The sequence below is a fragment of the Aeromonas fluvialis genome (assembly GCF_000819885.1).
Lineage (GTDB): Bacteria > Pseudomonadota > Gammaproteobacteria > Enterobacterales > Aeromonadaceae > Aeromonas > Aeromonas fluvialis.
Window position 1 is genome coordinate 1 of the sequence record NZ_CDBO01000008.1, and the last position, 56,590, is coordinate 56,590.

General features: G+C 61.0%; 52 protein-coding genes and 2 pseudogenes (1 of these 54 cut by a window edge). 29 read left to right on the top strand and 25 right to left on the bottom strand.

Annotated elements, in window-relative coordinates; translation table 11 throughout:
• The first annotated feature begins 17 nt into the window (after nt 1–17).
• Nucleotides 18–365, top strand: a complete 348-nt coding sequence (locus BN1125_RS18250; protein ID WP_084202217.1) for a zinc ribbon domain-containing protein — start codon at nt 18–20, stop codon at nt 363–365.
• A gap of 199 nt (nt 366–564) precedes the next feature.
• On the top strand, nt 565–975 hold the full coding sequence (locus BN1125_RS01055) for an H-NS family histone-like protein (protein WP_042010008.1): 411 nt from the start codon (nt 565–567) through the stop codon (nt 973–975).
• 144 nt (nt 976–1,119) lie between these two features.
• Here BN1125_RS01055 and BN1125_RS01060 read toward each other — a convergent pair whose 3' ends face one another.
• The 4 genes from BN1125_RS01060 to nadK all read right to left on the bottom strand — a co-directional run bounded on the left by BN1125_RS01060 (nt 1,120) and on the right by nadK (nt 6,648).
• Nucleotides 1,120–2,286, bottom strand: a complete 1,167-nt coding sequence (locus tag BN1125_RS01060; RefSeq protein WP_042010009.1) for a nucleotide sugar dehydrogenase — start codon at nt 2,284–2,286, stop codon at nt 1,120–1,122.
• A gap of 369 nt (nt 2,287–2,655) precedes the next feature.
• Nucleotides 2,656–3,546, bottom strand: coding sequence for a manganese-dependent inorganic pyrophosphatase (locus BN1125_RS01065; RefSeq protein WP_042010011.1), 891 nt, complete (start codon nt 3,544–3,546; stop codon nt 2,656–2,658).
• Nucleotides 3,547–3,846: 300 nt separating this feature from the next.
• Nucleotides 3,847–5,511: a DNA repair protein RecN gene (gene recN / locus BN1125_RS01070; RefSeq protein ID WP_042010012.1), complete on the bottom strand. Its 1,665-nt coding sequence runs from the start codon at nt 5,509–5,511 to the stop codon at nt 3,847–3,849.
• Between the two features lie 252 nt (nt 5,512–5,763).
• The gene (nadK, locus tag BN1125_RS01075) at nt 5,764–6,648 is read right to left on the bottom strand and encodes an NAD(+) kinase (RefSeq protein WP_042010014.1); all 885 of its coding nucleotides are present in this window, start codon (nt 6,646–6,648) and stop codon (nt 5,764–5,766) included.
• Between the two features lie 292 nt (nt 6,649–6,940).
• Between nadK and grpE the strand changes: the two genes are divergently transcribed.
• The 8 genes from grpE (at nt 6,941) to BN1125_RS01115 (ending at nt 17,741) form a co-directional block, all read left to right on the top strand.
• Nucleotides 6,941–7,516 (top strand): nucleotide exchange factor GrpE, encoded by a 576-nt coding sequence (grpE, locus tag BN1125_RS01080; protein WP_042010015.1) that lies wholly within the window; start codon nt 6,941–6,943, stop codon nt 7,514–7,516.
• Between the two features lie 298 nt (nt 7,517–7,814).
• Entirely contained in the window at nt 7,815–9,743 is a 1,929-nt protein-coding gene (dnaK, locus tag BN1125_RS01085; RefSeq protein WP_042010017.1) for a molecular chaperone DnaK, read from the top strand.
• Between the two features lie 113 nt (nt 9,744–9,856).
• Nucleotides 9,857–10,999 carry a molecular chaperone DnaJ gene (dnaJ, locus tag BN1125_RS01090; protein ID WP_042010019.1) on the top strand — a complete coding sequence of 381 codons (1,143 nt, stop codon included), beginning with the start codon at nt 9,857–9,859 and terminating at the stop codon, nt 10,997–10,999.
• Nucleotides 11,000–11,262: 263 nt separating this feature from the next.
• Entirely contained in the window at nt 11,263–12,768 is a 1,506-nt protein-coding gene (locus tag BN1125_RS01095) for a carbohydrate porin (protein WP_156993005.1), read from the top strand.
• A gap of 115 nt (nt 12,769–12,883) precedes the next feature.
• Nucleotides 12,884–13,840 (top strand): aminoimidazole riboside kinase, encoded by a 957-nt coding sequence (locus tag BN1125_RS01100; RefSeq protein WP_084202222.1) that lies wholly within the window; start codon nt 12,884–12,886, stop codon nt 13,838–13,840.
• Nucleotides 13,841–13,923: 83 nt separating this feature from the next.
• Nucleotides 13,924–15,288: a sucrose-specific PTS transporter subunit IIBC gene (locus BN1125_RS01105; protein ID WP_042010023.1), complete on the top strand. Its 1,365-nt coding sequence runs from the start codon at nt 13,924–13,926 to the stop codon at nt 15,286–15,288.
• Complete coding sequence (locus BN1125_RS01110; RefSeq protein WP_042010025.1) at nt 15,288–16,703, top strand: glycoside hydrolase family 32 protein; 1,416 nt, start codon at nt 15,288–15,290, stop codon at nt 16,701–16,703. Before BN1125_RS01105 ends, BN1125_RS01110 begins: the two co-directional genes overlap by 1 nt.
• A gap of 27 nt (nt 16,704–16,730) precedes the next feature.
• Nucleotides 16,731–17,741 carry a substrate-binding domain-containing protein gene (locus BN1125_RS01115; RefSeq protein ID WP_042010027.1) on the top strand — a complete coding sequence of 337 codons (1,011 nt, stop codon included), beginning with the start codon at nt 16,731–16,733 and terminating at the stop codon, nt 17,739–17,741.
• A gap of 162 nt (nt 17,742–17,903) precedes the next feature.
• On the opposite strand, the gene BN1125_RS01120 is transcribed toward BN1125_RS01115, so the two are convergent.
• Entirely contained in the window at nt 17,904–18,089 is a 186-nt protein-coding gene (locus BN1125_RS01120) for a YgaP family membrane protein (RefSeq protein ID WP_042010029.1), read from the bottom strand.
• 88 nt (nt 18,090–18,177) lie between these two features.
• Here BN1125_RS01120 and BN1125_RS01125 point away from each other — a divergent pair, with 88 nt between their 5' ends.
• From BN1125_RS01125 to BN1125_RS18255, 10 genes and pseudogenes are all read left to right on the top strand, one after another.
• Nucleotides 18,178–18,492 (top strand): ArsR/SmtB family transcription factor, encoded by a 315-nt coding sequence (locus BN1125_RS01125; protein ID WP_042010030.1) that lies wholly within the window; start codon nt 18,178–18,180, stop codon nt 18,490–18,492.
• Nucleotides 18,492–18,905: a YeeE/YedE family protein gene (locus BN1125_RS01130; RefSeq protein ID WP_042010032.1), complete on the top strand. Its 414-nt coding sequence runs from the start codon at nt 18,492–18,494 to the stop codon at nt 18,903–18,905. The genes BN1125_RS01125 and BN1125_RS01130 overlap by 1 nt, the downstream gene beginning before the upstream one ends.
• Nucleotides 18,906–18,918: 13 nt before the next feature.
• Nucleotides 18,919–19,377, top strand: coding sequence for a YeeE/YedE family protein (locus BN1125_RS01135; protein WP_042010035.1), 459 nt, complete (start codon nt 18,919–18,921; stop codon nt 19,375–19,377).
• A gap of 41 nt (nt 19,378–19,418) precedes the next feature.
• Nucleotides 19,419–20,474, top strand: a complete 1,056-nt coding sequence (locus tag BN1125_RS01140; RefSeq protein ID WP_042010037.1) for an efflux RND transporter periplasmic adaptor subunit — start codon at nt 19,419–19,421, stop codon at nt 20,472–20,474.
• Nucleotides 20,467–23,619: an efflux RND transporter permease subunit gene (locus tag BN1125_RS01145; protein ID WP_042010039.1), complete on the top strand. Its 3,153-nt coding sequence runs from the start codon at nt 20,467–20,469 to the stop codon at nt 23,617–23,619. The genes BN1125_RS01140 and BN1125_RS01145 overlap by 8 nt, the downstream gene beginning before the upstream one ends.
• Nucleotides 23,620–23,646: 27 nt before the next feature.
• Complete coding sequence (locus BN1125_RS01150; protein ID WP_042010040.1) at nt 23,647–24,786, top strand: efflux RND transporter periplasmic adaptor subunit; 1,140 nt, start codon at nt 23,647–23,649, stop codon at nt 24,784–24,786.
• On the top strand, nt 24,779–25,486 hold the full coding sequence (locus tag BN1125_RS01155; protein WP_042010042.1) for an ABC transporter ATP-binding protein: 708 nt from the start codon (nt 24,779–24,781) through the stop codon (nt 25,484–25,486). The genes BN1125_RS01150 and BN1125_RS01155 overlap by 8 nt, the downstream gene beginning before the upstream one ends.
• Nucleotides 25,487–26,701 carry an ABC transporter permease gene (locus BN1125_RS01160; protein WP_042010043.1) on the top strand — a complete coding sequence of 405 codons (1,215 nt, stop codon included), beginning with the start codon at nt 25,487–25,489 and terminating at the stop codon, nt 26,699–26,701.
• On the top strand, nt 26,701–27,900 hold the full coding sequence (locus tag BN1125_RS01165; RefSeq protein ID WP_042010045.1) for an ABC transporter permease: 1,200 nt from the start codon (nt 26,701–26,703) through the stop codon (nt 27,898–27,900). Before BN1125_RS01160 ends, BN1125_RS01165 begins: the two co-directional genes overlap by 1 nt.
• Before the next feature lie 162 nt (nt 27,901–28,062).
• Nucleotides 28,063–28,487 (top strand): annotated as a pseudogene (locus BN1125_RS18255) (aspartate aminotransferase family protein); the annotation flags it as partial.
• 287 nt (nt 28,488–28,774) lie between these two features.
• Here BN1125_RS18255 and BN1125_RS01170 read toward each other — a convergent pair.
• From BN1125_RS01170 to yiaY, 3 genes are all read right to left on the bottom strand, one after another.
• Nucleotides 28,775–29,404, bottom strand: a complete 630-nt coding sequence (locus tag BN1125_RS01170) for an NAD(P)H-binding protein (protein WP_042010048.1) — start codon at nt 29,402–29,404, stop codon at nt 28,775–28,777.
• A gap of 156 nt (nt 29,405–29,560) precedes the next feature.
• Entirely contained in the window at nt 29,561–29,899 is a 339-nt protein-coding gene (bamE, locus tag BN1125_RS01175) for an outer membrane protein assembly factor BamE (RefSeq protein WP_042010050.1), read from the bottom strand.
• 136 nt (nt 29,900–30,035) lie between these two features.
• On the bottom strand, nt 30,036–31,187 hold the full coding sequence (gene yiaY / locus BN1125_RS01180) for an L-threonine dehydrogenase (RefSeq protein WP_042010053.1): 1,152 nt from the start codon (nt 31,185–31,187) through the stop codon (nt 30,036–30,038).
• A gap of 382 nt (nt 31,188–31,569) precedes the next feature.
• Here yiaY and udp point away from each other — a divergent pair, with 382 nt between their 5' ends.
• Nucleotides 31,570–32,325, top strand: coding sequence for a uridine phosphorylase (udp, locus tag BN1125_RS01185; protein WP_005337975.1), 756 nt, complete (start codon nt 31,570–31,572; stop codon nt 32,323–32,325).
• A gap of 155 nt (nt 32,326–32,480) precedes the next feature.
• Here udp and BN1125_RS01190 read toward each other — a convergent pair whose 3' ends face one another.
• Nucleotides 32,481–33,209 (bottom strand): RluA family pseudouridine synthase, encoded by a 729-nt coding sequence (locus BN1125_RS01190; protein ID WP_084202219.1) that lies wholly within the window; start codon nt 33,207–33,209, stop codon nt 32,481–32,483.
• Nucleotides 33,210–33,401: 192 nt separating this feature from the next.
• Here BN1125_RS01190 and BN1125_RS01195 point away from each other — a divergent pair.
• Together BN1125_RS01195 and BN1125_RS01200 are read left to right on the top strand one after the other, a co-directional pair.
• Nucleotides 33,402–33,767: pseudogene (locus tag BN1125_RS01195) on the top strand (nucleoside hydrolase); the annotation flags it as partial.
• Between the two features lie 33 nt (nt 33,768–33,800).
• Nucleotides 33,801–34,268 (top strand): hypothetical protein, encoded by a 468-nt coding sequence (locus tag BN1125_RS01200; protein WP_042010058.1) that lies wholly within the window; start codon nt 33,801–33,803, stop codon nt 34,266–34,268.
• Nucleotides 34,269–34,468: 200 nt separating this feature from the next.
• Here BN1125_RS01200 and BN1125_RS01205 read toward each other — a convergent pair whose 3' ends face one another.
• Nucleotides 34,469–34,765 (bottom strand): winged helix-turn-helix domain-containing protein, encoded by a 297-nt coding sequence (locus BN1125_RS01205; protein ID WP_005337957.1) that lies wholly within the window; start codon nt 34,763–34,765, stop codon nt 34,469–34,471.
• Nucleotides 34,762–35,292, bottom strand: a complete 531-nt coding sequence (locus BN1125_RS01210; RefSeq protein WP_042010061.1) for a DUF1523 family protein — start codon at nt 35,290–35,292, stop codon at nt 34,762–34,764. The genes BN1125_RS01205 and BN1125_RS01210 overlap by 4 nt, the downstream gene beginning before the upstream one ends.
• 399 nt (nt 35,293–35,691) lie before the next feature.
• On the opposite strand from BN1125_RS01210, the gene BN1125_RS01215 reads away from it, so the two are divergent.
• Nucleotides 35,692–36,324, top strand: coding sequence for a LysE family translocator (locus BN1125_RS01215; RefSeq protein ID WP_042010063.1), 633 nt, complete (start codon nt 35,692–35,694; stop codon nt 36,322–36,324).
• Between the two features lie 73 nt (nt 36,325–36,397).
• On the opposite strand, the gene BN1125_RS01220 is transcribed toward BN1125_RS01215, so the two are convergent.
• The 8 genes from BN1125_RS01220 to BN1125_RS01250 form a co-directional block, all read right to left on the bottom strand.
• Entirely contained in the window at nt 36,398–37,606 is a 1,209-nt protein-coding gene (locus BN1125_RS01220; protein ID WP_042010065.1) for a cation:proton antiporter, read from the bottom strand.
• A gap of 176 nt (nt 37,607–37,782) precedes the next feature.
• Nucleotides 37,783–38,886, bottom strand: coding sequence for a beta-N-acetylglucosaminidase domain-containing protein (locus BN1125_RS01225; RefSeq protein ID WP_042010067.1), 1,104 nt, complete (start codon nt 38,884–38,886; stop codon nt 37,783–37,785).
• A gap of 43 nt (nt 38,887–38,929) precedes the next feature.
• Entirely contained in the window at nt 38,930–40,657 is a 1,728-nt protein-coding gene (locus BN1125_RS01230) for a potassium/proton antiporter (protein WP_042010069.1), read from the bottom strand.
• A gap of 275 nt (nt 40,658–40,932) precedes the next feature.
• Complete coding sequence (locus tag BN1125_RS18800; protein ID WP_156993008.1) at nt 40,933–41,079, bottom strand: hypothetical protein; 147 nt, start codon at nt 41,077–41,079, stop codon at nt 40,933–40,935.
• Entirely contained in the window at nt 41,076–41,765 is a 690-nt protein-coding gene (locus tag BN1125_RS01235) for a M15 family metallopeptidase (RefSeq protein ID WP_042010071.1), read from the bottom strand. Before BN1125_RS01235 ends, BN1125_RS18800 begins: the two co-directional genes overlap by 4 nt.
• On the bottom strand, nt 41,762–42,889 hold the full coding sequence (gene dapE, locus BN1125_RS01240) for a succinyl-diaminopimelate desuccinylase (protein ID WP_042010072.1): 1,128 nt from the start codon (nt 42,887–42,889) through the stop codon (nt 41,762–41,764). The genes BN1125_RS01235 and dapE overlap by 4 nt, the downstream gene beginning before the upstream one ends.
• Nucleotides 42,890–42,908: 19 nt before the next feature.
• Nucleotides 42,909–43,259 (bottom strand): ArsC family reductase, encoded by a 351-nt coding sequence (locus tag BN1125_RS01245; protein ID WP_042010074.1) that lies wholly within the window; start codon nt 43,257–43,259, stop codon nt 42,909–42,911.
• A gap of 319 nt (nt 43,260–43,578) precedes the next feature.
• Complete coding sequence (locus BN1125_RS01250; RefSeq protein WP_042010076.1) at nt 43,579–43,881, bottom strand: hypothetical protein; 303 nt, start codon at nt 43,879–43,881, stop codon at nt 43,579–43,581.
• Between the two features lie 285 nt (nt 43,882–44,166).
• On the opposite strand from BN1125_RS01250, the gene dcuC reads away from it, so the two are divergent.
• On the top strand, nt 44,167–45,543 hold the full coding sequence (gene dcuC / locus BN1125_RS01255) for a C4-dicarboxylate transporter DcuC (RefSeq protein WP_042010077.1): 1,377 nt from the start codon (nt 44,167–44,169) through the stop codon (nt 45,541–45,543).
• A 101-nt stretch (nt 45,544–45,644) separates the two neighbouring features.
• A complete protein-coding gene (locus BN1125_RS01260; RefSeq protein ID WP_042010078.1) occupies nt 45,645–46,790 on the top strand; it encodes a M20 family metallopeptidase in 1,146 nt (381 codons plus the stop codon).
• Between the two features lie 70 nt (nt 46,791–46,860).
• Here the strand turns inward: BN1125_RS01260 and BN1125_RS01265 are convergent, their stop codons facing one another.
• The 4 genes from BN1125_RS01265 to asnS form a co-directional block, all read right to left on the bottom strand.
• Entirely contained in the window at nt 46,861–47,517 is a 657-nt protein-coding gene (locus BN1125_RS01265) for a Dph6-related ATP pyrophosphatase (protein ID WP_042010079.1), read from the bottom strand.
• Nucleotides 47,518–47,656: 139 nt separating this feature from the next.
• Nucleotides 47,657–49,000 carry an anaerobic C4-dicarboxylate transporter gene (locus tag BN1125_RS01270; protein ID WP_042010081.1) on the bottom strand — a complete coding sequence of 448 codons (1,344 nt, stop codon included), beginning with the start codon at nt 48,998–49,000 and terminating at the stop codon, nt 47,657–47,659.
• Between the two features lie 361 nt (nt 49,001–49,361).
• A complete protein-coding gene (locus BN1125_RS01275; protein WP_042010083.1) occupies nt 49,362–50,129 on the bottom strand; it encodes a substrate-binding periplasmic protein in 768 nt (255 codons plus the stop codon).
• 110 nt (nt 50,130–50,239) lie between these two features.
• Nucleotides 50,240–51,640, bottom strand: coding sequence for an asparagine--tRNA ligase (gene asnS, locus BN1125_RS01280; RefSeq protein ID WP_042010084.1), 1,401 nt, complete (start codon nt 51,638–51,640; stop codon nt 50,240–50,242).
• Between the two features lie 200 nt (nt 51,641–51,840).
• Between asnS and BN1125_RS01285 the strand changes: the two genes are divergently transcribed.
• Nucleotides 51,841–52,185 carry a hypothetical protein gene (locus tag BN1125_RS01285; RefSeq protein WP_084202220.1) on the top strand — a complete coding sequence of 115 codons (345 nt, stop codon included), beginning with the start codon at nt 51,841–51,843 and terminating at the stop codon, nt 52,183–52,185.
• A 23-nt stretch (nt 52,186–52,208) separates the two neighbouring features.
• Here BN1125_RS01285 and BN1125_RS01290 read toward each other — a convergent pair whose 3' ends face one another.
• Together BN1125_RS01290 and bioA are read right to left on the bottom strand one after the other, a co-directional pair.
• Nucleotides 52,209–53,021 carry a HAMP domain-containing protein gene (locus BN1125_RS01290; protein WP_042010086.1) on the bottom strand — a complete coding sequence of 271 codons (813 nt, stop codon included), beginning with the start codon at nt 53,019–53,021 and terminating at the stop codon, nt 52,209–52,211.
• Between the two features lie 176 nt (nt 53,022–53,197).
• Nucleotides 53,198–54,472 (bottom strand): adenosylmethionine--8-amino-7-oxononanoate transaminase, encoded by a 1,275-nt coding sequence (bioA, locus tag BN1125_RS01295; protein WP_042010089.1) that lies wholly within the window; start codon nt 54,470–54,472, stop codon nt 53,198–53,200.
• 193 nt (nt 54,473–54,665) lie between these two features.
• Here bioA and bioB point away from each other — a divergent pair, with 193 nt between their 5' ends.
• Both bioB and bioF read left to right on the top strand, forming a co-directional pair.
• Nucleotides 54,666–55,766 (top strand): biotin synthase BioB, encoded by a 1,101-nt coding sequence (gene bioB / locus BN1125_RS01300; protein ID WP_042010091.1) that lies wholly within the window; start codon nt 54,666–54,668, stop codon nt 55,764–55,766.
• A protein-coding gene (gene bioF / locus BN1125_RS01305) for an 8-amino-7-oxononanoate synthase (RefSeq protein ID WP_042010092.1) crosses the window boundary here: on the top strand, nt 55,763–56,590 show its 5' portion. It continues 369 nt past the right edge of the window; only the first 828 of its 1,197 coding nucleotides appear in the window; the start codon lies at nt 55,763–55,765; its stop codon lies off the right edge, out of view. The genes bioB and bioF overlap by 4 nt, the downstream gene beginning before the upstream one ends.

Genomic DNA, 56,590 nt, shown 5'->3' on the forward strand with positions numbered 1-56,590 from the left:
TATCTTGACGAACACCGATATCCGCTGCTTACACCAGTCAGGAATGTGCCGTGTGCGGCTATATTCACCCCGCTAACCGCAGATCACCGAGTCTTTTTGTGTGCGGCAAGTGTGACAATACTGACAATGCAGATCACAACGCATCTCTGGTAATAAAAAAGCGGGCTATTACGTTAATTTTGGACTCTGGAACGGAGTTATCAGCAGCTGATGTGTTAACAACCGCCGCTGATATTGGGCGTGGAAGGAAACGTAAGACTGGCAGGGTCAAAAGCTCAGCCAGCAGCTCCCAGCGAAGCGTCCAAAAAAGAAAAGGTTGCGACTGCTGGTTGCACCCTTGGAAGCTCGCTGCTTTAGCTGCGTAGTTCACCACAAGATGGTCATATCATCACCACCCAGAAGATCTGCACTCCAGCCTGTTTGTTATTGATAGTGACAGGCATTCGATCTTGATAGTGAAAATTAAGAAAAAATAACGTTAATATAGAAAATTGTATGTTGTCGGGAATTGTCCATGCTATTCTGAAACTGTTATCCCTGTAACCGACTTTTTGTGAGGAAACAATGAACGAGTTTCTGAAAGTTCTGCTGAACATTCGCAGTCTGCGTGCTGCTATTCGTGAGCTGCCGTTTGAGCAATTGCTGGAAGCTAAAGAGAAGTTTGACCTGGTTTACCAAGAGCGCGCCGATTCTGTTGAACAGGAGCGTGCTGAACAGGAAGTGCGTCAGCGCAAGCTGAATGAATTCACCGAAATGCTGCAGCAGGCTGGTATTGATCCTCGCGAGCTGCTTGCTACTTCAGCTGCTCCGGCTGTTGCAACTGGCGCGGCCAAGAACAAGCGTGCTCCGCGTCCTGCTAAATACAAATACGAAGAAGATGGCCAGGAAAAAACCTGGACCGGTCAAGGCCGTATGCCGAAAGCCATTGCTGCTCAAGTAGCGTTGGGTAAACAGCTGGACGATTTTCTCATTTAATTCGTGTTATTAAAACGCCGACACAAGGCCGCCGCGATATGGCGGCCTGATTTTTTACTGGGTTGAGTGCGGATTTTCGCACATGAACTAACGGTGCATCCTACTGTAGACACTTCGCTCAAAGAACGGCTTTGATGCAGCCGATCAGTCATTACCAAATAAATCGCGGGAGTAGACTTTGTCACTGACGTCAGCCAACTCTTCCACCAAGCGATTCGCCAAGATCACATCACTGCTCTGTTTAAATTCAGCCAAGTTAGTCATCACCTGAGAACGGAAAAAAGTCGGTTCAGTCAGCGTGGGTTCATAAATCACGACGTCGATCCCTTTGGCTTTGATCCGTTTCATGACACCTTGAATGGCAGAGGCGCGGAAATTATCCGAACCTGCTTTCATGACCAACCGGTAGATCCCGACACGCTTTGGATTTCGACGGATCACCGAGTCAGCGATAAAATCCTTACGGGTCGTATTGGAGTCCACAATGGCGCGGATCAGGTTATTGGGTACATTGCTGTAGTTTGCCAGCAGTTGCTTGGTATCTTTGGGCAAACAGTAGCCACCATAGCCAAATGAGGGGTTGTTGTAATGGTTGCCAATGCGCGGATCAAGGCCGATGCCATCGATCACTTGCCGACTATCCAACCCGTGCATTTGGGCATAGGTATCAAGCTCATTGAAAAATGCGACCCGCATCGCCAGATAGGTATTGGCAAATAGTTTGATTGCTTCGGCTTCTGTGCTGTCGGTAAACAGCACGGGCACATCTTTCTTGATAGCCCCTTCCAACAGCAGGTTGGCGAACACTTGAGCCCGTTCGGATCGCTCGCCCACCACGATGCGAGAGGGGTGCAAATTGTCATACAGGGCACGTCCTTCGCGCAAAAATTCTGGCGAGAAAATCAGGTTGGCACAACCCAGTTCTTCACGCAGGCGAGCCGTGAATCCAACGGGCACGGTAGATTTAATCACCATTACCGCATTTGGATTAATCGCCAATACATCCTTCACCACCGATTCGACAGTGCTGGTGTTGAAATAGTTGGTCTCGGGATCATAATCGGTCGGTGTGGCAATAATGACAAAATCGGCGCCTTGATAGGCATCTGTTTTATGCAGGGTTGCGCGGAGATTAAGCGGGTGATGGGTGAGATATGCTTCGATTTCTTGGTCCACGATGGGGGAGCGCTTCTGATTGATCATCTCTACCTTGCTGGCAATGACATCAACGGCGACCACTTCATGGTGCTGGGCTAATAGAATGGCGTTGGAAAGCCCAACATAGCCGGTTCCGGCAATAGCGATTTTCATTATTTATCCTGGTCCAGATTTAATGTTGATAGTGAGCCGTGGCACATATTATATGCGTTGTGCATATTCTGGTCGAAAAGAAATACCTCTCTCCGGTTTAAAATGAACGCTGAATCTGGCAAGTCGTCCGCATGAATGGCGGGACAAGCGTATGAACGGCCACTTTTTGTTCGCGCAGTCCTCCGATTCTGCTCAACGATCTCCTCTCAACGCCCTTTCTGGAAATGGTGTTCACAGACTCCGGAACCACTGTTCAACTTCATCGGAATACGCACATTGGGAAGGGAAACAGGAACGCAGAGCTACAGGATTGAGAGAAAAAACCCTGCGCAGAGGCAGGGCTTTGGAATAGGTTATGGCGAGGGAGGATCAGGCCTTGGCCAGCAGCTCCATCACCCAGGGCAGACCCTGCTTCTTGCGGCTGACAAAGCCCGGGTGGTAGCTGGACTCTGCCGGTACTTTAGCGTGCTCGGTAAAGTAGATACGGCTGGCAGCCGCAGTCAGGTCAGTTACCATCAACACGAAGAAGTCGAGCCCTTCGCTCGCCACGCGCAGGGCCATCTCCTGCTGCAGGGCTGGCAGGTGCTCGGCCAGCTGCTGCTCGCTGCCCACTTCGATCTGGCTCATGATGAAGCTGCAACCTTCCGCCTGAAACGCTTTCTCATCCTGCTGCAGCAGTTGAGCCGGAGTCAGGCCGCTCAGGTCGGTTTTCGCCATCAGCAGCTGTTGGCCGAACTCGGCCAGTGATACTTCGGCCAGCGGTGCCAGACGCTCACAAGCGATCTTGTCCTGCTCGGTGGTGGTCGGCGAGGTGAGACAGAGGGTGTCGCTCATGATGGCGCCCAGCATCAGGCGAGCCTGGCTGCGGGTCACGGTGCCTTGCTGGCTCAGCAGATCGAAGGCGATGGTGCAGGTGCAGCCGACGGCCCGGATCCAGGCATCCAGCGGAGACTGGGTGACCAGAGTGCCGAGACGGTGGTGATCCACCAGACCCAGTACATTGGCTTGTGCCAGTGTGGCAGGGCCCTGTTCCAGATCACTGAAATCCACCAGCCAGACATCTTCACCGGTCAGATTTTTGGTCAGCAACTCGGGCTCGCTGACGCCAGCCTGCTCCAGAATAAAACGGGTTTCGGTGCGCAGGTCACCCAGACGCCATGGGGTGGCCTGACGGCCCTGGCCATTGAGCCAGTCGGTGATAACCAGCGCACTGCAGATACTGTCGCTATCAGGATTCTTGTGACCAAAAACGTGGATCATAGACAAAGCCTCACAATTGGATACCCATAAAGGGGGGAAACACTATGCGAAATCCGCCACATGAAGGCAACCGGATCCACGCCCATGTTGCTGCCAGCTTCGTCTAACTCGCCATTTTATTGATCTGGGTCGGTAATCCTGGCGCGAGTTCAGTTCTCACAGTTGGCTATTGGCTATTGGCTATTGGCTATTGGCTATTGCTGACTGTGCAGGCTGCGGCACTCGTCCATGCCTGCGCAGTCAGCATATTTGGCCAGTTCTATCAGTCGCCATCGCTGCAAATCGGCTTTATTGCCAGATTCAACGACGCAGCAGCTCGCGGGCGTTGGCCAGGGTGTTGTCGGTGATCTGGTCGCCACCAAGCAGGCGTGCCAGCTCATTGAGACGGGCTGTCTCATCAAGGGCACTCATTTGGGTTTCGGTGGTTTTGCCATCGGTATGCTTGCTCACCACCATATGCTGGTGGCCGTTGCCTGCCACCTGAGGCAAGTGAGTGACCACCATCACCTGAGTGGACTCCCCGAGCTGGCGTAGCAGGCGACCTACCACCGCGGCAGTCGGGCCGCTGATCCCCACATCCACCTCATCGAAAATCAGAGTCGGGGTTGAGACCTTGCGGGCGCTGATCACCACGATGGCGAGGCTGATACGGGACAGTTCACCGCCTGAGGCCACCTTGCCAAGCGGCTGGATCGGTTGGCCCGGGTTGGTGGTGACCATAAATTCCACCCGATCTATACCCAGCGGAGAGAGGCTGCTCTGGGCATCGGGGCGCACTTCGATGGCAAAGCGGCCATCGGGCATCGCCAGTTCGTGCATGCTGCTGGTTACCTTGGCGCCCAGCTCCTGGGCGTAACGCTGACGGCTCTGACTCAGGGCTTCGGCGGCCTGGACAAACGCCTGACGCGCGTCGGCCAGCTCATCTTCCATCCCCTCTAGCCGCTCTTCGTCAGAGTTGAGGCGAGCAAGATCAGAGGCCAGCTCCTGGTGGTGCAGGGCCAGATCTGCCGGTTTGACGTGGTGCTTGCGGGCCAGATTGATTGCCTTGGAGAGGCGAGCTTCCAGCTCGTTGAAGCGTTCGGGATCCAGCTCCAGCCGATCGAGATAGCTGCGCAGCTCGCTGTGGCTCTCCTGCACCCCGATCAGTGCTTCGTTCAGCATCTCCAGCACCGGATTGAGGCGGCTGTCCATGCTGACCAGCCCCTCGGCGCGATCGACGGCTGATTGCAGCAGCCCTGCGATAGTGGTCTCTTCGTTGTCATAGAGCAGATCGAGGCAGGCGCCGCACTCCTGCATCAACTCGGTGCCGTTGGCGAGACGCTGGTGCTCCTCTTCTATCTCCTCAAATTCCCCCGGTTGCAGGGCGAATTCGTCCAGCTCCTGCACCTGATACTCGATCAGCTGGCGGCGGGCCTCCCGCTGCTGCTGCTCGGCCTTGAGCCGGTTCAGCTCGTTTTGCAGTTGACGCCACTGCTGATAGTGCTGGCGCACCTCATCGAGCAGCAGATGGTGGCCGGCGTAGCCGTCGAGCAGGGCGAGCTGGTAGTCGGGTTTGAGCAGCATCTGGTGGGCATGCTGACCGTGCACGTTGACCAGCAGCTGGCCCAGATTCTTGAGCTGTGTGAGGGGGACGGGCACGCCGTTGATATAGCTGCGTGAGCGGCCCTCGGCGGAGATGACTCGCCGGACGATACACTCACCTTCGTTTTCCAGCTCGTTGGTAGCGAGCCAGGCGCGGGCTGCCGGGTTGTTGTCTAGCAGGAATCGGGCGCTGACCTCGCTTTTGTCGCTATCGGGTCGCACCATGCCCGCTTCGGCCCGCTCTCCGAGGCAGAGACCGAGGGCGTCGATGGCGATGGATTTACCCGCACCTGTCTCACCGGTGATGCAGGTCATTCCCGGTTGCAGATCGAGTTCGAGAAACTTGACGATGGCGAAGTTGTTGACGGTCAGCTGGGTCAGCATGGTCTCATCCTGTATAGGTCAACATTACTGTGTATGCATCCAGTATATACTGGTCTTATATACAGTAAAGAGGGCGCCGTCATTTTTAATACAGTAAAGGTGCGCCAGTGCGGTATAGCTATGAGAATGCGGTACTGACTATTGGCGCGTGGTACTGATATGAGAGCGCAGAGGGACATGTTGCCACGAAAGAAAAGAGAAGGGCGCCTATTCAGGTGCCCTTCTGACAATGTCGTTGTCGGTCAGCGCCGATTAAAACAGCTTGCTGCCCCAGCCGAGTTTGTTGCGCAGTACATGGAAGTAGCTGTAGTCGAGGGGATGCACCAGATGAAGCTGGTGGTGGCTCTTCTTGATGAGGATCTCGTCCCCCGGGTGCACAGCCAGCGTCACCTGGCCGTCACAGCTCACCTGCATGGCATCGTCCTGATTGTCCGGTGAGACCAACAGGCGCACTTCGCTGTCGGCATCGAGCACTATGGGGCGGCTGCTCAGAGTGTGCGGGAACATGGGCACCAGCGTGATGGCGTTGAGTTTGGGGGTGAGAATGGGGCCGCCCGCGGAAAGTGAATAGGCTGTGGAGCCGGTCGGGGTGGCCACTATGATGCCGTCCGAGCGCTGGCTATACATAAAGCTGCCATCGATATAGACCTCGAACTCGATCATGTGGGCGATCTTGCCCGGGTGCAGCACGGCCTCGTTAACTGCCAGATTGCTCGACTTGCGCTCGCCGTGGCGATAGACCGAGGCCTCCAGCAGGAAGCGGTGTTCGCTCTTGTAGTGGCCGGAGAGCACCTGCTCCAGCGGCAGCAGATAATCTTGCGGTGAGAGGTCGGTCAGAAAACCGAGGTTACCCCGGTTGACCCCGATCACCGCCACATCGAAGCGAGATAGCACCCGGGCCGCCCCCAGCATATTGCCGTCACCGCCGACCACGATGGCGAGATCGGCCTGCTGGCCCAGCTGTACCAGATCCATCACATCTTCTTCGAGGATGCTGAGTGTCTGGGCGACCCGGCTCTCGACCAGTACCCGAAAGCCGCGGGCGATCAGGTATTGATGCAGGCCGGCCAGCGTCTGGTTAGCCCCCTCATGGTGGGGTTTGCCAATCAGGGCGATGGTTTTGAACGGAGAATCCATAGTCTGTCTGATCTGGGGTGGATAATGCGGGCCAGTATACAGTGCTTTGCTCCGCTTGTGACGCTCTCCCGTGTGACGGGGCCGGCTATCCCCTTGAGGCAGCTGGTTAAAGGGTGAGCTGCAACGCCAAGAAACAGCCGCTTGCGGCAGATCATCCACCCTGATTGGCTTTTTACCCCTTGAAAGCCGGGGATGCATCCCCATAATAGCGCCAACATAGTCGGTCTGTGGTCGTCCGGTCGCTCAACCAGACGTCAGGGCCCTCATAAGTAACCCCGGAATTGGAGATGTCATGAACCACGAAGAGCAAAAGGTTGAAGCGATGGAGCAAGTGGAAGTCCAGCCAGTCGAGCCGACCGATGTAGACAGTGAAGTGACAGCCGAGCAGGCCCGCATTGCCGAACTGGAAGCACAGCTGGAAACCGCCATCCAAAAAGCGGCGGAAGAGCGTGAACGCGCCCTGCGTACCGCCGCCGAAATGGAGAACCTGCGCCGTCGTACCGAGCTGGATGTTGAGAAGGCGCACAAATTTGCCCTGGAGAAGTTTGCAGGCGAACTGCTGCCGGTGCTGGACAACCTTGAGCGTGCCATCGAACTGGCCGACAAGGAGAACGACGCCCTCACGCCGATGATCGAAGGGGTCGAACTGACCCTCAAATCCATGCAGAGCGGCGTGGCCAAGTTTGGTCTGGTGGCGCTCGACCCGATCAACCAGCCATTTGACCCCAATGCCCATCAGGCGATGAGCATGGTGCCGAGTGCCGATGTGGCCCCGAACACCGTGATCGCCGTGATGCAGAAGGGCTATGAGCTGAATGGCCGCGTGATCCGTCCGGCCATGGTGATGATCGCCAAAGCGGTCGACTGATTGGCTGTGGGAGCCCGAGCCCGCCCCATGGCGGGCTTTTTGTTTCGCAGTGCAACACCTGTTCATCTTGAACGGTTTCACGGCTCAACGTGACCGCGCAACCATGACAAAGGGTGTGGTTTTTTAGGGTTGGGGCTTGAAGCTGCGTCTGGCGACCCCATATAGGGTGCAAGGCCGCGGCGGCACAAAAAATTTGATGCCGGGAGCTTGAAAGCCAGATTGGCAGCCCCCACCTAGCCGTTAACGCATTAAGGCGAGTTCCTCGCCAGTTTATTCAAAGTATTTGGAGATTCGTCAAATGGGTAAAATCATCGGTATTGACCTGGGTACTACCAACTCCTGCGTCGCTATTCTGGATGGCGACACTGCTCGCGTGATCGAGAACGCAGAAGGCGATCGTACTACTCCGTCCATCATTGCCTATGCCGATGATGGCGAGATCCTGGTTGGTCAGCCGGCCAAGCGTCAGGCCATCACCAACCCGAAAAACACCCTGTTCGCCATCAAGCGTCTGATCGGTCGTCGTTTTGAAGATGAAGAAGTGCAGCGTGACCTGAAAATCATGCCATACGCCATCGCCAAAGCTGACAACGGCGACGCCTGGGTTGAAGTGAAGGGCAAGAAAATGGCACCGCCGCAGATCTCTGCTGAAGTGCTGAAAAAGATGAAGAAGACCGCCGAAGACTACCTGGGCGAGCCGGTAACCGAAGCCGTTATCACTGTTCCGGCCTACTTCAACGACGCCCAGCGTCAGGCTACCAAGGATGCCGGTCGCATCGCCGGTCTGGATGTAAAACGCATCATCAACGAGCCGACTGCTGCTGCTTTCGCCTACGGCGTAAACAAGGTCAAGGGCGAGCGCAAGGTTGCCGTCTATGACCTGGGTGGCGGTACTTTCGATATCTCCATCATCGAGATCGACGAAGTTGAAGGGGAAACCACCTTCGAAGTACTGGCGACCAACGGTAACACCCACCTGGGTGGTGAAGACTTCGACAACCGCGTCATCAACTATCTGGTAGACGAGTTCAAGCGTGAGCAGGGCATCGACCTGCGCAACGATCAGCTGGCGCTGCAGCGTCTGAAAGATGCCGCCGAGAAAGCCAAGATCGAGCTCTCTTCTGCCCAGCAGACCGACGTCAACCTGCCGTACATCACTGCAGATGCCACCGGTCCGAAGCACATGAATATCAAGGTGACCCGCGCCAAGCTGGAATCCCTGGTGGAAGACATGGTGAAGGACTCGCTGGAGCCGGTTCGCACTGCCCTGAAAGACTCCGGTCTGGCAGTAGGCGAAATCGACGACGTGATTCTGGTCGGCGGTCAGACCCGTATGCCGATGGTTCAGAAGACTGTTGCCGAGTTCTTCGGCAAAGAGCCGCGTAAAGACGTTAACCCGGACGAAGCCGTGGCCATGGGTGCTGCCATCCAGGGCGCCGTACTGTCCGGTGACAAGACCGACGTACTGCTGCTGGACGTGACCCCGCTCTCCCTGGGTATCGAAACCATGGGCAGCGTGATGACTGCGCTCATCGAGAAGAACACCACCATCCCGACCAAGAAGTCTCAGGTGTTCTCCACTGCCGAAGACAACCAGTCTGCCGTGACCATTCACGTGCTGCAGGGTGAGCGCAAGCGCGCCAGCGACAACAAGTCTCTGGGCCAGTTCAACCTGGAAGGCATCCGTCCGGCACCGCGCGGTCTGCCGCAGGTCGAAGTGACCTTCGACATCGATGCCAACGGTATTCTGCACGTCTCTGCGAAAGACAAAGAGACCAACAAAGAGCAGAAGATCACCATCCAGGCCTCCTCTGGTCTGTCTGATGACGAGATCGAGCGCATGGTACGCGAAGCCGAAGCCAACGCGGCCGAGGACAAGAAGTTTGAAGAGCTGGTACAGGCGCGCAACCAGGCTGATGGTCTGGTCCACTCGGTACGCAAGCAGATCACTGAAGCCGGTGACGCCCTGCCTGCCGACGACAAGACCAAGATCGAAGCCGCTCTGAGCGAGCTGGAAGCGGCCCTCAAGGGTGACGACAAGGCTGCTATCGAAGCCAAACAGCAGGCACTGCTGGAAGCGTCCCAGAAGCTGATGGAAATTGCCCAGCAGCAGGCGCAAGCCCAGGGTGCAGCCGGTGCTGACGCCGGTCAGTCCTCCTCTTCTACCAAGGCTGACGACGACGTGGTCGATGCCGAGTTCGAAGAAGTGAAAGACGACAAGAAGTAAGCCCGACCCAGATGGGCGAAGTCCGCTTCGCCCATCGGCTTAGTCTATGAATTCACGGGCGTTGGGTAACCAACGCCCGTCTGCGTAACTGCTTAAGCAGCAACAGGATGAGTATGTCGAAGCGCGATTTCTACGAAGTGCTGGGTGTGGCGAAAGGAGCCGACGAGCGCGAGATCAAGAAGGCGTACAAGCGTCTGGCCATGAAGTATCACCCGGATCGCAATCAGGGTGATGCCGCATCCGAAGAGAAGTTCAAAGAGGTCAAGGAGGCCTACGAGGTCCTGACCGATGCCAACCTGCGTGCCCGTTACGACCAGTACGGCCATGCCGGTGTCGACCCGAGCCAGGGTGGCGGTGGCCACGGTGGTTTTGGCGGCAATGCCGACTTCGCCGACATGTTTGGTGATGTGTTCGGTGATATCTTCGGCGGTGGCCGGGGTGGTGCGCGCCGTGGCCCGGCCCGTGGCTCTGATCTGCGTTACACCATGGAGCTGACCCTGGAAGAGGCGGTACGCGGGGTCTCCAAGGAGATCAAGGTACCGGCCCTGGTTCACTGCGAAGTCTGTAACGGCTCCGGTGCCCACACCGGCAGCAGTGCCCAGACCTGCCCGACCTGCCACGGCTCCGGCCAGGTGCAGATGCGTCAGGGCTTCTTCGCGGTGCAGCAGGCGTGCCCCCACTGTCACGGTCGCGGCAAGATCATCAAGGATCCGTGCCGCAAGTGCCACGGTGAAGGCCGCTACCAGCGCACCAAGACCCTGTCGGTGAAAATTCCGGCGGGCGTTGATACCGGCGATCGCATCCGTCTCTCCGGCGAAGGGGAAGCGGGGGAGGCGGGGGCGCCGGCAGGGGATCTCTACGTACAGGTACACGTCAAAGAGCACGAGATCTTCGTGCGTGACGGCAACAACCTCTACTGCGAAGTACCCATCAGCTTCACCGCGGCGGCCCTGGGTGGCGAGATCGAAGTGCCGACCCTGGATGGCCGCGTCAAGCTCAAGGTCACGTCGGAGACCCAGACCGGCAAAATGTTCCGCATGCGGGGCAAGGGCGTGAAGTCTGTGCGCTCCGGTCAGGTGGGCGACCTGATGTGCAAGGTGGTGATCGAGACCCCGGTCAACCTCACCGAGGAGCAGAAAGAGTTGCTGCGTCAACTGGACGAGTCGTTCAGCGGCGCTGCCGCCAAGACCCACAAGCCGAAATCGGAAGGCTTCTTCGAAGGGGTGAAACGCTTTTTCGACGATCTGACCCGCTGATTTCAGCCACCCGAATAAACAGAGCCGGCCTTGTGCCGGCTCTTTTTTTCCCGCCATTTCGCCAGGATCCGCCCTATTGAGTGGATCATGATGAGGGATCCTCCTCACAACTCCCGCCAATTCTTACTGTACAAATGTTATCCCGCTCACACTGTTGCTGAAACGGTTTAGTTGTCATATTGAGTTAGCTAAAGCGGTTTAGCTATGCTCTGACTGTCGATAACAACAGCGCCCGTTCGGGCCACAGATGACAGGTGAGGAAGATGACGATGTTCAAGAGTAAGTTGGCGCTGGCGGTAGCGCTGGGATTGGGGATGAGCAGCCCGCTCTGGGCGGCGCAGGCGCGTGCCGGAGGAGAGAGTGTCGAGGCTAGACTGGCGGCGCTGGAGGCGCGGGTGCAGGTGGCCGAAGCGAGAGCCGAGGCGGCAGAGATCCGTGCCAGTCAGGCCGAGGTGAAAGCGAGTGCGGCCAGTGAACAGGCGCAGGTTGCCGACAGCCGCAGCCAGAAGGTTGATGAGAAGACCGCAGGCGCCCAGGGCTTCGAGTTTCATGGCTATGCCCGCTCGGGCCTCTTGGTCAACAGCAATGGCAACGGCGGGCGCGGCGGCCCCTATATCACGCCAGCCGGTTCGGTGGGTGGGGCTGTCGGTCGCCTTGGCAACGAGGATGATACCTACATGGAGGCCAACCTGCTGAAAACACAGACCTTTGAGGATGGCAGCTGGGCTCGCTACAAGCTGATGCTGGCAGACGGGGTGGAGACCAGCAACGACTGGACCGCCAGCGATTCAAGCCTCAATACCCGTCAGGTGTTTGCCGAGATCGGCAATCTGGCGAGCTTCGACGGCCCCTTCAAGCATGCGGTGCTGTGGGCGGGCAAGCGCTTTGACCGCGACAATTTCGACATCCATTGGCTCGACTCCGACGTGGTGTTCCTGGCCGGTACCGGCGGTGGCGTCTACGACGTGCAACTGGCCGACAGCTGGAAGGCCAACTTCTCTCTCTACGGGCGCGACTACGGCGACATCAGCACCAGCGGTCTCTCCGACATCGAGAGCTACATCCTCACCATGAACAACCGCTTTGGCAACTGGCAGTGGATGGTGAACGGCCTCTCCGCCAATGACAACGAGGCGCGCATCAACGACGGCGGCGCGGGCAGCGCGGCGGCGGACAAGGGGGCCCACACCTTGTTGGCCTATCACGGCGAGAGCTTTTTTGGCATCAACCCCGGTTTTTCCAAGGCGGCGGTGCTCTACGGTCATGGGCTGGGGGCCGAGGTCAAGGGGCTGGGCTCTGACAGCTCGCTGCTGCCGGACGCCGATGCGGTGCGAGTTGCTGTGTTTGGCGCCACTGATCTTAATCCGCGCTGGCGTTTTGCCCCGGCCCTGCTGGCCGAGCAGAGTCAGGATCGCTATGTGAAAGGGGACGAGTACCGCTGGCTCACCTTCAATACCCGGGTGGCGCAGGTGCTGAGCCAGAACGTCGAGCTGGTCTACGAGGCGGCCTGGCAGTACATGGATCTCGATCCCAAGGGTTACAAGGGACGCCAGGCGGTGAGCGGCAATTTCACCAAGCTCACCTTCGCCCCCACCTTCAAGGCGCAGACCGCCGGATTCTTCGAGCGGCCCGAGCTGCGGGTGTTCGCCACCTGGATGGATTGGTCATCGGAGCTCGACAACTATGGCAGCGACGATGCCATGGGCCAGAGCAACTTCACTGCCGGTGGCGAGTGGAACTTTGGCGTACAGATGGAAACCTGGTTCTAGTTCGTTATCCCGATCACAAAAATGGCAGCCAGTGCCGAGATCTGTTGGTTGGCTAAAACGGTTTAGCTGATAATACCAGCTAACAGAACAGAGTTTGGGTTTGACCGTGGGTCCGATGCAGCAGTGGAGTAGCAAGGTGGCGAATCGTGTGTGGGTAATGGGGGATGCAGTGGTGGACCTGATCCCGGAAGGGGCGTTGCACTACCTTAAGTGTCCGGGTGGCGCACCCGCCAATGTGGCGGTTGGCGTGGCACGGCTTGGCGGCGAAGCGGCCTTTATCGGCCGGGTCGGTGCCGATCCGTTCGGCCGCTTTATGGCTGACACCCTGAGCGGGGAGGGGGTGGATATCGGTGCGCTGCGGCTCGATCCAGACCATCGCACCTCTACCGTGCTGGTGGCACTGGATGACGAGGGGGAGCGCAGCTTCACCTTTATGGTGCGCCCCAGTGCCGACCAGTTTCTCACCCCAAATGAGTTGCCCCGCTTCGATGTCGGTCAGTGGTTGCTGACTTGCTCCATCGCGCTCGCCAACGAGCCGGTGCGTGGCAGCTGCCTGCAGGCCATGGCGGCCATCAAGGCGGCTGGCGGGCGAGTCTGTTTCGACCCCAACCTGCGCCCCGAGGTGTGGGGCAACCCCGCCGAGATGCTGCCGCTGGTGCGTCAGGCCATCGAGCAGGCAGACGTGGTCAAGCTCTCCATCGAGGAGCTGCAACTGCTGAGCGGCGAGGATGATCTGGTGGCGGGGCTCGCTACGCTCTCTGGCCCGGCGTTGGTGCTGGTGACCCGGGGCGCGGCCGGTGTGGTGGCTCGCCTCGATGGCGAGCTGCTGGAGTGGGTGGGGCAGAAAGTGACTCCGCTCGACACCACGGGGGCGGGGGATGCCTTTGTTGCCGGACTTCTGGCGGCGCTGGCCGGGCGCTCGTCGCTGCCGACCCTGGCCGAACTGCCCGCCATTCTGGCGCAGGCTCACGGCTGCGGAGCGCTTGCCACCACCGCCAAGGGGGCGATGACGGCGCTGCCGACCCGCACCGAACTGGATGAATTTTTGCGATCAGGCACAAGCGGCTGTTGATCTGCGGCTAGAAGCCCGGCTCGACAGCCCCTACTCTCATGTGACAAGGGCCCGCCAGCGTGGCGGGTCATAAGAGGAAGAATATGAATATCAGTGCGATAGCCAAGGATCTGGTGCCCCTGCTTGGGGGCAAGGAGAACATCGTCAGCGCTGCCCACTGCGCCACCCGGCTGCGGCTGGTGCTGGCTGACGACAGCAAGGTGAACAAGGCCGCCATCGACAAGCTGGACGGGGTCAAGGGGTGCTTCAGCAACGCGGGTCAAATTCAGGTGATCTTCGGCACCGGTCTGGTCAACAAGGTCTATGCGGAGTTCGTGGCGCTGACCGGTACCGGCACCGCCAGCAAGGCGGAGCTGACTGACATGGCGACGGCCAAGCTCAACGTGGCCCAGCGGCTGGCGCGAACCCTCTCCAACATCTTCGTGCCGATCATTCCGGCCATCGTCGCCTCGGGCCTGCTGATGGGGCTGCTCGGCATGGTGCGCACCTACGGTTGGGTCAATGCTGACAGCGCCCTGTTTGTGATGCTCGACATGTTCAGCTCGGCGGCCTTTATCATCCTGCCGATCCTGATCGGCTTTACGGCGGCGCGGGAGTTTGGCGGCAACCTCTATCTCGGGGCGACCCTCGGCGGTATTCTCACCCATCCGGCGCTGACCAACGCCTGGGGGGTGGCCGGTGGTTTCAAGACCATGGACTTCTTCGGGCTCGATGTGGCGATGATCGGCTATCAGGGCACCGTCTTCCCGGTGCTCTTGGCAGTCTGGTTTATGTCCCATCTGGAGAAACAGCTGCGCAAGCGCATTCCGGATGCGCTGGATCTGATCCTCACGCCGTTTCTCACCGTCATCATCACCGGCTTTGTGGCGCTGCTCTTTATCGGCCCGGCGGGTCGGGTACTGGGGGATGGCATCTCGTTCGGCCTAAGCGCCCTCTATGAGCAGGCGGGCTGGCTGGCGGGGCTGGTGTTTGGCGGCACTTACTCGCTTATCGTCATCACCGGCATCCACCACAGCTTCCACGCCATCGAGGCGGGATTGCTGGCCAATCCGCAAATTGGCGTCAACTTCCTGCTGCCCATCTGGGCCATGGCCAACGTGGCACAGGGCGGGGCTTGCCTCGCGGTCTACTTCAAGACCCGCGACGTGAAGATCAAGGCGATTACCGTGCCGGCGGCTATGTCCTGTCTGCTGGGCATCACGGAAGCGGCCATCTTTGGCGTCAACCTGCGCTACATCAAGCCCTTCCTCGCCGGTCTGTTCGGCGGTGCCTGCGGCGGCGCCTACGTGGTGGCAGCCAAGGTGGGGATGACGGCGGTGGGGCTGACCGGTATTCCCGGCATGGCCATCGTCCAGCCCATGAGCCTCATCCACTACATCATCGGGCTGGTGATCGCCTTTGGCGCCGCCTTCGCCGCTTCCTACCTGCTCAAGTACAAGGTGGAGTGATGAAGGAAAGCGATCTTCTCAACCAGATTGTCCGGTCGTTGCTGGCCGGACAGCTCAAGGCGGCGGCCGATCCCCATCGGCCCCGCTGGCATCTGGCAGCCCCGGTGGGGCTGCTCAACGATCCCAACGGTTTTATCGAGCACGACGGGCGTTACCACCTCTTCTACCAGTGGAACCCGCTTGGCTGCGAGCACCGTAACAAGGGGTGGGGGCACGTCACCTCCACCGACCTGCTGCATTGGCAGCACGAGCCGGTGGCGTTGTTGCCCACCGAAGCCTATGAGAGCCACGGCTGCTATTCGGGGTCGGCGGTGAGCGATGAGCAGGGGCGTTTGACCCTCATCTACACCGGTAACGTCAAATACCCGGATGGCAGCCGCACCGCTTATCAGTGTCTGGCCCGCGCCAACGGTGAGGGCGGTTTTGCCAAGCTGGGGCCTGTGCTGGATCTGCCCGAAGGCTACAGCGGCCATGTGCGCGATCCCAAGGTGTGGCACGACGGCAAACAGTGGCTGATGGTGCTGGGAGCCCGCACCCTGGATGACAAGGGTGAAGTGCTGCTCTATCGCGGCGAGACCCTGCAAAGCTGGCAGTTGGTGGGCCCCATCGCCGGTAGCGGGCGAGGGGGGCTCGGTGAGTTTGGCTATATGTGGGAGTGCCCGGATCTCTTCCCGCTAGGGGAGCACCATGTGCTGATCAGCTGCCCGCAGGGGATTGCCCCGGTGGGCGAGGATTATCGCAACCTCTACCAGTGCGGCTGGTGTTCTGGCAACTTTGACGGCGAGCACTACGAGCACGGGGATTTCCACGAGCTGGATCGGGGCTTCGAGTTCTATGCGCCGCAAACCACCCAAGACCGTCAGGGGCGCCGCCTGCTGTTCGGCTGGCTGGGGCTGCCGGAGGAGAACGAGATGAGCCAGCCCACTGTCGCTCACGGCTGGATCCACCAGATGAGCTGCCCGAGAGAGCTGTTCTGGCAGGATGAGTGGCTCTGTCAGCGGCCGGTGGCGGAGCTTGCGGCATTGAAGGGAGAGCAGACCCGCTTCGAGGGGACACTCGGCGAGTTTGCGGGGCTGGCCATCGACTCGGCCTGGCTCGATCTGGATCTGTGCGGTCAGGGGAGCCTCTGGTTCGGTACCGTGGCCGAGCTGGTGTGGCAGCCGGGGCGCATCACCTTGCGGCGCCAGAACTGGCAGAGCGGGGCGTGGGAGACCCGCAGCAGCCCATGGGCTGGCGGGCGGATCACCGTCCTGTGTGATCGCTCCAGTCTGGAGTGTTTCATCGATGAGGGGCGTTACAGCCTGTCGGCGCGCTACTTCCCCGGGGAAAAGCCGCAACTTTCATCAAGTAGCGGCGATGATGGCTGCAAAATTTGCCTCAATCACTGGCCGCTGTCGGCGTGCCTAGTACAATAGCCCGGTTCTAGTCAGCCGGGAGGCCAGGTGGAGAAGAAGAAACGGATCACGATTGCCCAGATCGCCGAACTGGCGGGGGTGTCCAAGGCGACCGCCAGTCTGGTGCTTAACGGGAAGAGTGCGGAGTACCGGATTGCCGACGATACCCGCAAGCGCATTCAGGCGGTGGCGGAGGAGTGTCACTACCTGCCGAGCTTTCATGCCCGCTCCCTGCGCGAGACCCGCAGTTACACCTGGGGGCTGGTGATCCCCGATCTTACCAACTTCGGTTTTGCCCGCATTGCCCGTGCCCTCGAGGCGCACTGCCGGGAGGCGGGCATCCAGCTGCTCATCGCCTGCTCCGAGGATGATCCCGCCCTCGAGCAGCGGGTGGTGGACAACCTGATCAGTCGTCAGGTGGATGGGCTGATTGTCGCCTCCAGCGGCCACAGCGATGACATCTATGCCCGCATCCACGACCGCCTGCCGGTGGTGCAGCTCGACCGTCATATCGGCGAGTCGCGCCTGCCCATGGTGATCTCCGATGCCTGCAAGGCCACTGCCGAACTGGTGCGGGACATGGCCAGCGAGTGCGGCGAGGAGATCTACTACTTCGGCGGTTTGCTGGATCTCTCCCCCAGCCGTCACCGGCTGGCGGGGTATGAGCTGGGGCTCCATCGCGCCGGTTTTGAGGCCGATGAAGACCGGGTGCGCCATCGCGACTACCAACCGAGCTCCGGTTATCAGCTGATGGCCGAGCTGGTGGCCGAGCTGGGAGCGCCTCCCAAGGGGCTCTTTACCGCCTCCTTTACCCTGCTGGAAGGGGTGCTGCGCTACCTCAACGAGGCGGGGCTGATGGAGACGCGGATGCGGCTCTGTACCTTCGACGATCACGACCTGCTCGACTGCATTCCCATGCGCATCGACTCGGTGGCGCAGGATTGCCCGGCGCTGGCCCGCGCCGCCTTCGAGCTGATGCAGCAACTGATAGCGGGCAATCCCCCGGCGCAGACCGCCCAGGTGATCCCCCCTCGGGTGCGCTGGCGCAGTCGCCGTTAGTCACGCCGGTTCGCCCATCCCATATGAGAAAGCCCCGCCATTGCTGGCGGGGCTTTTTGCTGTGGGCGTCTGGCAGGGTAAACCCCGCGCCAGCCGCAGCAACATCTTGAAACATAATCGAAAGCCCGCTTTGCCTTATCAGGCTGCTCCCTGCTGATCCGGTTATTTCAATCCCATCCGTTTGAGGATCATTGCGGCCGGGCAGAAACCGGTGAACGCGCTCTGGATCAGGTTGACCCCGACAAAGGCGCTCAACCAGACAAAGCCCGGATGGACCCAAGTTGTAAGGATCAGCGAGAGTAGCAGCATGCTGCCTGCGACGATTCTGACTCCGTTATCTACTGTCATGCTCTTTCTCCCCATCTATTTTAGTTATTGCTAATTTAGTGTTGTTTTATAGAATAGAACAAATATCAGCAATTGCTAATTTAATCCTATGAGCCAATTCGACGAGATGAACAGACATGCGACAGCCGCCGCTTCCCTGCTCAAGGCGTTGGCTCACCCTGAACGCCTGATGGTGCTCTGTCAGCTGGTGGAGGGGGAAAAAGGCGTCGGGGAACTGCTGGCCCACAGTCAACTCGGGCAGTCGGCCTTCTCCCAGCAATTGTCGGTATTGAAGCGCCAGGGTCTTATCCGCTCTCGCAAGGTCTCCCAGCAGATCTTCTACTCGCTGGCGAGCGAGGCGGCGGTCGATGTGCTCGGGGTGCTGCAAACCCATTTTTGTCACTCAGAAAATAAGGAATCTTGATGATGGAAAGCCAATGGCTGCTCTCTTTGGGCGGCGGCATGCTGGCGGGGCTGTCGGCCCTGATCCTGATGTTGTTCAACGGCCGGGTCGCCGGGATCAGCGGCATTCTGGCCGGAGCCTTGCAACACCGGGCACCGTGGCGGGTGCTGTTTCTGTTGGGGCTCGGGGCTGGCGCCTGGCTGGCGCTGACTCTGGGTTGGGCCAGCATGCCCGCCTTCACCACTTTGCCCGGGTGGCCGGTGGTGCTGCTGGCTGGTCTGCTGGTCGGGGTCGGTACCCGCCTTGGCAATGGCTGCACCAGCGGTCACGGCATCTGCGGCATGGGTCGGCTCTCCCTGCGCTCCATCGTCGCCACCCTGACCTTTATGGCGGCGGGTTTCATCACCGTCTTCGTCACTCGTCACCTGTTGTAAGGAGCTGATCGCCATGACATTGCTGACAAGTTTGTTTGCGGGCGCGTTGTTCGGCCTGGGGATGGCCATCTCCGGCATGGTGGATCCCGCCCGGGTCACCGCTTTTCTCGATCTGGCAGGGGCCTGGGATCCCAGCCTCGCCTTCGTGATGGGGGGCGCCCTGCTGGTCTTTATGCCGGGTTATTTTCTGCTGGTGAAACCCCGTCGTCAGAGTGTGCTGGGTGAGCCCATCGCCGCCGTACCGGCTCCGACACTGGATCGCCGGCTGATCGGCGGAGCCGCGTTGTTTGGCATCGGCTGGGGGTTGGTGGGCATCTGCCCGGGCCCTGCTCTGAGTCTCATTTCCAGCGGGCAGCCCATGATAATGTTGTTTATTGCGGCCATGGTGGCCGGGATCTTGCTCTTTGATAGAGGGCTGGTCAGGGTGCTGGGTCGGAAACAGGATAAGGGGTGCCAGTCCCATACCGCCTGATCCCGTAAAGTGACTGATGATGTCAGGGAAGGAGAGTGATGATGGAACAGATCCGCGTGCTGGGGATCACCTTGTTGGTGATGACATCCCAGACTACGACATCCACCCAGGCCCTGGCCGCAGAAGGGGAGTCACTGGCCCCGCTAACAGAGTCCTCGCTGACGGTAGCGCCACAGCCGGTGACAGATTGGCTGATGCTGGATGGCACCGTCAGTGCCATCCATCAGGGGACGGTGGCGGCCCAGACCAGCGGCCGGGTCTCCCGCATGCTGGTGGATGTGAACGATGAGGTGCAATCGGGGCAACCGCTGCTGGAGATCAGCGGCAAAGAGCAGTTTGCCGCCGTCACGGGTGCGCAGGCGCGACTGGCCCGGGCGCAGGCCCAGCAGGTGGAGGCAGAGCGCCAGCTCGCCCGCTTTCAGGCGCTGATTGCCAAGGGGGTGATCACCCGTGCCCAGCTCGATAATGCCGAGGCCTCCGATCGCGCTGCCCGTGCCGAGGTCAATGCCGCCGATGCGGCCCTCACTCAGGCCCGCGAGGCCTATGGTTATACCCGCATTCTGGCCCCCTACGCCGGAGTGGTGACCAAACGGCTGGTGGAGCTGGGGGAGACAGTCGCCCCCGGCACGCCGCTGCTGTCGGGCTTTTCGCTTGATGAGCTGCGGGTGGAAGTCGATCTGCCCCAATCCGCCCTGACGCTTGCTCGTGAGCCTGCGGATGTGCAGGTGCTGCTGCCTGATGGCAAGTCTGTTACCCCCGTCAAACTGACCCGCTTCAATTATGCCGATAGCAAGAGCCACGCCTTCAGGTTACGCCTCGACTTGCCGCCGCAAACCGCCGGGGTATTGCCCGGCATGTGGCTCAAGGTGCAGCTCAAACAGGGTAAACGTCAGGTGTTGCAAGTACCGGATCGCGCCCTGCTGCGGCAAGGGGAGTTCAACGGCGTCTATCTGCAGCAGCCCGCTGGCTGGGCCCTGACGCCGGTGCGGGTTGGCCATTGCGTCGAGGGGCTCTGCGAGATCCTGGCCGGGTTGCAAGCTGGTGACAAGCTGGCCCCCGATGCCTGGGCGCAGCAGCAGGAGCTGGCCCATGAGTAGCGAGCTGAACGGCAACAAGGAGGGGCTGGGGCTCGCGGGCCGGCTGGCCGCGCTGTTTCAGGGCTCGGCCATCACCCCGCTGCTGGCGCTGGTGGGGCTCTTGCTCGGGTTGTTTGCGGTGCTGGTGACCCCCAAGGAGGAGGAGCCCCAGATCGATGTCACCTTCGCTGATGTCTATATTCCCTTTCCGGGCGCGAGCCCGGCCGAGGTCGAGTCCCTCGTCACCACCCCTGCCGAGCAGGTGGTCTCCCAGATAAAGGGGATCGATACCCTCTACTCTTTTTCCCAACCCGATGGCGCCCTGCTGGTGGTGGTGTTCAAGGTGGGGGTGAGCCGCGAGCAAGCTATCGTCGATCTCAACAACCAGCTCGACTCCCACCGCGACTGGTTGCCACAGGGGATCGGTGTCGGTCAGCCACTGGTGAAACCCCGGGGGATCGATGATGTGCCGATCGTCAGCCTCACGCTCTGGAGCAAGCGACTGGGCGCCGCCGAGCTGACCCGGGTCGCCCATGAGCTGGAGACCGAACTCAAGCGCATTCCCGGTACCCGTGATATCTACACGCTGGGCAGCCAGAGTGCCGTGTTGCGGGTGATGCCGGATCCGGCGGCCCTCAGCGCCCACGGCATCAGCTGGAGTGAGCTGAGCCAACGTCTTGCGGCCGCCAATCAGGTGGGCACGACACAGGCTATCGAGCAGGACAACAGTGAGATCAAGGTGCAGGTGGGGCAGTTCCTGCAAAGCGAGCAGGAGGGCCGCGAGCTGGTGGTGGGGTTGCACGACGGCAAGCCGGTCTACCTCGGCGATGTGGCTAGCGTGTCGCTCGGGGAGGAGACCCCGGTGCAGCGCAGCTGGATGGGGCAGGGGCAGGCCAGTTATCCGGCGGTGACCCTGGCCATCGGCAAGCAGCCGGGCCAGAACGCGGTCGAGGTGGCCAAGCGGGTGGAGGCGCGGGTCGAGAGTTTGCAGAACCGGCTTATCCCTGCCGGGGTCGAGGTGACGGTGACCCGTGACTATGGCGTCACCGCCGAGACCAAATCCAACACCCTCATCGGCAAGCTGATTTTTGCCACTACGGCGGTGGTGCTGCTGGTGCTGGTGAGCATGGGCTGGCGCGAGGCGCTGGTGGTGGGGGTGGCCATTGTCATTACCCTGGCGCTGACCCTGTTTGCCAGCTGGGCCTGGGGCTTTACCCTCAACCGGGTGTCGCTGTTTGCGCTGATCTTCTCCATCGGTATTCTGGTGGATGACGCCATAGTGGTGGTGGAGAACATCCACCGCCATCGTGGGCTGGGCAAGGGGGCCCTCAAGGATCTTATTCCGGGGGCGGTGGACGAGGTGGGGGGGCCGACCATACTGGCGACCCTGACCGTTATCGCGGCCCTGCTGCCGATGGCCTTTGTCAGTGGCCTGATGGGTCCCTACATGAGCCCCATCCCCATCAATGCCAGCATGGGGATGCTCATCTCCCTGCTGGTGGCCTTTATCTTCTCCCCCTGGCTGGCGAGGCATTTGCTCAAGGGGGAGGTGCTCGGTGCCCACGGCGAGGCCAAGGCGGGTCTTTTTCACCGGCTGATGACCCCTTTCCTGATTGGTGATGGCGCCAAGCGCGCCAGACGCAAACTCTGGCTGGTGGTGTTGCTGCTGGTCGGGGCCACCACCGCCATGCCGGTGGTGCAGTGGGTGGTGCTCAAGATGCTCCCCTTTGACAACAAGTCGGAATTTCAGCTGGTGCTCGATATGCCGGAGGGGGCGACCCTGGAGCAGACCGAACGCACCCTGCTGGCGGTCGGGCGAGAGCTTGCCAAGGTGGAGGAGGTGAAGGATTACCAGATTTACGCCGGTACCGCGGCCCCCATCAATTTCAACGGCCTGGTGCGCCACTACTTTATCCGCAGCGGCGCCAACGTGGGGGATATTCAGGTCAATCTGGTGGACAAGCATGAACGGGATCGCAGCAGCCACCAGATTGCCCAGTCGGTGCGGGCGTCGCTGCAGGCCATCGCCAGTGCGGCAGGGGGCAACCTCAAGGTGGTAGAAGTGCCCCCCGGCCCGCCGGTCTGGTCACCCATCGTTGCCGAAATATATGGCCCCACTCAAGCCGTCCGCGAAACGGCGGCGCGCGCCGTACAGGCCCGTTTTGTGGCGACGGCGGATCTGGTGGACGTGGATATCTATCTGACCGACCCACAGCCCAAGTGGCGGCTGGTGGTGGATCGCAGCAAGGCGGCCCTGCTCGGGGTCGATCTCGGCGACCTGGTGAGCACCCTCAATGGCGGGGTGGGTTATCAGGATGCCAGCTGGCTGCAGGGGCATGGCGCCAAGTATCCGGTGCCGATCCGCATCGAACTGGCTCCCGGTGACAAGCGGGATCTGGCGGGGGTGCTGGCCCTCAAGGTGCGCAGCCAGAGCGGCCAGCTGGTGCGGGTCTCCGAGCTGGTGAGTCGGCGGGACGAGGTGGCCCCCAGCTATATCATGCACAAGAACATGCAGCCCATGGTGATGGTGGTGGCTGACATGGGGGGCCATACCGACAGCCCGCTCTACGGCATGTTTGCCGCCGGTGCCGATATCGACCTGCCCCAATATTACGTGCAGCAGCCCGACAAGCTGGGGGAGGTGGCCCTGTTGTGGGACGGGGAGTGGAAGGTAACCTACGAGACCTTCCGCGACATGGGGATCGCCTACGGGGTGGGGATGATCCTCATCTACCTGCTGGTGGTGGCCCAGTTCCGCTCCTATCTGGTGCCGCTTATCATCATGGCGCCCATTCCGCTCACCCTCATCGGGGTGATGCCGGGCCACGCTCTGCTGGGGGCCCAGTTTACCGCCACCTCGATGATCGGGATGATCGCCCTGGCCGGGATCATCGTACGCAACAGCATCCTGCTGGTGGACTTTATCGAGCAGCAGCGAAGAGTCGGTATGGCGTTCGAGCAGGCGGTGATTGCGGCGGCGCAGGTGCGGGCCAAACCCATCATGCTGACGGCGCTGGCGGCGATGATCGGGGCCCTGTTTATCCTCGGTGATCCCATCTTCAACGGATTAGCCATCAGCCTGATTTTCGGGATCCTGGTCTCCACACTGCTCACCCTGGTGGTGATACCCTTGCTCTATTATGCCCTGCTCTCCCGACGCTCATGACGGGAGTCACTAGCGAAAGGATGCGCGATGAAGAGAGGTTGGTTGTGGTGGGGAAGTGGCGCCGTGTTCGCGGTGGCTGCGGCGGCATGGTGGTGGCGACCGCAGCCGACGCCGATCAGGCTGGCTGAGGTCGGGCGGGGGGATGTGCTGGTCACCGTGGTCAACACCCGGGCTGGCACCATCAAGTCGTGTCAGCGGGCCGGGCTCAGTCTGCCCGGTGGCGGCGTGGTGGAGCAGATCGCCGTCAAGGCCGGGGAGCGGGTAGCCCAGGGGGATCTGCTGCTGACCCTTTGGCGTGACGATATCCGCGCCGATCTCGCCCGTGCCCGTGCCCAGCAGGCGCTCGGCAAGACCCAGCGCGAGGAGCGCTGCAGCGAGGCGGCCTACTACGAGCGGGAGGCCAACCGGCTGGCCACCCTGCTGGCCAAAAATCTCACCTCCCGCACCCTGGCCGAACAGGCCCAGAATCTGGCCGCTACCCGCCGCTACATCTGTCAGGCATCCCGTCAGCAGGAGCGGGTCGACGAGGCCCAGGTCGCCCAGGTGGAGGCCCGCTTGAGCGAGCGTCGTCTGCTGGCGCCCTTTGCCGGGGTGGTGGCGGAGGTCAACAGCAAGCTGGGGGAATACATGACCCCTTCCCCCCCCGGAGTAGCCATGCCCCCGGTTATCGATCTCATCGACGATAACTGCCTCTATGTCTCAGCTCCCATCGATGAAGTGGATGCCGCCCGCCTCAAGATGGGCCAGTCTGCCCGGGTACTGCTCGACGCCATGCCCGGGCGCGATTTTGCCGCCACCGTCACCCGCATCGCCCCCTATGTGAAGGAGCTGGAGAAACAGGCCCGCACCGTGGAGGTGGAGGCGGCGCTCACTGCCTTGCCCACTGACGTGCCCCTGCTTATCGGCTACAGCGCCGATCTTGAGGTGGAGGTGACTCGCGCCACCGATGTGCTGCGGGTGGCGGCCAGCAGCCGGGCCGACGATGGCAGCGTGCTGCGGCTGGAAGGGGATAAGCTGGTGCGGGTGGTGCCCCGCTGGGGCGTGGAGAACTGGAACTGGATTGAGGTGGCCGAGGGTCTCGCGGCCGGTGATCGGCTGGCCGCCCAGCCCGGACAGATTGTCGGGGAGGGCCCTTTCAGCGCCGCCACGGAGCAGACGGATGAGTGATCTCATTCGCCTCGATGCCGTCAGCCGTCGTTTCACCCTGGGGGGGAGCGACGTCGCCGCCCTCGATCGCGTTTCTCTGCGGGTGGCCGAGGGGGAGTATCTGGCGGTGATGGGCCCCTCGGGCTCCGGCAAATCGACCCTGCTCAATGTGCTGGGGCTGCTGGACCGGCCCGACGAGGGGCGCTACTGGCTGGGGGGGGAGGATACCGCCACCCTGTCAGAACCGGCGCTGGCCCAGCTGCGCGGCCATCGCATCGGTTTCGTGTTCCAGTCGTTTCACCTTATCTCCCGCCTCACCGCCCGTGAAAACGTCGAGCTGCCGCTGATGCTGTGCGGGATCGCCCCCGCCGAGCGCCATCGCCGCAGTCAGCGCTTGCTGGGGGAGCTGGGGCTGGAGAACCGGGCCGGACACCGCCCTGCCGAGCTCTCCGGCGGCCAGCGTCAGCGGGTGGCCATCGCCCGGGCCATGGCGATGGCGCCGCGGCTGATCCTGGCTGACGAACCCACCGGCAATCTCGACTCCCGCTCAGGGGAGGAGGTGATGACCCTGCTTGAGACGCTCAACCGGGAGCAGGGGATCACGCTGGTGGTGGTGACTCACGACCCGCGCCTCGGTGAACGGGCGGGCAGGCGGATCCTGATGAACGATGGCCGCATCACTACCGATAGCATTACTCGCACCCATAGTGGCGGGGGCTGAATGCGGCGGCCCGATGTGATCCACTTTGCCGCCGTCGCCCTGCTGCGCCAACGCTCACGGGCGCTGGTCTTGATCCTGGCGGTGAGCCTGAGCGTCACTTCCGTGCTGCTGCTCACCGCGCTGGGGGAGGGGGCGAGACGCTATGTGGCCGACCAGTTCAGCTCCCTTGGCAAGGATCTGCTGGTGATGTTCCCGGGTCGCAAGGAGACCACCGGCGGGCTGCCGCCGGTCACCGGCAACAGCCTGCGGCAGATCACCCTCGATGACATGCACTACCTCGGCCAGCACCTGCCCAAGGTGCGGCTGGTGCCACTGGTGATGGGCTTTGCCGAGGCCAAGCAGGGGGCGCGGCTGCGCCAGACCATGCTGCTTGGCAGCAGTAACGGGCTGCGCGATACCCACGGGCTGCAACTGCTCTCCGGCCGCTGGCTGCCGGGGGAGGCCGCCGAGGATCGACCGGTCGTCCTGCTCGGGGCCGTGGTAGCCCGGGAGCTGTTTGGCCAGGCCGATCCGGTCGGCCAGTGGCTGCGTTTTGACAATCGCCGCTTTCGGGTGGTGGGGATCTTCACCAGCCAGAGCAGCAATCTGGGGATGGACATGGCTGAAGCCGCGCTGATCCCGGTGGGCAGCGCCATGCGGCTGTTCAATACCGAGGGGCTGTTTCGGCTGCTGATCCAGCCGTTGGCGGGGCAGGCTGTGTCCCCGCTGGTCAAGCGACTGGAGCAACTGATGCAGGCGCGCCACGGGGTGCTCGATGTGACCGTGGTACGCCGTGACGCCATGCTGGCCACCTTCTCCACCATTCTCTCGACCCTCACCCTGGCGGTTGCCAGCATCGGCGCCATCAGCCTGCTGGTATCCGGCATCATGATGATGAATCTGGCGCTGATCAGCACTCGCCAGCGCACCGGCGAGATCGGTCTGCTCAAGGCGCTGGGGGCCGACAGTCGCCAGATCCGCCAGCTGTTTTTATGGGAGGCGCTGCTGTTGAGCGGCAGTGGCGCGCTGTTTGGCACGGTCTTGGGCTATGCCCTGGTCGCCCTCGCCGCGTTGGTGTGGCCCGGATTTCCGGTGGCGGTGCCTGTGCTCGCGACCCTCTGCACCCTGCCGGCGGCCCTGCTGACCGGGCTGTTTTTTAGCTGGCTACCCGCTTCCCGGGCGGCACGGCAAGATCCGGTCAGCAGCCTGCGCAGCGGACAATGGAGCGGTGGCTGATGCGCCTCGCCGATCTGCTGTTCTGGCTCTGGCGCGCCTTGCTGGCAGGGCGCAGTCGCAGCCTGCTGTCGGCGCTGGGCATCGCCATCGGGATCGCCTCGGTGACCCTGCTCACCGGCATCGGTGAGGGGCTCAGGCTCTATCTGCTCGACAGTTTCTCCCAATTTGGTACCCGCTTGATCGCCGTGACCCCGGGCAAGACCGACACCGCCGGCGGCCCGTCCGGTATCCTCTCCAGCAGCCGCCCCCTGCTGTTGGAGGATGCCGATGCCTTGGCAAGATTGCCGGGTATCGAGGCGGCGCTCCCTGTGGTGCAGGGGCAGGGAGAGGTGCGCAGCCGCGGGCTGACTCGCAGCACCGCCATTCTGGGCACCGGCCCGGCGGCGCTCTCTGGCTGGCGCCTCAGCCTGATGCAGGGGCGTTTTCTGCCCGCGGATGACAGTGCCATGCCCCGCGCCTATGCGGTGCTGGGGGCCAAGGTGGCAGCGGAGCTGTTTCCCGGCGGCGATGCCCCGGGGAGTCTGCTGCGCGCCGGAGATCGCCGCTTTCGGGTGGCCGGGGTGCTGGCCCCCAAAGGACAATTTCTCGGCTTTGATCTGGACGACATGATCTATCTGCCCGCCGCCCACGCCCAGGCGCTGTTCAACAAGGAGGGGCTGCAGGAGATAGACGTCATCTATCGCGCCGGGCAGACAGAGGCCGACATCTCGGCCCAGGTCCAGCGGGTGCTGATCGCTCGCCACGGCGCCGAGGATTTTACCCTCACCTCCCAGCAGGACATGCTGACCAGCCTTGACAAGATCCTCTCCATCATCAAGCTGGCGGTCGGCGGGCTCGGCATTATCTCGCTGCTGATCGGGGCGGTCGGCATTTTCAGCATCATGAGCATCGCCCAGCAGGAACGGATCCCGGAGGTGGGTTTGCTGATGGCGCTGGGCTGCCCACGGCGTCGCATCTTATTGCTGTTTCTGCTCGAAGCCGTGGTGCTGGCACTGCTGGGCGGGGCTATGGGATTGGCCCTGCTCGGCGGTCTCAAGCTGCTGCTCACCTTGTTGGCGGCCGGGTTGCCGCTCACCCTCCATCCTCTTTATCTGCTGCTGGCGCTCGGTTGTAGCGCCCTGGTCGGTCTGCTGGCCGGGGTCGCTCCTGCGCTGCGGGCGGTGCGGCTCGACCCGGTGGTGGCCCTGCGGGGGGATTGACCCTGCACCCTGCTGATAAGGGGGCACGAGCGGGGCTGGTTGCAAGATGTGACTATCCGCCGCTCGGATGATTGACTGCTTCCCTTCTGACATATTGTCGCTGTCGGCCCCTCTGACACGGGGGTATAACGGCCGCACGTTTGTTGTACTAATGGTATAAAAATGAGTGACTTGGTCTATCTGAAAGACGACAGCGACAATGCTGTTCACCCCGATTTTTCCGCCCGCTTTGCAACCGTAAAAACCAATTTTTTCTCACGCAATCCCGATCTCTGGCCCGTTTTTCGCGAACCCGGATTTGCCACCCTCAATGAATTTCGGGCCCGTGGCCTGGCGCCGGATGCCCGCCTGAACGCCTGGCCAGATGGCCAACCCCAATCTGGTCTACTCCGAATATGCCGGAGTGGCCGAGGAGCTGGAGAAGAAGGTGGTGCGCCAGATTGTCCTGCTGGCGGGCTATGACCCGGATCGGGTCACAGGTATCTTCACCCAGGGGGACATTCTGTAACCGCTACGGCTACCTGCTCGGCATTCGCAAGAGCCTGCCGGAGGCCAAGCACAAGGGGCTCGGCCACTATCAGGATTACACCAACTGGGTGGCGGCGGTGGCCGGCTCCGACTACGATGCGCGAGGGCGCTACTCCTACATCGCCGGGGAGAAAGCCGTCTTTATGAACCCCGCCTGCACTCGCGAGCAGATCGACGCCTTTATCGACCATATTCGCGGTTGATGGCGCTCTTCCTGACCACTGATGGTGGCCAATAGTGACCAGTGGTGGTTGGGGATCTTGTCAACAGATAAACAAACGGCGAGCCGTTTGGCTTGCCCTTCTGTTTTTGCGGTACTGTGCGCAATTAGTGGGGAAGGCCGGGTTCAGAGGGCCAGTAACTGCTCATTCTCGACAATTTCGCACCCGGCGGGCAGTTTCGAGAGCGCGATCATGGCGTGAGCCACCTGACGGGCCTCGATGGCGCGCCAGCGGGTTAGCTTGCCCACCAGCAGCGGTCGAAACAGCGGATATATAGTCTGAAAGATCTGCTCGGAGAGGCGTGGTAGCTGGCGATCTCCGAGCAGCATGGCGGGCCGCACGATGGCGAGCCGTGGCCAGGATTGGGCCAGCAGTGCCTGCTCCATCTCTCCCTTGGTGCGCGGATAGAGAGCCGGGGACGATGCGCTGGCCCCCATGCTCGAGACCACGATCAGCCGTTGACAACCGTGGCGGCGGGCCAGCTCGGCAAAGGCGACCACATAGTCGAGATCGACCCGGCGAAACGCCTCGGCAGAGCCCGCCTCCTTGCGGGTGGTGCCGAGGGCACAGAAGGCGATATCCACCGGACGGGAGAGGGTGACGCTGGCCAGATCATCAAAATTGACCGGCAACCAGTGGTGCGCCTCCTTGCCCGGCTTGCGACAGAGCAGGGTCAGTTCATGTTCGGCAGGCAGTTGCTGCACCAGTTCGCGACCGATCAGGCCGCTGGCTCCGGCAATCAGGATCCGGCTCATGGGGATTCTCCCTGTGTCATTCGATGGTGTTGATGCCATGGTGGCTGCTCATCAGCATCAGGCAATTTGCGAGCTGCTGCAATGGGGGAGATGACACTGTATATAGCGCGGTGGCTGGATAAAACAAAACCGGCGCGAGGCCGGTTTTGCGGGATATCAGAGCGGGGTATTGAAGGCTGCTGGCAGCGGGAAGTCACCCGTCACCGTGGTGAGCCGCTCATTGGCGAAGGTCACGGTGAGCTCTTTACGCTCCTTGTCGCCGTGGCCCGGCTGGAATTCATAGAGGTAGTACCAGGTGTTGGGGTCAAAGCCGTCGCGCAGCATGGGGGTCCCCAGCACATAGCTGACCTGCTCGCGGGTCATCCCCTGGCGCAGTTTGTCGACCTGTTTTTGTTCCACATAGTTGCCCTGAGGAATATCAATGCGATAGACCAGGCTGCAACCGGAGAGGGTGAGGGCGGTCAAAGCCGCGGCAATCAGGTGTTTCATCCGCATATCGAGTTCAGATCATCCATACAGTCTTTTTGGCTCGGCAAATCATACCGACTCCCTCCGCGGAAGTAAAAAGCCATTGATCCATCAGCCAATAAAAAGGGTCGCAGTGCGACCCTTATCGGCAATCAGACAATCATTACATCGCTGCGCGGAAGATGGCGACGATCTCTTCGTGGCTCGCCTGTTTCGGGTTGGTGAAGCCGCAGGCATCTTTCAGGGCGTTGCTGGCCAGGGTATCGAAGTCGTCGGCCTTGACGCCCAGCTGCTCCAGACCGGCCGGGATCTTCACATCCAGCGCCAGTTGCTTGATGGCTGCGATGGCGGCGGCGGCACCCTGCTCGTCGTTCATGGCGCTCACGTCCACACCCATGTAGCGGGCCACATCTTTCAGGCGGGCAGCGCTCACCTGGGCGTTGTAGGTCTGAACGTGGGGCAGCAGCACGGCGTTGCAGACACCGTGGGGCAGATCGTAGAAACCGCCCAGCTGGTGAGCCATGGCGTGCACGTAGCCGAGGCTTGCGTTGTTGAAGGCCATGCCGGCCAGGAACTGGGCATAAGCCATCTGCTCGCGGGCATGCAGGTCATCGCCGTGGTTGACGGCGGTGCGCAGGTGCTTGGCAATCAGCTCGATGGCCATGATGGCGCTGGCATCGGTCACCGGGGTGGCGATGGTGGAGACATAGGCCTCGATGGCGTGGGTCAGGGCATCCATACCGGTGGCGGCGGTCAGACCAGCCGGTTTGGCCAGCATCAGCTCGGGGTCGTTGACCGACATCAGCGGGGTAACATGCTTGTCGATGATAGCCATTTTCACGTGGCGCGCTTCGTCGGTGATGATGCAGAAGCGGGTCATCTCGGAGGCGGTACCGGCAGTGGTGTTGATGGCGATAAGCGGCAGCTGCGGCTTGGCGGAGCGATCCACCCCTTCGTAATCCTTGATGCTGCCACCGTTGGCGGCAACCAGCGCGATGCCTTTGGCGCAGTCATGGGGCGAGCCGCCACCCAGCGAGATGACGCAATCGCAGCCGTTGGCCTTGATCATCGCCAGACCCGCTTCGACGTTGCTGGTAGTGGGATTGGGTTTGGTCTCATCGAAAAGCACGCTTTCAATGCCATGTTCAGCCAAGAGAGTGGTGAGCTTGGCGACCACGCCGATCTGGTTGAGAATTTTGTCGGTGACGATCAACGCCTTGCGATAGCCGTAACCCTTGATATCGGCGGCAGCCTCTTGCAGACAACCGGCACCCATCAGGTTGATTGCAGGAATATAGAACTTGAATGTAGCCATGATGGACTCCCTATAGTTAGCCATTTAGTGGTAATTGAGGGCTAAGTTACCATCATGGGTGGGATACAAAAGCATCTTGTTTACAACTTTACGGGGTCGATCACGAGTCGTTAATTAAGTGCTGAACCGGACTTGACTTTCCCGCTTCTGACTCGCTTTGCAGAAAAACGTTTGTCAATTATTTCATCGAGTTAGCAAACGTTTTGTGCGGTGTTTGTCACTGTCAATGCGTGGAAGTGTGAGGCGCTTCAAGGAATTGGAAAGCGCTTTCGACCATAGTTGGCGCCTCCCCGAAGAGGGGGGTAAAGGCTTGAAAGTATCATAAAGAATCATCTTAACTTGTGCCCTGACCATGCTGGCAGGGGGCAACCAGGAGTCCAATATGTCTGATGTATTTCACTTGGGTTTGAAGAAAGCGGATCTGCAAGGCGCCACCCTGGCGATCGTCCCCGGTGACCCCGAGCGCGTGAAGCGTATCGCAGAGCTGTTGGATAACCCGGTGCACCTGGCCAGCCATCGTGAATTCACTACCTGGCGCGGCGAGATGGACGGCAAGGCCGTGATCATCTGCTCTACCGGTATCGGTGGCCCGTCCACCTCCATCGCGGTAGAAGAGCTGGCCCAGCTGGGCATCCGTACCTTCCTGCGTATCGGCACCACCGGTGCCATCCAGCCGCACCTGAACGTGGGTGATGTGATCGTCACTACCGGTTCCGTGCGCCTCGACGGTGCCAGCCTGCACTTTGCACCGATGGAGTTCCCGGCGGTTGCCGACTTCGACTGCACCACCGCGCTGGTCAACACCGCCAAAGAGATGGGCTCCAAGCTGCACATCGGTGTGACTGCCTCCTCTGATACCTTCTACCCGGGTCAGGAGCGTTACGACACCGTATCCGGCCGCGTAGTGAGCCGTTTCCAGGGTTCCATGAAAGAGTGGCAAGCCATGGGCGTGCTGAACTATGAGATGGAATCTGCAACCCTGCTGACCATGTGCTCCAGCCAGGGCCTGCGTGCCGGTATGGTGGCTGGTGTTATCGTCAACCGCACCCAGCAAGAGATCCCGAACGCCGAGACCATGGCGAAGACCGAATCTGATGCCATCAAGATCGTACTGGGCGCTGCCCGCAAGCTGATCTGATAGCAGAGCTCTTGTTACAAGAGCACCGAGTGGGGGGTGGGGGCCGTTGCGAAAGCGCGGCCCCTATCTTTATCCGCCGTTTACCGCGTTTCCTCTCCCGTCACGCCTTTCACTGATCCCGTCGCACTCGCGCTGGTTGTCTCTACTCATTACCTCTAAAACGGCGGCGTGCAGCGGATCTGCATCGGTTCGCCGCTCACCGGATGGACAAAGTCCAGCTCGCTGGCGTGCAGCATCAGCCGCGGCGCCTGTTCGCAGCCGGGTGGCAGCAGGCCGCCATAGAGATCGCAACCGAGGATGGGGTGGCCCAGTAGCTGACTGTGGATCCGCAGCTGATGGGTGCGGCCGGTCTCCGGCACCAGCCTTACCCGGGTCAGTGGCACGGTTTGTCCCTGCATCTGCTGCGCCAGCCGCTCAACAACCCGATAGCGGGAGCGGGCGGGTTTGCCGCTGGCGGCGCAGATCTTAATCAGCGGGAAAATCGACGGGTCCTTGGCGATGGGGGCATCGATAAGGCCTTCGTCGTCAACCAGATGGCCGCAGAGCAGGGCGCTGTAGGCTTTGCTTACTGCCCGCTGACTGAACTGCTGGCAGAGCAGGGCATTGATGGCCCTGTTTCTGGCGACCACCATGATGCCGGAAGTGCCGAAGTCGAGGCGATGCACCAGGGTGCAGCCGGGGAAATCCTGCACCAGTCGATAATGAACCGAGTCGAGATTCTGCGGATTTTTGCCCGAGAGGCTCAGCAGGCCACTCGGCTTGTTGATGAGCAGCAGATGATCATCCTCAAACAACGTCTCGATGGCGGCACTGCAGGGCGGGGCGATAAAGGTGTCGACGATAACAGACATAGGGCACACGGGCTGGAAACGGGGGGCGATCATACCCGAACCGGCGCGGTCGGGCGAATGGGCGGTGCGCAGCCTCGGAAAATGCACGGGATGACGCCATGCAACCTCTTGATAATGAGCCGCTTTAAGCGAGGCGGTGTGCAGTATAAACCGCCCTAGTCACCAACAAGACCCCGTTTTGTGAACCCTTCCCGAGTTCATCCGAAGCGTGCTTGTTAAGGTATGGTGACCCACGAGGCGCAGGTGATGGATGAGGATATCGAGCGGGTGCGCGCCATCACCAATCCTGTGGCCCAGTGCGTGGCCGGGCTGCTCGACTTTTTCATGATCTACCATCGAGATCCCAAGTGGGGATTTGCTGGTGCACCGCTCCATGACCCCTGTACCATTGCCTGGTTGCTGGCTCCCGAGCGGTTCCACGGGGTTGAGTGCCGGGTCGATATCGAGACGGGCGGCACTCATACTTGCGGTATGACGGTGGTGGATCGCTATGGCCTGACCGGCAAGCCTGCCAATGCGCTGCTGCTGTTTGGGCTGGATCGTCCGGGCTTTATCGATCTGCTGGTGACTCGGCTGCGGGCGTTTGACTGAGCGCCGGTTCATGTTTACAAGAAGGGGCGGGGAATGTGGAAGAGAGGGGTGATACTGCTGGCCGGGTTGCAACTGACAGGCTGCGCGACGCCATTCGAGCGGATGTGGCAGGGGCTGGCGACCTGTGAATTTACCGATCTCTATGTAGATGAGACGGGCAGGGCCGCCAATCTACAACTGGCCAACTACACCCCCTACAAGGTGAGCGATGGCTTTGCCTGGTACAAGGTGCACGAGGAGCTGCACGGCTTGCCGGTGGTCGGTTTTATCGTGCCTGCCGCAAGCTTCGAAGTGCATGCCCTCTTTGTTGATACCCCCATCGCCAATGCCCGCCGGTTGACCCACAACGCCTACGGCAGCGAGTTTGGCGACGAGCAGAAGCATGGCGAGGGGTTGGCGCCTCTGCTGTTGCGCGATCCCAATAACCCCAAGCGATCGATCATCGATTGTACCAAGGGGGAGTCCGACGAGGAGCTGCAGGATTCGGCCATGCCCGAGTAGAGCCACCTGTCACTCCATCGGCCTGAAAAAAGAGGGACCAGCCTTATCGGCTGGCCCCTCTTTAATTTAACGCAGAGTGTATCGCAGAGCGGTTCCCGGATCAGGGATAGCTCAGCGTCTCCTTGATCAGCGGCAGTTGGGCCTTGATCCATGCCGGATTGCAATAGGTTCCCCAGTCGCAGGCCTGACTCGACGTCATTTCAGGGATAGCTCAGCGTCTCCTTGATCAGAGGCAGTTGGGCCTTTATCCACGCCGGATTGATGGGCCCCCAATCGCTGATGCGATAGTGCCCCTGCAGGTGGCGAGCCCCCTCGGTCTGCTCGAAGGCGCAACTGATATCGAGTTCGGCCAGCGCCGTCAAGGTATCCTGCGCGGTGCGGCGCGGCATGCCGGTCGCCTCCATGATGGCGGGCACCGTATCCGTGCCCTGGCTGATCAGCCAGGCCACGTAGAGCCGCCGGTAAAAGCTGGTGCGGGTCTTGCTCGGCTCACTCATAGCTCGTCCTCAAGACGATCAAAGTAGCGCCAGGTCGCAATGGTCGCCTTGCCCATCACCAGTGCCCAGAGGCCGAACCAGAACCAGCGGAAAAAGCTCCAGGTGGAGGCGTCAGGCTCGGTGCTTTCGATCTTGGTGACGTTGGGGAACATGGAGAACATGTTGATGCGCCAGCCGTAGGAAGTAATGATGGCGAGCCGCTTTTCAAACTCCATCGACTTGGCCTTGGCCTGCACGTCGGCAGCGTTGAACTTGAAGTAGAAGGGCCAGCCCCACTCGGTATCCTCGTTGCGGAACACCCGGATCTTCTCGCCGGGGCGCTCGGTGTAGATGTAATAGACGTCGGTGGTGGGACCGTCAGCCGGGTTCTTCTGGCTGATGGGGCCATCCTTGTCGGTACGCTTCACCTCGACCCCGGTGATGGTAGCGATGGTGTGCTCCGGCAGGTAGTAGTCGAGCCAGGCGGCGGAAATGAGGGCGATGAGCCCCAGGGCGATAAAAGCGGGTTTCTTGAATCTCAGGCTCATGGTGTGCTCACGTGAGGGGGAGTAACGTGCCTCTACCATACCGATATTTGACAGGGCAGCCCAGCCCCTTATGGCGCCACAAGCCAAAAAATGGCGTTTAAAACAGAGACAAAGCCATTGCTCCATCAACAAGAAAGGCCCTTGCGGGCCTTTTTGTCTGGTTCACTTTGTGCGCTTATAGCTGGAATATTCCTCGGTGGCGGCATTGAGCGCCAGCAGGGAACTGTCACAGTCTTTTATTGCTGAAATGAGCGAAATAAATGCATTATTCTTGTGATAAAGCGGTCTTTTAGGCATGGTTTAGCGCTTAATTCCCTGAATATGTGATACAACTCGCGGGATTGCGTCAATCCTGTCCCTTTTTCGTGATTTCCTGTTCTCGTTGTATGGAGGTGTGTTGTGTCCAGCTGGATCGATCCGGCCATTCTGGCTCTGTTTATCCCGACCTTTTTCTTTGTCTCGGTGACCCCGGGCATGTGCATGACTCTGTCGATGACCCTGGGGATGAGCCTGGGGGTACGCCGTACCCTGCACATGATGTGGGGGGAGCTGATCGGGGTCGGGCTGGTCTCGGTGCTCTCGGTGATCGGGGTGGCAGCCATCATGCTCAACTATCCGGGGATCTTCGCCGCCTTCAAATATGTGGGGGGGGCCTATCTGGTGTGGCTTGGCATCCAGATGTGGCAGGCCAAGGGGAAGATGGCCATTCCAGCGGATCTCTCGGCCGGTCAGCAGACCAGCCCCATGGGGCTGGCGGTGCAGGGCTTTGTCACCGCCATCGCCAACCCCAAGGGGTGGGCTTTCATGATCTCCTTGCTGCCCCCCTTTATCTCTGCCGACAAGCCGATGGCGCCGCAGATCAGCGCGCTGGTGGCGCTGATTCTGGTCATCGAGTTCTCCTGCCTGCTGCTCTACGCCAGCGGTGGCCGTACTCTGCGCCACTTCCTCGCCAAGAGCGGTAACGTCACCCTGATGAACCGCATCGCCGGCACCCTGATGCTGGGGGTGGGGGTCTGGCTGGCGCTCGGTTAAGAGCCGTCAGTGACCCACGTCACGAAAGAAAAATGCCACCGCTTGGTGGCATTTTTTATGGGAGCGGCTTGGCTCAGCGGGGCTTGAAACGCTCGACCCAGGGGTTGGCGGTCAAGCCATGGAGCAACACGCTCAGAATAATGGTGCAGAGCACGGTCGCTATGATAGGGCGCTGGCCGATCAGCGCCGGCTCGTTTTGCAGCACCATCACCGCAAAGACGATGCTGGCCAGGCCCCGCGGCCCGAACCAGCCGATAAAGAGCTTGAGCTCGGGCTTGAGGCCGGTGCCGATAAGGCTGAGCCAGACCGGCACCATCCGCAGCAGGGTGAGGCTGGCAATGGCATAGAGCCAGTATTGCCAGTGCAGCAGCTCCGGCAGGATGGGCATCAGGGTGGCGCCAAACACCATCCAGATCACCACGGAGAGCAGGTCGCCGTAGCCTTCGCAGCTATCCATGTAGGCGTGCTTGTGCTCGCCGAGGCGATGGCCGATAAAGAGGCCACCGACAAAGGCGGCGATAAAACCGCTGCCCCCCAAGGTCTGGGCCAGGGCGAAGCAGAGCAGGGCCAGTCCCGGCATGGTGAGCTGGCGCCAGAGCGGCAGTTGCCAACCGTTGAGATAGGCAATTTTCAGCAGCCGGATAGTGAGGCTGGTCAGCACAAACGCGACCAAGAGGCCAATGCCGATCTCCTCCAGCATCAGGGTGATGGCCAGGGTCGCAGTCCCTGTGTGCTGCTCGGTAGGGGAGATAAGGGCCAGCAGCAATAGCAGCACAGGTACGCAGATGCCATCGTTGAGGCCGCTCTCCTGATTGAGACCTTCGCGCACCGGTGCCGGCACCGCGGGGTTGCTGACCACCGCCTTGCCGAGCGCCGCATCGGTGGGGGCCAGGATGGTGGAGAGGATGGCCATCTCCAGCAGTGGCAAGTCGGGGAAGATCCAGTGGCCAAACAGGGCGCCACAGAGCAGGGTAAGAGGGAGACCGATCAGCAGCAACCGGATCGGCAGTTGCCGGTTCGCCAGCAAAATCTGCCAGTTGGTGTTGGCGGCATCGTTGAACAGCACGATGACCAGGGTCAGCTCGGCCAGCAGCTTGATACCGGCACTGTCGATGGCGAGGGAGAGCAGTTCCAGCCCTCCCGGCCCCAGCAGCCAGCCGGTTAGCAGAAACAGCAGGGGGCCGTTGACCAGTTTTGATTCGAAGCGCCCTGCGATCAGGCTGTAGATCAGCAAGAAGGCGGCGATCACCGCCAGATTCTGATAAAGCAGATGTGTATCCATACAAACTCCCTTGAAACCATACTGTCAGGGCGGTTTAACGACCATCCTGGCCCCGGGTTATGCCCCATATTCTCAGTTGCCGACGCCAGGTTGCGGCCTCTTTGCGCACGTTTTGTCCAGAGTGGCAGTGCCCATCACATCCGTCGGGGCCGATTATGTCGGCTCCCGCGGACCGTTCAATCGGTCAGACAGTCGGGGTCAAACACATACTCACCATCCAGCCAGCGCACGATTTCGTCGACACAGGATTGGTCGCGAAACGGCAGATAGCGGGCCTTGAGGTGGATCACCTGCTCAGGGGTCAGCTGGGCCAGCCCTATATCCTGAAACAGCGGCAGATCGGCCTCGATCATTGCCGAGATCTGCGGGCCGCAGGTCGCGTTGAGGGCGGTATGTAGCGCCTTGTCCGGGTCGTACTGCTTGCCGAGCCGGTAGCTCATCGGCAGGGTGGCGAGTGGCAGGGCCGACAGGGCCGCCTGCTTCATCGGGTTGACCGCGTGGCCCGCCACCAGTTCGCTGAGCTCGGCCGGGCGGTTTTCGAAGGCGCGCAGATGGAGGTAGCTGCTGGCCTTGCTGCCATCGTTGACCGGGTAGTTGTCCCACAGGAACGGCTTGCGGTGCAGCCACTCGGCCGTCTGCTGCAGGTGAGCTGCCGGGTACTCGCTGGAGCAGACCTTGGGACCGGTCCAGAAGATATCGATTCGCCGATCCAGCCCTTGACCCAGATCCTCCAGATAGTGGGGGGGCATGGCGCCGAACACCTTCTCCAGTACCGGGTCGGTTGAGTAGTAGCTGGGACAGAAGATGAGGCGGGCCGCCTTGCTGTGGGCCGCGATGTCGTGGGCAATGGTGAGCTGCCAGTGGGCGAGATCCGGGGTATCCCCCTTCATGTCGTCGAACAGGATCGCCAGCATGTCGGGCTGGAGCATTTCATCGATAAGACGCACTTTTTCAAGCAGCGCCGGACGCTGGCGGGCATAGTCGTGGTGGGCGCCCATGGGGCTTAAGCCCACCCCGAAGGCGAGCCCGTTGGCACGGCACTGGCGCGCCAGCTCGGCGAGATCCGCCAGCTGTTGTTTGGGCCAGGGGAGGGCCCAGTGCTTGCGCAGATAGCCATCTTCTTTCGGGGCGTAGAGATAGAAGCCGTAACCGTGGCGCGGCAGCCACTGGGCGTAGCGGGCGCGGGCCTGCCAGCTCCATCCCTTGCCAAAAAAGCCTTCAATCACCCCCAGATTGGCTGCGGGGGGCAGGGGGCCGGACAGCAAACTTTGATATGGCATAACGCTCTCCCTTCTTGCTGGGGACTCGATGCGGGACGGTCCGTCAGACCGGGTCCTCTTCCTGAAAGCGCACCCCGATCTTGCTCGGCACGCTCTCGTCCATTTCGGCCACGGTCCAGATCAGGCCCTGCCATTCGATGTTGTCACCGACCACCAGATTATCGCCCAATTGGGTCGCAATGAAATCCCCCAATGTCTGTTCCGCCGCCTCGCTCACATCCAGACCATAAAGAGGGGCCAGATCCGTCAGACGAGCCGCTGACTCCAGCAAAAAGTCGCCGAAGAAACGGGGGCCGAGATCCTGCTCCGGCGCCTGGCTGAACAACTGGCCGAGGGCGGGGAGGTCGCGCTCGTGACCGATCACGCAGAGGATGTCATCGGCCTGCAGACAGGTACTGCCCGAGGGGTGGAGCAGCTCGCGGCCACGAAACAGGGCGCTGATCCGGGTGCCAGCAGGCATCTGCAGATCCCGCAGTGGCGATCCGATGCACCACTTCTCTTCCCCCAGCTGGTAGACGAAGGTCTCCCACTGGCTGTCGAGATCGATCTCGAGCCCGGAGCGGTTGATGGGCGACGGGGGTGCTGGTACCTCCACCCGCGCCAATTTTGAGGCCAGCGGCAGCGAGCTGCCCTGCAAAATCAGCGAGACCAGCACCACGAAGAAGGCGACGTTGAAGTAGAGCTGGGCGTTAGGTAGTCCCGCCATCATGGGGAACACCGCCAGAATGATGGGCACGGCGCCGCGCAGGCCAACCCAGGAGATAAACCAGCGCTCGCGGGGGGCGAAGTTCTTGAACGGCAGCAGCCCGATCCAGACCGAGACGGGGCGGGCAAACAGGATCATCCACATCGCCAGCGCCAGTGCGGGCAAGGCGATGGGGAGCAGATTGCTGGGAGTGGCCAGCAGGCCAAGCACCAGAAACATGCCGATCTGACTGAGCCAGGTCAGACCGTCCAGCACCGACAAGGTGGTGCTGCGGCTGCGCAAGGCGAGGTTGCCGAGCAGCAGACCGGTGAGATAGATGGCGAGAATCCCGCTGCCCCCCACCGCCGTGGTCAGCGCGAAGATCAGCAGGCCGCCGCTGACGGTGAGCAGCGGATAGAGGCCCGGTGCCAGGCGGGCAGTGTTGATGAGGCGCCACAGTAGCCAGCCGCCGCCAAGGCCGAGACCGGCCCCTAGGCCAAACTGCTGGAGCAGTTGCAGCAGGAGGAAGCCTGCATCCAGCCCCTGCTGGGCGGTGGCAAGCACTTCGATCAGAGTGACGGTGAGAAACACCGCCATGGGATCATTGCTGCCTGACTCTATCTCCAGGGTGGCGCTCACCCGCTCGTTGAGGCTGCGTCCGCCGAGCAGGGAGAAGACCGCCGCCGCGTCGGTGGAGCCGACGATGGCGCCGATCAGCATCCCTTGCATCAGGTTGAGGTCAAACAGCCAGGCGGCGGCCAGACCCGTGAGGCCGGTGGTGATGGCCACCCCGACCGTGGCGAGTGACAAGGCCGGCCAGAGCGCCACCCGAAACGAGGAGACCCGGGTGCGCATGCCGCCGTCGAGCAGGATGATGGCGAGCGCCAGGTTGCCCACCAGATAGGCGATGGAGTAGTCAGCGAAGTGGATGCCGCCGGGACCATCTTCACCGGCCAGCATGCCGACCGCAAGGAAGATGACCAGAATGGGAATACCGAGGCGGGAAGAGAGGGCGCTCAACAGGACGCTGGCGCCCACCAACAGAGCCGCGACAAAAAAGAAACTGTTGATGGTAGCGGCATCCAAAGGCGAACTCCTTCCTGGTAATGGGCAAAGCAGGCACATTATATGCAGTTAGGCCCCCCTTGTGTGGCTTATTTGTGCATCAATTTGCACTTTCTTACATTTTTCATCCCTTTTTCCAGCATGGCCGCGCCATATTCTGACTGTGACGGGGTTATCGAAAGCGGAGTCAAAGGAGTGTCGATTTCAGGATGCGCAGGGAGCTGGTGGGGAAAAGCGAAACGGCACAGCAGAGGGAGAGGGGAGCACAAGGGCGCTCCCCAGGGATGGGGCGGGATTCAGTCGTCCTCGTCATCCTTCACTTCGCGGATCTTGTCCTTGTAGTTGGGCAACTGTTTCTCGAGCCGTTTCATGTCTTTGATGGCATTGAGAAACAGCCCGAGCAGGAAGAGCAGTGGCAAGCCGATCAAGAGCCAGAGATTCATGGGATTTTCCTTTGATCAGGAGAGGTGGTGACATAACGGGCCAAAATGTCATCAAGGTTGGCCAGTATGGTCGCCTTGCCTTCAATATCCGCCTGTTGCAGGCAAAGCGCCAGTGCCGCGGGATCGAGCCGCTGCTCGTCGGATTCCGGCGCGAAGCTGATATGCCAGGGCTCGTAGGCGACCCCGCTCCCGGCTCCGACCGGTTTGGCGTAAGGGAGGAAGAAGCCAAAGTCGCTCATATGGTCGTTTAGCCACTCGCCGAGGTCAGCAAACCACCCCCCGGCTTCATACTCCCACGGCTCCAGTGCCAGCCTGGTATCGGCAGGCAGGCAGTCCGGATCATAGATGTCGAGATCGGTTCCCCAGTGATGACGGCTGGTGCCCGGCAGGGCGCTCCAGTGCAGGATAGCGTGCAGCCGATCCACCTCGCTTAGCAGCAGGGCATCGATGGGTTGGCTGTTGGCATCGAGTAGCGGCCGTTCGCCGCGCCACTTGCCATTCCAGATGGCGAGCTGGCGGTCGAAGCTGCGCCAGCTGGAGGCCGCTTGCAAGTTTAACCCCTCATAGGCGGCGGCCACCTGCATGTCGTTGAAGGCCGCTGCGGTGGCGGCGGTCAGACGATGGGGGCCGCGCCCCACCACAATAAGGTGGCTCTCGTCGAGCCCCAGCAGTTGTTCCTGCGTCATGCCAGCAATCTCTCGAGCACCCCTTGATACATGTCAGCCAGCAGATCCAGATCGTCTGCCTTCACGCACTCGTTCACCTTGTGGATGGTGGCGTTGACGGGGCCGAGCTCAATCACCTCGGCCCCGGTGGGGGCGATAAAGCGTCCGTCGGAGGTGCCGCCGGTGGTGAGCAGGGCCGGTCGCTGACCGTTCACCGCCTCGATGGCCGTCACCGCGGCATCGAGCAGCGCACCGGTATCGGTGAGGAACGGTTGGCCGGAGAGGGTCCAGCTCAGCTGATAATCAAGACCGTGTCTATCCAACAGCGCTTCGACCCGCTCGCGGATATCCATGTCGGTCAGCTCGGTGCTGAAGCGGAAGTTGAACTGCACCTGCAGTTCGCCCGGAATGACGTTGGAAGCGCCGGTGCCCGCTGAGATGTTGGCGATCTGGAAGCTGGTGGGGGGGAAGTAGGCGTTGCCCTCATCCCACACGGTAGCGGCGAGCTCCGCCAGCGCCGGCGCGGCCTTGTGAATGGGGTTGTCCGCCAGATGGGGGTAGGCGACGTGACCCTGTACCCCGCGCACCAGCAGATCGCCGGTGATGGAGCCGCGTCGGCCATTTTTCACCACATCCCCCACCACGGCGGTGGAGGAGGGCTCGCCGACGATGCACCAGCGGATCTTCTCGTTACGTGCCTCCAGGGTGTCGATCACCCGGGTAGTGCCATTGATAAAGGGTCCCTCCTCATCGGAGGTGATCAGAAAGGCAATCGACCCTGCGTGATCCGGATACTCGGCCACGAAGCGCTCGACCGCCACCACCATGGAGGCCAGCGAGCCCTTCATGTCGGCCGCGCCGCGCCCGTAGAGCACGCCATCCTTGATGGTCGGCGCGAACGGCGGGGTGTGCCATTTGTCCAGCGGCCCGGCGGGTACCACGTCGGTGTGACCGGCGAAGCAGAAGAGCGGCCCCTCGCTGCCACGGCGGGCCCAGAGGTTGGTGGTGTCCTCAAACACCATGGGCTCGATAACGAACCCGATCCTGGCGAGGCGCTCCGCCATCAGGGTCTGGCACCCTTCATCGAGAGGGGTAACGGAGGGGCGGCGGATCAGATCCTTGGCCAGTGCGATGACATCCGACATCAGTTGTCCTTAATTGTCCTTAACGGGAGAAGAGGGATTGGTAGTGATCAGCCTTGAAACCCAGGGTCAGTTCGCCGTCACGATCGAGCAGCGGGCGCTTGATCATGGCCGGGTGTTCCAGCAGCAGGGCGCGCACCTTGGTGGTATCGAGCCCCTGTTTGGCCTCATCCGGCAGTGCGCGGAAGGTGGTGCCGCGGCTGTTGAGCAGGGCTTCCCAGCCGAGTTGTGCCAGCCAGCGATCCAGGTCGTCCGGATTCAGGCCGTCGGCGCGGTGGTCGTGAAAGCGGTAGTCGATACCGGCCTCATCCAGCCATTTTCGGGCTTTCTTGATGGTGTCGCAGTTCTTGATGCCATAGAGAGTGATGGCCATGGGGAGTCCTTCGCTTGTGGGCGCTGGCCGTGGGCCGCGTCCCGAAAATCCGAATCAACACAGTGCAAGGGCCCGATTCTGGCATTGTGGCGATCGCATGGCAACGCTGATGGTCAGGCTCGCGGGTTTTACCGGGACTGGTCACACCTGAACGGCGTTTTTGAGCTCAAGATCAGAAGCTGTGCGGCGGGCGTGCCCGATGGGGTTGGTTATTGCGGGAGAAAAGCCGCTATTGCAGGAGAAAAAGATAAGGGACAAACGCCAGATAGCCAAAACGCGCCAGCAGGCGCGTTTTGGTCGGCATCATCAAGCACGTGAATCAGTGCAGGGTGCTCCACTCATGGTCAAAGACCCGGGCCCGTTCCCAGGGGGCGTCCGGCAGGCTGGAAGAGAGGCCGGTGTATTTGCCCACGTCGTCCACCACGATGGCGGAGAGGATCGGCAGGTTGTTTTCGGTGCAGTACATACGGATGCGTTGCAGCAGGGTACGCAGTTCATCCTGACACCGCTCCAGCCCGGCCTGTTTGGCCAGTTTGGAGTAACGAATGGTAGTGCGTTCCTTTGCAGACTCGACGAGGATGTCCCAGCAGGTCGAGACACCTGCGGTGGCTTGGCTTGTCATAACTCTCTCCGGCGCGAAATGGTCGCTATATGTCGAAGCGCATCTTCGCCACTTCGGCGCTGTCATATTTTGATCCAGCGCAAAAAAGAGGAGAGTCGCATCACACAATTTCCGGATGCGGGTTAGTAAAGGTTTTTTGGTGGTTTAAATAACCAGTTTTTGTCATTTTATCGATATGTTTATCTGGTTGATTGCAGTGATGTCATATTTATTGATGGGGATCAAAGGCAAATGGTGGTCAGATCACTAGATTTCGTTTTTCGATAAATGTATCAGGAGTGAATATTGGAACTGCTATTCGTCTTGCTCGTACTGGTTGCCGTGGTCTACGGCATCATCAAGGATTACAACCCGCAGGCGGTGCTGGCGCTGGCGGGTATGGCCATTTTTGCGGTGGCCTACTGGCTGGGGCTGCATCCCATTCTCCCCGCAGACAAGAGCACCGGCTTCGCCCTGTTCGACCTGTTTGAAGTGTTCAAGGGGATCTTCTCCTACCGTGCGGCGGGGCTGGGCCTCACCATCATGGCGGTCGCGGGTTTTGCCACCTACATGTCCCATATCGGTGCCTCCCAGGCGCTGGTGCGGGTGGCGGTCAAACCGGTGGCGGGCATCCACTCCAGCTATCTGATGCTCTCCATCTGCTATCTGGTGGCGGTGTTCGTCTCCCTGTTCGTCACCTCCGCCACCGGTCTTGGCCTGCTGTTGATGGTCACCATGTACCCGGTGATGCGCAACCTCGGCATCAGCCCGGCCTCCGCCTGCGGCGTCATCGCCACCTCCCAGGCGTTCGAGATTGGCCCGACCCAGACCAATGCCATCTTCTCTGCCGGTCAATCCGGTATGGACCCGACCAGCTACTTCGTCGACTACCAGATCTGGCTGGTGGCCCCCATGCTGCTGGTGACCATGGTGCTGCACTTCTTCTGGCAGCGTCACTGCGATCGTAAAGATGGCTGGGATCCGGCCTTGCATCGCGGCGAGCACGCCGAGCTGGACGAGAAGGGAACGGACGAGGTCAAGGCGCCGACCTGGTACGGTCTGTTGCCGATCATCCCCTTCGTGCTGATGATGACCTTCTCCAAGCTGCTGGTGAACGACATCAAGATGAGCGTGGAGGTGGCCATGCTGCTGTCGGTGTTCATCGGCATGCTGTGCGAGCTGCTGCGTTCGCGCTCGGTGCGTACCTCCTTCGCCGGCCTGTCGAGCTTCCTCGACGGCATGGGCAAGGTATTCGGCCCTGTGGTCGCGCTGATCGTCTGTGCCGAGCTGTTTGCCGAGTCTCTCAAAGCCATCGGGGCCATCGACACCCTGCTCCATTCGGCCAGCAATGCCGGTATCGGCAGTGGTCTGATGACCCTGGTGATGGTGGCGCTGATCATGGTGGCGGCAGTCATCATGGGCTCCGGCAACGCGGCCTTCCTGAGCTTCTCCACCCTGGCCCCGGCGGTCGCGGCCAAGTTCGGCGTACCGGCGGTGACCATGCTGCTGCCGATGCAGCTGGCTTCGAGCATTGGCCGCACCATCTCTCCCATCGCGGCTGTGCTGATCGCCTGTGCGGGGATCGCCAAGGTGTCGCCCTTTACTGTGGTCAAGCGCACCAGCGTGCCGATGGCCGGGGCACTGGTGACGGCATTGGTGCTCAACTATCTGCTGTTTATGTAGTGCTCTTTGCAAGGCATTGACGAAGCGGGCAGCCTGGCTGTCCGCTCCTTTTATTCTGTTGCTGGCGATGACCCCGGGTGGGACGTTGCATGGAGAAGAGAATGACCTGTCTTAACAATGCGTTTTCCCTCGATAGCTATCTGGCGGATCTGGCCCCGCTGATCAATCTCGATTGTGGCACCCGCACCCCGGCCGGGGTGGCCAGGGTGGCCGATATCATGACCGAGAAATATGAGGCCATCGGCTGGCAGGTGACCCGTCATCAGTTCGCCGCCGAATGTGGTCCCTGTCTCGAGATCACCAATGCGCCGGGTGCCGATCACTACGATGTGATGCTGATCGGTCACATGGATACCGTCTTCCCCGAGGGGACGGCAGCCAAGCGTCCGCTGACAATCGAAGGCAATCAGGCCTTTGGCCCCGGCGTGTCGGACATGAAGAGCGGCCTGCTCTCCACCTGGTATGCCTTGCAAGGGATGGATCCGGCGGTGCTGGCCAAGCTCAAGGTGCTGGTCTGCTGCAACTGTGACGAGGAGGTGGGATCCCCCTGGTCGAAGGAGTGGCTGGTCGAGAAAGCCAGACAGAGCGGCTGCGTGCTGGTGGCCGAGGCGGCGCGTCCGAGCGGCGACCTTATCAGCGCCCGCAAGGGCAATGCCAAGTACCGCATCACCTTCCACGGCAAGGCATCCCACGCGGGTTCGGCCCTGACCGAGGGGGTCTCGGCCATTACCGAGCTGGCTCACTGGGTGCTGGCCATCAACCAGCAGGTCAACATGACCACAGGCACCACCATGAACGTGGGGGTGGTACAGGGCGGCACCGGCGTCAACGTGGTGCCGGACTATGCCGAGGCCATCGTCGACTTGCGCTTCTGGAGCAACGAAGAGGCCGGTGCCGTGCACGACCGGCTCACCTTTATGGCCAACAACCCCTTCCTCACCGGCTGTCGGGTCGAGGTGGATCGCCAGACCTTCAAGCCGGCGATGCGCCCGAGTGGTGATACCGAGGCACTGATGGCGCTGGTGGAAGCGGCCGCTGCGGATGAGGGGATCCCCTTCAACTGGCTGGAGGCCGGTGGTGGTTCGGATGCCAACTTTACCGCAGCGGCCGGGGTGCCGTCCCTCGATGGCTTTGGCCCCATGGGGGGCGGCTTCCACTCCGAGGCCGAGTTTTTGCTGCTCGACAGCATCGAACCGCGCATCCGCCTGTTGCAGCGGGTGCTGGGCAAGCTGGCCAAAGAGTCCTGAGCAAGGGCAATGCAAACGGGAGGCTGATGCCTCCCGTTTTTTATCTCTGCGATCGGCCAAAAGGGCGCGGTCATATCTCCTCTTCGGCCAGATAGGCGAGATTTCCCTCCCGCACCACCAGCCAGTGACCGAGTTGCACGGGGGCGCTGAACCCGGGGCCATCGGTCACCATGGTGTGGAACTCCCCTTGCTCGCCGCAGGCATCGAAGCCCTTGTGCTCGGCCAACTGCTGCAGCTCGGCGATGGTTTCGCCATCGAGCACCCGGCCGACCCAGTCGGGTGTCAGGAAGCGGGTATCGACGCAGGAGAGGTGGGCGACGATGTCGCGCGCCAGCATATCCGCCAGCAAGGCTTGACGAGATTGCTGCCAGAGTGGAGTGTGGACGGCGAGCCCCAATGGGCGGCAGCGCTCGCGGATCCAGTTTGGTGCGCCCCCCACGCTGTCGATATCGCCGGTGACCACCCCGTCGATCGTCCACTCCTGGCGCAGTTGGGCCAGTGCTCTCTCATAGCCCAGGTCGAACGGTGCTTCGATGGTGACCAGCCGGTGGGGCAGCCCAAGGGCCAGCGCCTGTCGCCGTACTTGCGACAGGGGATGAGCGAGAAAGCGGGGGGCGGGCGGCGCAAAGGTGACCAGTGCCACCACCTGATGGCACTGGTCACGGGCATGACAGAGGGCCTGCATGGCATCTTTGCCGCCGCTCCAGAGCAGGATGACGCGAGACATGGGGGAATTCCGGTGGTGAAAGAGGGGCATGCTACCCAGTGGGCGGCCACTTGGCAAAGTACGGCGGGTCACCACATCGCCGAAAAGAGACAGGCCCCCGTGCGGGAGCCTGTCTGGCAGACCGGGCAAGGAGCCCGGATTAGAGCAGGATGCTGGTCAGGAGATAACCCAGGGTACAGGAGGTCACAACCCCGATCAGCCCCGGAATGATGAAGCTGTGGTTGATGATGAACTTGCCGATACGGGTGGTGCCGGAGCGGTCGAAACCGATACAGGCCAGATCGCTCGGGTAGGTCGGCAGCACGAAGTAGCCGTAGCTCGCCGGCAGGAAGGCGATCAGCAGCTTGGGCTCCACACCCAGCGCCAGACCCATGGGGGCGATGGCGGTCAGCGCGGCGGCCTGGCTGTTCACCAGCTTGGAGATGAGGAACAGCACCAGGGCGTAGGTCCAGGGCTGAGCCTGCACCACGTGGGCCAGGGTCTCTTTGAGCAGCGGCATGTGCGCCTGGAAGAAGGTCTCGCTCATCCAGGCCACCCCGAATACGGAGAAGATGGCGACCATGCCTGCCTTGAAGACGGCGCCATTGGCGATCTCGCCCGGCTTGACCTTGCAGCGCATCAGGATGATGGCACCGGCGATCAGCATCATCATCTGGATCACCAGGTTCATGGAGAGCGGGCCAGTTTTGTCCTTGATGGTGAACACCGGACGCAGACCTTCGTTGGCACCGAGCAATACCACGGCAGCGATGGCGGCGAAGAAGATCCAGGTAGACCAGTAGGCCTCTTTCGGGAACTTGGTGTTGAGCAGAGTTTCACCACCACCGTAGATGAAGGCACGCTGCTCTGGGTCTTTGATCTTGGCCTGGAACTCTTCGTCCTTGTCCAGATCCTTGCCGCGACGCAGGCTCCACAGGGCTGCCACGATGACACCGGTCAGGGAGGAGGGGATGGCGATCATCAGGATGTCGAGCAGGCCGTAAGCCTGACCAATACCGTGACCGGCAGCCAGAATGGAGACCATGGAGACCACGGCAACGGAGACCGGGGAGGCGCAGATGGCCATCTGGGAGGCAACGGAGGCAACCGCCATCGGGCGCTCGGGACGGATGTTCTTCTGCAGCGCGATGTCAGAAATGATGGGGAACATGGTGTAGACCACATGGCCGGTACCGCACAGGAAGGTGAGGGTCCAGGTGGTGAGCGGCGCCAGAATGGTGATGTATTGCGGATGACGGCGCAGCAGACGCTCAGCCACCTGCATCATCAGGTTGAGGCCACCAGCCGTCTGCAGGGTGGCGGCGCAGCCGATCACCGCCAGAATGGTCAGCATCACCTGAACTGGCGGTTCGCCCGGCACCAGGCCGAACACGAAGGTCAGCAGGAACAGACCGATACCACTGATAAGACCGAGTCCCATGCCCCCAAAGCGGGTACCCAGCAGCAAGCAGCCGAGTACCACTAAAAATTCCATCAAGATCATTCCATTACCTCGTGTGATTCAACCCATATTGCCGCGGGTTGCCTGACCCATAAATTGTCATTGTCTGTTATTTTTAGCCCAAAAGGGTTAGTCGCTATTCTGCTCCCCTGAAACAGTGAAAAAATTGAGTTACTTCAAGAACTCGATGAAATACCGATTAAACCACTTAAAAACCACGTATTAACAAAATAATGATTGTCATCATCGTGTGGTATCACTCGGGGCTAATGCCTCGGGTTGTCAACCTGACAACTCAAGCCGGTGGCGCGGTGACAGCGGGGTGGCTGAAAAGGGGCGGGATCAGGGGAGAAGAGCGTCAAAAAGCCGGGGTTCAGGTCATCTTTGCCGACAAACGAAGCATTCAGCGGGTTGGCTTGTCTGGTTGAGGGGCTGGCTGCAGATAGCGACGCTGATACTGCTCGCTCAACTGCTTGATATCGAGTCTGGCTAGCGCATTGTTCACTCGCTGCTGCAACTGCTGTTGATCGGGGCGGAACATGATGTGCAGGCTCTTGTACCCGAGGATTTTCGGGTTGAACTGCAACTGTTCGGGGTGGAGCTTGTCATCGTGAAAGGTGAGCCAGTAGAAAACATCCCGGTCGATGACAGCCAGATCGAGCCGGTCGCGCTGCAATTTCCGCAGGTTGAGGTGATCGCCGTCCACGGCAAAGGTGTTGAGGCGCTTGCTTGTCATCAGGGCATCAAATTCGCGGGTATTGATATAATCGGCGACGACCCCAATCCGGTAGGAGGCGAGCTCTTCGAGTCGACGCCAGTGGATAAGGGGGCCGGCTTGCTGCGCCATGCCCAGCACACTACTGCCTATGCTGGTGGAGATATGCCACCGTTTATCCAGATCATTGGCGTAGTATTGGGGAAAGTAGCCGCTGTAGTGCAGGGCGGGATCGGATGCCAGCAACATGGCTCGCTGCCAGGGGTAGAAGTCAAACTCAACCTCCAGCCCTGCTTCGGCAAAGGCGCGCTTGACGATATGACCGGTCAGGCCGCCATCAGGCAGGCTCTGGCTGGTATAGGGGGGCCACTCCAGGGTGGTCAGACGAACGGGTTCGGCCCACAGTTGAACAGGCATGCAGGACAGCAATAGCGAAAGCAGCAGGCGATATCCCATAGGCGACGAGTTCCTTGTGCCGGTTGATCCTGAGTATCACCCATAACGGTGACAATAAAAAAGCCGACCCTGAGGACGGCTTTTGCAATGCAGTGGCAAGATGCCGCTGATCAGAACTCGGCGGTACGCGGAGTACGCGGGAAGGGGATCACGTCGCGGACGTTGCCCATGCCGGTCACGTAGACCACCAGACGCTCGAAGCCCAGACCGAAACCGGAGTGCGGGACTGTGCCGTAGCGGCGCAGATCACGATACCACCAGTAATCCTCCTGCTTCAGCCCCATCTCGGCCAGACGGGCATCCAGCACCTCCAGACGCTCTTCACGCTGGGAACCACCGATGATCTCGCCGATCCCCGGGGCCAGTACGTCCATGGCGGCAACGGTTTTGCCGTCGTCGTTGAGGCGCATGTAGAAGGCCTTGATATCTTTCGGGTAGTTCTTCACCACCACCGGAGATTTGAAGTGCTCCTCGGCCAGATAGCGCTCGTGCTCGGAGGAGAGATCGATACCCCAGGAGACCGGGAACTCGAACTTCTTGCCACAGTTCTGCAGCACTTCAATGGCATCGGTGTAGTCGATCTGGGCGAAGTCGGAGGAGACGAAACGCTCCAGACGGCCGATGGCATCCTTGTCGACGTGCTGGGCGAAGAACTCCAGATCGTCGCGACGCTCGGTCAGTACGGCGTTGAAGACATACTTCAGCATGGCTTCGGCCAGTGCGGCGTTATCTTCCAGATCGTTGAAGGCCACTTCCGGCTCAACCATCCAGAACTCGGCCAGGTGGCGGCTGGTGTTGGAGTTTTCCGCGCGGAAGGTCGGGCCGAAGGTGTAGACCTTGGAGAGGGCGCAGGCATAGGTTTCGGCGTTCAGCTGGCCGGATACGGTCAGGAAAGCCTCTTTGCCGAAGAAATCTTCGTTGTAGTCCACCTTGCCGGCGTCGGTGCGCGGCAGGTTTTCCAGATCCAGGGTGGAGACGCGGAACATCTCGCCGGCACCTTCGGTGTCAGAGGCGGTGATGAGCGGGGTCGCAACCCAGAGGAAACCCTCTTCGTGGAAGAAGCGGTGGATGGCTTGCGCCAGGCAGTGACGAACCCGGGTCACGGCGCCAACGATGTTGGTACGCGGGCGCAGGTGAGCCTGCTCGCGCAGGTACTCGATGCTGTGGCGTTTGGCGGCCATCGGGTAGGTGTCCGGGTCTTCGACCCAGCCGACCACCTTGACGTCAGTGGCCTGCAGTTCGAAGGCTTGGCCGCTACCCTGGGATTCGGCGATGACCCCAGTCACTTCCACGGAGCAAGCTGTGGTCAGACGCTGCACTTCACTCTCGTAATTGGCCAGGGTATTGGGGACGACGGCCTGTACCGGATGGAAACAGGAGCCATCGGATATGGCCAAAAATGAGATCCCCGCCTTGGAATCACGGCGAGTCCGGATCCACCCTTTGACTGTTTGGGTGGTGCCGACCGGATACTTACCGGCCAGCACATCTACTACGGATGCGTGCGTCATCGAAATATTGTCTCCAGCTTGTTCTTGCAGCGCTATTTGCAACACTAGGGAGTCTGGCCCGGGCACAGATGGCCCACCATGGCAGACTAAGCCGTCAATCTTACCCGTGCGGGTTTGATAAACAAGCAAAAATGTCGGACTCTGGTGGGGTTTTCGGCATGGTTCACTCAACAAGAGTGTCACGGGCGCAGGAGCGGTGGGTGAAAGATCGGCGGCATGGGCCAGATTGGCTGACACGGGTGTTACAGGGGCTGGTGATGCTCTGCTGGGGCGGCTTTATCGTGCTGCTCTCCCTTTACCACCATGCCCGCCCCGAAATTGCCTACGGTTTTCTGGTCTATGGCGGGATCGAGGTGCGCGATTATTGGGATCCCGCCTTTACCACCTGGCTAGTCTACGGGCTCTGGAGCTGCTGCGCCCTGACGCTGGCGGTGTTGCTGCTGGAGCGCAAGCGCAGCCGCCGTCAGGATGACGCCCGGCACGTCAATCTGGCGATCCTGCTGCTGATCCTGATTGCCTGCCTGCTGTTCTATTACACCGGTTAGCCGGTGCTGGGCGGGGGAGCTCGCTATTCGCCGGGGCGAGATCCCGGCTTACAGCCAGATGATCGCTTGCCGAGCTGGCGCTCCACACTGTCGAGCATCTGGTTGTAGGCTACGGCCACCCGGCCAATCTCGTCGCCATCATCCCCTTCCAGCCGGTGGCCGAAGTCGTGCAAGTCGGTGGCCTCTTCCATGGAGCGGGTCAGCTGATTGAGGGGGCGCACGATCCAGGTGCGGATAACCCAGAGGGTCAGCAGCAGGCCCATCCCGAAGATGCCGGTGAGGATCAGTGCCGAGGTGAGAATATTCTGCTCGACCCGGGTAAACAGCGAATCGAGGGAGTAGTCAAAGCGCACCGCACCGAGCACGGTATTCTCCGGCACCAGATGGCAGCTGGTGCAGTCGGTGCCGCGAAAATCCTTCTTGGCCAGCAGTGGTCGGGTGACGATCAGACGGCTGTGCATGTCGTCGTGTACGACTTCCAGGCTCCCTTTGCCCGCCAGAGCCAGCTTATCAAACTCATCCTTTACCTGTTCTGTCTCTCGTCCCGGCCCGTACTGTTTGCTCACTGCGTCGCCACGGATGATGCGGGCATCCTCCACATGGGCGTGGTCGAGAAACTTGCCGCGCAGGGTATCACGGGCCTCCATCTTGCCGGTCAGCATCAGCAGGTTTAGGCCGTCGAAGTAGGCTTCGGTCTGCTCGCGGCTCTGCTCCTTGATGAGGGTCAGGATGAGATCGCGCTCGCGTACCGCTTGATAGGCGGCGGAGAAGACCAGGACCATGGAGAAGATGAAGAGCAGGAAGAAGTTGATTTTGGCAGCAATGGAGAGGCGCATGAGCAATCTTTCTTGATGGTAAAACCGCAGCAGTTTACCCCTCTTGGGGCCTCAGGTCTGGTGTTTTGCTCACATTACGGCAAGTGAAACCGTACTGAAGTGGATAAAGTTGCCCTCTTTATATATCAAATTCAGGTAGCCAAACGGGCGGCAGCGATGGCCGCCCGCTGTTTGCATTAAAACTCGCCTTCGGTGATGGCCTGACTGATGGCGCCGGTCAATATCCGCAGCTCTTCCGGGGTGATGACGAAGGGGGGCATCAGGTAGACCAGCTTGCCAAAGGGGCGGATCCAGGCGCCCAGCTCGACAAATTTGCGCTGGATGCGCGCCACATCCACCCGCTCTCTCATCTCCACCACCCCGATGGCGCCGAGCACCCGCACATCCGCGACCGCCGGGTGGAGGGTCAGCGCTACCAGCTCGGTACGCAACTGATGCTCGATGGCGCGCACCCGCTCTTGCCACGGTGAGGCCAGCAGCAACTCGATGGAGGCGTTGGCCACCGCGCAGGCGAGCGGGTTGCCCATAAAGGTGGGGCCGTGCATAAAAACGCCCGCCTTGCCGTCACAGATGGTACGGGCGACATGTTCGGTGGTCAGGGTCGCCGAGAGGGTGAGATAGCCGCCGGTGAGTGCCTTGCCCAGACACAGGATGTCGGGGCTGATCCCCGCCCAGTCGCAGGCAAACAGCTGGCCGGTGCGGCCAAAGCCGGTGGCGATCTCGTCGGCAATCAGCAGCACGCCGAACTCGTCGCACAGGGCGCGTACCCACTGCAGGTAGCGGGGGTGATAGAAGCGCATGCCGCCAGCGCCTTGCACTATGGGTTCGAGCACGATGGCGGCGATCTCTTCGTGATGATCGGCCACCAGCGTTGCCAGCTCCACCACGCACTGCTCGTCCCACTCGGCGTGGAAGCGGCAGCTGGGGGCCGGGGCGAAGTAGTGCTCTGGCAGGAATCCCTGGTAGAGCTCATGCATGCCGCCATCGGGATCGCAGACGCTCATGGCGCCAAAGGTGTCGCCGTGATAGCCGCTGCGCAGGGCGACAAATTTGGCTCTGGGCGTCCCCTTAGCGTGCCAGTACTGCTGGGCCATCTTGAGCGCCACTTCCACTGCCACCGAGCCGGAATCGGCCAGAAATACCCGATCCAGCCCCGTCGGGGTGATCTCCACCAGCTTGCGACAGAGCTCGACCGCCGGAGCGTGGGTGAGGCCGCCAAACATCACGTGGGACATCTTGCCGAGCTGGGCGGTGGCGGCGGCGTCCAGTTCCGGCACCTGATAGCCGTGCACGCAAGCCCACCAGGAGCTCATGCCATCCACCAGTTTTCGGCCATCGCTGAGGGCAATGGTCACCCCTTTGGCGCTGGCCACGTCATAGCAGGGCAGGGGGTGAGTGAGGGAGGTATAGGGGTGCCAGATGTGGTGTAGGTCGAATTCTTGATTGGTCATTTGTTATTCTGTTGTCAATTGGTTTGATCTGGTGGGTGTTGACAGTCTACGCGTGCTCTCTACACTAGCCAACAATTTCAGCCACTTGGCACTGCGCATCACCCTGAGCGCGCGGGCCCGGCGGCGGGTTTTGTGGCCGTCCATCCCAAGATGGCGGGCGCAGGATCCCACTAATAACAACCGGAAGCCATGTATGAATGCTCTCACCGCGGGCGGTCACGCCCTTCGTCATGACTGGACCCTTACCGAGGTTCAGGCTCTGTTTGCCCTGCCGTTCAACGATCTGCTGTTTCAGGCCCAGACCGTCCACCGCGCCCACTTTGACCCGAATGAAGTGCAGGTGAGCACCTTGCTCTCCATCAAGACCGGCGCCTGCCCGGAGGATTGCAAATACTGCCCCCAGAGTGCCCGTTATCACACCAGCCTTGAGGCCGAACGGCTGATGGAGGTGGAAAAAGTGCTGGAGCGGGCCCGCGAAGCCAAGGCCAACGGCTCGTCCCGTTTCTGTATGGGGGCCGCCTGGCGCAACCCCAAAGAGAAGGACATGCCCTACATCATCCGGATGATTGAGGCGGTGCGGGGGCTCGGCATGGAGACCTGCATGACGCTAGGGATGCTGACCGCCGATCAGGCGGCCCGTCTTGGCGCTGCGGGGCTCGATTACTACAACCACAACCTCGACACCTCGCCGGAGTTCTACGGCGAGATCATCTCCACACGCACCTATCAGGATCGGCTAGATACCCTTGAGCACGTGCGCGGCGCCGGCATGAAGGTCTGCTCTGGCGGCATCATCGGCATGGGCGAGCAGGCCAAGGATCGGGCGGGCCTGTTGATGGCGCTGGCCAACCTGCCGCGCCACCCCGAGAGCGTGCCCATCAACATGCTGGTCAAGGTGAAGGGAACGCCGCTGGAGGATCAGGAGAACCTCGATCCGTTCGAATTTATCCGCACCATCGCCGTGGCGCGGATCATGATGCCCGCCTCCCATGTGCGCCTCTCCGCCGGACGGGAGAAGATGAACGAGCAGATGCAGGCGCTGTGCTTTATGGCCGGGGCCAACTCCATTTTCTATGGCTGCAAGTTGCTGACCACCCCCAACCCGGACGAAAACAGCGACATGCAGCTGTTCAAGCGACTCGGCATTCGCCCCGCCCAGCGTGCCCAGAAGCCGGATGTGGTGCAAACATTGGAACTGGAAGCAGAGCTGCTGGCCGAAGTGAGCCGCCAGAGCGAACCGGCCGAGATGTTTTATGACGCCACCCGCCCCCGTGCAGGGGCCGTGCGGTCATGACTGGCCTTGCAGTCACAGGCCCCTTTGCATTGGGCGCGGCGCTGGCCGAGCGCGAGCAGGCTGGTCTGCTGCGCAGCCGCATCGCGACCGACGGGGCGAGTGGCGGGCGGCTCCGGGTGGCGGGGCGCGACTACCTCAATTTTTCCACCAACGACTATCTGGGGCTGGCAGATCATCCCGCCATCAAGACCGCCTTCAACGCGGGGATTGAGCGTTATGGTACGGGCTCCGGCGCCTCGCCGCTGGTGACCGGTTACAGCCGTGCCCACCAAGAGCTTGAGGAGACTCTGGCCGAGTGGCTGGGGGTGGAGGCGGTGCTGCTGTTCAACTGCGGCTTTTCTGCCAATCAGGCGGTGCTCAAAGCCCTGCTCGGCAAGGATCATCTGCTGTGGCAGGACAAACTCAACCACGCCTCCCTGCAGGAGATGGGCAGCCAGTTGCCCTGCAAGATGAAGCGCTTTGGCCACAACGATATGGCAGCCCTTGAACGGCTGCTTGAGCCAAATCGCGGGCTGATTGTCTCGGAGGGGGTATTCAGTATGGACGGGGATCAGGGCCCCTGGGCTGAACTGGCTGCACTGGCCGCCCAAAGCGGAAACTGGCTGATGATCGACGATGCCCACGGCCTCGGTGTGCTGGGGCCCGAGGGGCGTGGCACCCTGGCGGCGCAAGGGGTGAACCCGGCCAGCGTACACATTCAGATGGGCACTTTTGGCAAGGCGCTTGGGGTCGCTGGCGCCTTTGTCGGCGGCAGCCGCGCGCTGGTGGAGTATCTGGTCAATTTCGCCCGCCCCTATGTCTACAGCACCCATATGCCCGCCGCG

Excerpts from the sequence above, each read along its gene's own strand:
- dapE (WP_042010072.1), bottom strand. The coding sequence starts at position 42,889 with ATGTCGGATGTCATCGCACTGGCCAAGGATCTGATCCGCCGCCCCTCC.
- BN1125_RS01225 (WP_042010067.1), bottom strand. The coding sequence starts at position 38,886 with ATGCCATATCAAAGTTTGCTGTCCGGCCCCCTGCCCCCCGCAGCCAAT.
- BN1125_RS01160 (WP_042010043.1), top strand. The coding sequence starts at position 25,487 with ATGCGGCGGCCCGATGTGATCCACTTTGCCGCCGTCGCCCTGCTGCGC.
- BN1125_RS01200 (WP_042010058.1), top strand. The coding sequence starts at position 33,801 with ATGTGGAAGAGAGGGGTGATACTGCTGGCCGGGTTGCAACTGACAGGC.
- BN1125_RS01105 (WP_042010023.1), top strand. The coding sequence starts at position 13,924 with ATGAATATCAGTGCGATAGCCAAGGATCTGGTGCCCCTGCTTGGGGGC.
- BN1125_RS01065 (WP_042010011.1), bottom strand. The coding sequence starts at position 3,546 with ATGATCCACGTTTTTGGTCACAAGAATCCTGATAGCGACAGTATCTGC.
- BN1125_RS01265 (WP_042010079.1), bottom strand. The coding sequence starts at position 47,517 with ATGTCTCGCGTCATCCTGCTCTGGAGCGGCGGCAAAGATGCCATGCAG.
- BN1125_RS01245 (WP_042010074.1), bottom strand. The coding sequence starts at position 43,259 with ATGGCCATCACTCTCTATGGCATCAAGAACTGCGACACCATCAAGAAA.
- BN1125_RS01190 (WP_084202219.1), bottom strand. The coding sequence starts at position 33,209 with ATGATCGCCCCCCGTTTCCAGCCCGTGTGCCCTATGTCTGTTATCGTC.
- BN1125_RS01165 (WP_042010045.1), top strand. The coding sequence starts at position 26,701 with ATGCGCCTCGCCGATCTGCTGTTCTGGCTCTGGCGCGCCTTGCTGGCA.
- BN1125_RS01100 (WP_084202222.1), top strand. The coding sequence starts at position 12,884 with ATGCAGCAGTGGAGTAGCAAGGTGGCGAATCGTGTGTGGGTAATGGGG.
- BN1125_RS01250 (WP_042010076.1), bottom strand. The coding sequence starts at position 43,881 with ATGACAAGCCAAGCCACCGCAGGTGTCTCGACCTGCTGGGACATCCTC.
- bioA (WP_042010089.1), bottom strand. The coding sequence starts at position 54,472 with ATGACCAATCAAGAATTCGACCTACACCACATCTGGCACCCCTATACC.
- BN1125_RS01170 (WP_042010048.1), bottom strand. The coding sequence starts at position 29,404 with ATGAGCCGGATCCTGATTGCCGGAGCCAGCGGCCTGATCGGTCGCGAA.
- BN1125_RS01140 (WP_042010037.1), top strand. The coding sequence starts at position 19,419 with ATGGAACAGATCCGCGTGCTGGGGATCACCTTGTTGGTGATGACATCC.
- BN1125_RS01145 (WP_042010039.1), top strand. The coding sequence starts at position 20,467 with ATGAGTAGCGAGCTGAACGGCAACAAGGAGGGGCTGGGGCTCGCGGGC.
- BN1125_RS01135 (WP_042010035.1), top strand. The coding sequence starts at position 18,919 with ATGACATTGCTGACAAGTTTGTTTGCGGGCGCGTTGTTCGGCCTGGGG.
- BN1125_RS01270 (WP_042010081.1), bottom strand. The coding sequence starts at position 49,000 with ATGATCTTGATGGAATTTTTAGTGGTACTCGGCTGCTTGCTGCTGGGT.
- BN1125_RS01130 (WP_042010032.1), top strand. The coding sequence starts at position 18,492 with ATGATGGAAAGCCAATGGCTGCTCTCTTTGGGCGGCGGCATGCTGGCG.
- nadK (WP_042010014.1), bottom strand. The coding sequence starts at position 6,648 with ATGGATTCTCCGTTCAAAACCATCGCCCTGATTGGCAAACCCCACCAT.
- dnaK (WP_042010017.1), top strand. The coding sequence starts at position 7,815 with ATGGGTAAAATCATCGGTATTGACCTGGGTACTACCAACTCCTGCGTC.
- grpE (WP_042010015.1), top strand. The coding sequence starts at position 6,941 with ATGAACCACGAAGAGCAAAAGGTTGAAGCGATGGAGCAAGTGGAAGTC.
- BN1125_RS01155 (WP_042010042.1), top strand. The coding sequence starts at position 24,779 with ATGAGTGATCTCATTCGCCTCGATGCCGTCAGCCGTCGTTTCACCCTG.
- BN1125_RS01290 (WP_042010086.1), bottom strand. The coding sequence starts at position 53,021 with ATGCGCCTCTCCATTGCTGCCAAAATCAACTTCTTCCTGCTCTTCATC.
- BN1125_RS01055 (WP_042010008.1), top strand. The coding sequence starts at position 565 with ATGAACGAGTTTCTGAAAGTTCTGCTGAACATTCGCAGTCTGCGTGCT.
- BN1125_RS01275 (WP_042010083.1), bottom strand. The coding sequence starts at position 50,129 with ATGGGATATCGCCTGCTGCTTTCGCTATTGCTGTCCTGCATGCCTGTT.
- BN1125_RS01060 (WP_042010009.1), bottom strand. The coding sequence starts at position 2,286 with ATGAAAATCGCTATTGCCGGAACCGGCTATGTTGGGCTTTCCAACGCC.
- BN1125_RS01235 (WP_042010071.1), bottom strand. The coding sequence starts at position 41,765 with ATGACGCAGGAACAACTGCTGGGGCTCGACGAGAGCCACCTTATTGTG.
- BN1125_RS01205 (WP_005337957.1), bottom strand. The coding sequence starts at position 34,765 with ATGAGTGAGCCGAGCAAGACCCGCACCAGCTTTTACCGGCGGCTCTAC.
- udp (WP_005337975.1), top strand. The coding sequence starts at position 31,570 with ATGTCTGATGTATTTCACTTGGGTTTGAAGAAAGCGGATCTGCAAGGC.
- bioB (WP_042010091.1), top strand. The coding sequence starts at position 54,666 with ATGAATGCTCTCACCGCGGGCGGTCACGCCCTTCGTCATGACTGGACC.
- dnaJ (WP_042010019.1), top strand. The coding sequence starts at position 9,857 with ATGTCGAAGCGCGATTTCTACGAAGTGCTGGGTGTGGCGAAAGGAGCC.
- recN (WP_042010012.1), bottom strand. The coding sequence starts at position 5,511 with ATGCTGACCCAGCTGACCGTCAACAACTTCGCCATCGTCAAGTTTCTC.
- BN1125_RS01260 (WP_042010078.1), top strand. The coding sequence starts at position 45,645 with ATGACCTGTCTTAACAATGCGTTTTCCCTCGATAGCTATCTGGCGGAT.
- BN1125_RS01095 (WP_156993005.1), top strand. The coding sequence starts at position 11,263 with ATGACGATGTTCAAGAGTAAGTTGGCGCTGGCGGTAGCGCTGGGATTG.
- asnS (WP_042010084.1), bottom strand. The coding sequence starts at position 51,640 with ATGACGCACGCATCCGTAGTAGATGTGCTGGCCGGTAAGTATCCGGTC.
- BN1125_RS18800 (WP_156993008.1), bottom strand. The coding sequence starts at position 41,079 with ATGAATCTCTGGCTCTTGATCGGCTTGCCACTGCTCTTCCTGCTCGGG.
- bamE (WP_042010050.1), bottom strand. The coding sequence starts at position 29,899 with ATGCGGATGAAACACCTGATTGCCGCGGCTTTGACCGCCCTCACCCTC.
- BN1125_RS01220 (WP_042010065.1), bottom strand. The coding sequence starts at position 37,606 with ATGGATACACATCTGCTTTATCAGAATCTGGCGGTGATCGCCGCCTTC.
- BN1125_RS01150 (WP_042010040.1), top strand. The coding sequence starts at position 23,647 with ATGAAGAGAGGTTGGTTGTGGTGGGGAAGTGGCGCCGTGTTCGCGGTG.
- BN1125_RS01210 (WP_042010061.1), bottom strand. The coding sequence starts at position 35,292 with ATGAGCCTGAGATTCAAGAAACCCGCTTTTATCGCCCTGGGGCTCATC.
- BN1125_RS01125 (WP_042010030.1), top strand. The coding sequence starts at position 18,178 with ATGAGCCAATTCGACGAGATGAACAGACATGCGACAGCCGCCGCTTCC.
- BN1125_RS01120 (WP_042010029.1), bottom strand. The coding sequence starts at position 18,089 with ATGACAGTAGATAACGGAGTCAGAATCGTCGCAGGCAGCATGCTGCTA.
- yiaY (WP_042010053.1), bottom strand. The coding sequence starts at position 31,187 with ATGGCTACATTCAAGTTCTATATTCCTGCAATCAACCTGATGGGTGCC.
- BN1125_RS01110 (WP_042010025.1), top strand. The coding sequence starts at position 15,288 with ATGAAGGAAAGCGATCTTCTCAACCAGATTGTCCGGTCGTTGCTGGCC.